This is a genomic window from Anaerovibrio lipolyticus DSM 3074 (genome assembly GCF_900141865.1).
GTDB lineage: Bacteria > Bacillota > Negativicutes > Selenomonadales > Selenomonadaceae > Anaerovibrio > Anaerovibrio lipolyticus.
The window spans coordinates 1-57,671 of record NZ_FQYW01000006.1 but is presented as its reverse complement, the minus strand read 5'-3'; the positions used below and the strand labels follow the sequence as shown (position 1 = coordinate 57,671).

48 protein-coding genes and 2 pseudogenes (1 of these 50 running past the window's edge) are annotated in these 57,671 nt (G+C 44.9%); 47 read left to right on the top strand and 3 right to left on the bottom strand.

The window, feature by feature from the left end; translation table 11 throughout:
- The 3 genes from B6K08_RS03455 to B6K08_RS03445 form a co-directional block, all read left to right on the top strand.
- Positions 1–1,083, top strand: partial view of a hypothetical protein gene (locus tag B6K08_RS03455; protein ID WP_080325388.1) — the 3' portion only. 78 nt of this gene lie to the left of the window's left edge; the window shows 1,083 of its 1,161 coding nt (coding positions 79–1,161); its start codon lies off the left edge, out of view; its stop codon occupies positions 1,081–1,083.
- A gap of 45 nt (positions 1,084–1,128) precedes the next feature.
- Positions 1,129–2,019 (top strand): hypothetical protein, encoded by an 891-nt coding sequence (locus B6K08_RS03450; RefSeq protein WP_080325387.1) that lies wholly within the window; start codon positions 1,129–1,131, stop codon positions 2,017–2,019.
- A gap of 61 nt (positions 2,020–2,080) precedes the next feature.
- Positions 2,081–2,857: an LPP20 family lipoprotein gene (locus B6K08_RS03445; RefSeq protein ID WP_080325386.1), complete on the top strand. Its 777-nt coding sequence runs from the start codon at positions 2,081–2,083 to the stop codon at positions 2,855–2,857.
- A gap of 92 nt (positions 2,858–2,949) precedes the next feature.
- On the opposite strand, the gene B6K08_RS03440 is transcribed toward B6K08_RS03445, so the two are convergent.
- Entirely contained in the window at positions 2,950–3,510 is a 561-nt protein-coding gene (locus tag B6K08_RS03440; protein ID WP_080325385.1) for a BsuPI-related putative proteinase inhibitor, read from the bottom strand.
- A gap of 238 nt (positions 3,511–3,748) precedes the next feature.
- On the opposite strand from B6K08_RS03440, the gene B6K08_RS03435 reads away from it, so the two are divergent.
- The 42 genes and pseudogenes from B6K08_RS03435 to folD all read left to right on the top strand — a co-directional run bounded on the left by B6K08_RS03435 (position 3,749) and on the right by folD (position 54,725).
- On the top strand, positions 3,749–4,549 hold the full coding sequence (locus tag B6K08_RS03435; RefSeq protein ID WP_080325384.1) for an HD domain-containing protein: 801 nt from the start codon (positions 3,749–3,751) through the stop codon (positions 4,547–4,549).
- A gap of 123 nt (positions 4,550–4,672) precedes the next feature.
- On the top strand, positions 4,673–6,349 hold the full coding sequence (locus B6K08_RS03430) for a glutamine--tRNA ligase/YqeY domain fusion protein (protein WP_080325383.1): 1,677 nt from the start codon (positions 4,673–4,675) through the stop codon (positions 6,347–6,349).
- Between the two features lie 24 nt (positions 6,350–6,373).
- A complete protein-coding gene (locus B6K08_RS03425) occupies positions 6,374–6,697 on the top strand; it encodes a hypothetical protein (RefSeq protein WP_080325382.1) in 324 nt (107 codons plus the stop codon).
- Between the two features lie 43 nt (positions 6,698–6,740).
- Complete coding sequence (leuS, locus tag B6K08_RS03420; protein ID WP_080325381.1) at positions 6,741–9,224, top strand: leucine--tRNA ligase; 2,484 nt, start codon at positions 6,741–6,743, stop codon at positions 9,222–9,224.
- 223 nt (positions 9,225–9,447) lie between these two features.
- Positions 9,448–10,677 (top strand): serine/threonine transporter SstT, encoded by a 1,230-nt coding sequence (gene sstT, locus B6K08_RS03415; RefSeq protein ID WP_080325380.1) that lies wholly within the window; start codon positions 9,448–9,450, stop codon positions 10,675–10,677.
- Positions 10,678–10,833: 156 nt separating this feature from the next.
- Positions 10,834–12,819, top strand: a complete 1,986-nt coding sequence (locus tag B6K08_RS03410; protein WP_080325379.1) for a sensor histidine kinase — start codon at positions 10,834–10,836, stop codon at positions 12,817–12,819.
- A gap of 173 nt (positions 12,820–12,992) precedes the next feature.
- Positions 12,993–15,020: an excinuclease ABC subunit UvrB gene (uvrB, locus tag B6K08_RS03405; protein ID WP_080325378.1), complete on the top strand. Its 2,028-nt coding sequence runs from the start codon at positions 12,993–12,995 to the stop codon at positions 15,018–15,020.
- Between the two features lie 27 nt (positions 15,021–15,047).
- Positions 15,048–17,879: an excinuclease ABC subunit UvrA gene (gene uvrA, locus B6K08_RS03400; RefSeq protein ID WP_080325377.1), complete on the top strand. Its 2,832-nt coding sequence runs from the start codon at positions 15,048–15,050 to the stop codon at positions 17,877–17,879.
- Between the two features lie 234 nt (positions 17,880–18,113).
- Complete coding sequence (gene uvrC / locus B6K08_RS03395; protein ID WP_080325376.1) at positions 18,114–19,910, top strand: excinuclease ABC subunit UvrC; 1,797 nt, start codon at positions 18,114–18,116, stop codon at positions 19,908–19,910.
- Positions 19,911–20,020: 110 nt separating this feature from the next.
- The gene (locus B6K08_RS03390; RefSeq protein WP_080325375.1) at positions 20,021–20,875 is read left to right on the top strand and encodes a PHP domain-containing protein; all 855 of its coding nucleotides are present in this window, start codon (positions 20,021–20,023) and stop codon (positions 20,873–20,875) included.
- Positions 20,876–21,150: 275 nt separating this feature from the next.
- Positions 21,151–23,271, top strand: a complete 2,121-nt coding sequence (locus tag B6K08_RS03385; protein ID WP_080325374.1) for a tetratricopeptide repeat protein — start codon at positions 21,151–21,153, stop codon at positions 23,269–23,271.
- Positions 23,272–23,672: 401 nt separating this feature from the next.
- On the top strand, positions 23,673–24,521 hold the full coding sequence (locus B6K08_RS03380) for an Rpn family recombination-promoting nuclease/putative transposase (protein WP_080325373.1): 849 nt from the start codon (positions 23,673–23,675) through the stop codon (positions 24,519–24,521).
- A gap of 310 nt (positions 24,522–24,831) precedes the next feature.
- The gene (locus tag B6K08_RS03375) at positions 24,832–27,039 is read left to right on the top strand and encodes a tetratricopeptide repeat protein (protein WP_159446675.1); all 2,208 of its coding nucleotides are present in this window, start codon (positions 24,832–24,834) and stop codon (positions 27,037–27,039) included.
- A gap of 170 nt (positions 27,040–27,209) precedes the next feature.
- Positions 27,210–28,163 (top strand): malate dehydrogenase, encoded by a 954-nt coding sequence (locus tag B6K08_RS03370; RefSeq protein ID WP_080325371.1) that lies wholly within the window; start codon positions 27,210–27,212, stop codon positions 28,161–28,163.
- Positions 28,164–28,379: 216 nt separating this feature from the next.
- The gene (locus B6K08_RS03365; protein WP_080325370.1) at positions 28,380–28,643 is read left to right on the top strand and encodes a hypothetical protein; all 264 of its coding nucleotides are present in this window, start codon (positions 28,380–28,382) and stop codon (positions 28,641–28,643) included.
- The gene (tadA, locus tag B6K08_RS03360; protein WP_268761927.1) at positions 28,644–29,180 is read left to right on the top strand and encodes a tRNA adenosine(34) deaminase TadA; all 537 of its coding nucleotides are present in this window, start codon (positions 28,644–28,646) and stop codon (positions 29,178–29,180) included.
- Positions 29,181–29,288: 108 nt separating this feature from the next.
- Entirely contained in the window at positions 29,289–30,563 is a 1,275-nt protein-coding gene (locus B6K08_RS03355; RefSeq protein ID WP_039208724.1) for a dicarboxylate/amino acid:cation symporter, read from the top strand.
- Positions 30,564–30,677: 114 nt separating this feature from the next.
- Positions 30,678–31,808, top strand: coding sequence for an HAD family hydrolase (locus B6K08_RS03350; RefSeq protein WP_080325369.1), 1,131 nt, complete (start codon positions 30,678–30,680; stop codon positions 31,806–31,808).
- 39 nt (positions 31,809–31,847) lie between these two features.
- Positions 31,848–32,552: a hypothetical protein gene (locus B6K08_RS03345; protein ID WP_080325368.1), complete on the top strand. Its 705-nt coding sequence runs from the start codon at positions 31,848–31,850 to the stop codon at positions 32,550–32,552.
- Positions 32,553–32,576: 24 nt separating this feature from the next.
- Positions 32,577–33,455, top strand: coding sequence for a 4-(cytidine 5'-diphospho)-2-C-methyl-D-erythritol kinase (ispE, locus tag B6K08_RS03340; protein WP_234985198.1), 879 nt, complete (start codon positions 32,577–32,579; stop codon positions 33,453–33,455).
- A gap of 2 nt (positions 33,456–33,457) precedes the next feature.
- On the top strand, positions 33,458–34,147 hold the full coding sequence (locus tag B6K08_RS03335; protein WP_080325367.1) for a GntR family transcriptional regulator: 690 nt from the start codon (positions 33,458–33,460) through the stop codon (positions 34,145–34,147).
- A gap of 31 nt (positions 34,148–34,178) precedes the next feature.
- The gene (glmU, locus tag B6K08_RS03330; protein ID WP_080325366.1) at positions 34,179–35,546 is read left to right on the top strand and encodes a bifunctional UDP-N-acetylglucosamine diphosphorylase/glucosamine-1-phosphate N-acetyltransferase GlmU; all 1,368 of its coding nucleotides are present in this window, start codon (positions 34,179–34,181) and stop codon (positions 35,544–35,546) included.
- Positions 35,547–35,666: 120 nt separating this feature from the next.
- Positions 35,667–36,617, top strand: a complete 951-nt coding sequence (locus tag B6K08_RS03325; RefSeq protein ID WP_234985188.1) for a ribose-phosphate diphosphokinase — start codon at positions 35,667–35,669, stop codon at positions 36,615–36,617.
- A 70-nt stretch (positions 36,618–36,687) separates the two neighbouring features.
- A complete protein-coding gene (locus B6K08_RS03320; protein ID WP_080325365.1) occupies positions 36,688–37,854 on the top strand; it encodes an aminotransferase class I/II-fold pyridoxal phosphate-dependent enzyme in 1,167 nt (388 codons plus the stop codon).
- Positions 37,855–37,993: 139 nt separating this feature from the next.
- Positions 37,994–39,499: a Na+/H+ antiporter NhaC family protein gene (locus B6K08_RS03315; protein ID WP_080325364.1), complete on the top strand. Its 1,506-nt coding sequence runs from the start codon at positions 37,994–37,996 to the stop codon at positions 39,497–39,499.
- A gap of 130 nt (positions 39,500–39,629) precedes the next feature.
- Positions 39,630–40,037, top strand: coding sequence for an acyl-CoA thioesterase (locus tag B6K08_RS03310; protein WP_039207407.1), 408 nt, complete (start codon positions 39,630–39,632; stop codon positions 40,035–40,037).
- 38 nt (positions 40,038–40,075) lie between these two features.
- On the top strand, positions 40,076–40,636 hold the full coding sequence (locus B6K08_RS03305; RefSeq protein ID WP_080325363.1) for a hypothetical protein: 561 nt from the start codon (positions 40,076–40,078) through the stop codon (positions 40,634–40,636).
- A gap of 14 nt (positions 40,637–40,650) precedes the next feature.
- Positions 40,651–41,319, top strand: coding sequence for a coenzyme F420-0:L-glutamate ligase (locus tag B6K08_RS03300; RefSeq protein ID WP_027397323.1), 669 nt, complete (start codon positions 40,651–40,653; stop codon positions 41,317–41,319).
- 153 nt (positions 41,320–41,472) lie between these two features.
- Entirely contained in the window at positions 41,473–42,216 is a 744-nt protein-coding gene (rph, locus tag B6K08_RS03295; RefSeq protein ID WP_080325362.1) for a ribonuclease PH, read from the top strand.
- Positions 42,217–42,447: 231 nt separating this feature from the next.
- A complete protein-coding gene (locus tag B6K08_RS03290; RefSeq protein ID WP_027397325.1) occupies positions 42,448–43,290 on the top strand; it encodes a fumarate hydratase in 843 nt (280 codons plus the stop codon).
- A 17-nt stretch (positions 43,291–43,307) separates the two neighbouring features.
- Positions 43,308–43,865 carry a Fe-S-containing hydro-lyase gene (locus B6K08_RS03285; protein ID WP_027397326.1) on the top strand — a complete coding sequence of 186 codons (558 nt, stop codon included), beginning with the start codon at positions 43,308–43,310 and terminating at the stop codon, positions 43,863–43,865.
- A 45-nt stretch (positions 43,866–43,910) separates the two neighbouring features.
- The gene (locus B6K08_RS03280; RefSeq protein ID WP_027397327.1) at positions 43,911–44,531 is read left to right on the top strand and encodes a succinate dehydrogenase/fumarate reductase transmembrane subunit; all 621 of its coding nucleotides are present in this window, start codon (positions 43,911–43,913) and stop codon (positions 44,529–44,531) included.
- 100 nt (positions 44,532–44,631) lie between these two features.
- On the top strand, positions 44,632–46,386 hold the full coding sequence (sdhA, locus tag B6K08_RS03275; protein ID WP_051555479.1) for a succinate dehydrogenase flavoprotein subunit: 1,755 nt from the start codon (positions 44,632–44,634) through the stop codon (positions 46,384–46,386).
- 17 nt (positions 46,387–46,403) lie between these two features.
- Complete coding sequence (gene sdhB, locus B6K08_RS03270; protein ID WP_027397329.1) at positions 46,404–47,159, top strand: succinate dehydrogenase iron-sulfur subunit; 756 nt, start codon at positions 46,404–46,406, stop codon at positions 47,157–47,159.
- A gap of 351 nt (positions 47,160–47,510) precedes the next feature.
- A complete protein-coding gene (amrA, locus tag B6K08_RS03265; RefSeq protein ID WP_080325361.1) occupies positions 47,511–48,902 on the top strand; it encodes an AmmeMemoRadiSam system protein A in 1,392 nt (463 codons plus the stop codon).
- 91 nt (positions 48,903–48,993) lie between these two features.
- Positions 48,994–49,965, top strand: coding sequence for a polyprenyl synthetase family protein (locus B6K08_RS03260; RefSeq protein ID WP_080325360.1), 972 nt, complete (start codon positions 48,994–48,996; stop codon positions 49,963–49,965).
- 31 nt (positions 49,966–49,996) lie between these two features.
- A pseudogene (gene tatA, locus B6K08_RS14305) lies at positions 49,997–50,129 on the top strand (twin-arginine translocase TatA/TatE family subunit); the annotation flags it as partial.
- 293 nt (positions 50,130–50,422) lie between these two features.
- Positions 50,423–50,626, top strand: a complete 204-nt coding sequence (tatA, locus tag B6K08_RS03250) for a twin-arginine translocase TatA/TatE family subunit (protein ID WP_039212222.1) — start codon at positions 50,423–50,425, stop codon at positions 50,624–50,626.
- Positions 50,627–50,628: 2 nt separating this feature from the next.
- The gene (gene tatC, locus B6K08_RS03245; RefSeq protein WP_080325359.1) at positions 50,629–51,399 is read left to right on the top strand and encodes a twin-arginine translocase subunit TatC; all 771 of its coding nucleotides are present in this window, start codon (positions 50,629–50,631) and stop codon (positions 51,397–51,399) included.
- A 10-nt stretch (positions 51,400–51,409) separates the two neighbouring features.
- Entirely contained in the window at positions 51,410–52,870 is a 1,461-nt protein-coding gene (locus tag B6K08_RS03240) for a menaquinone biosynthesis decarboxylase (protein WP_027396242.1), read from the top strand.
- Positions 52,871–52,874: 4 nt separating this feature from the next.
- Positions 52,875–53,738, top strand: a complete 864-nt coding sequence (locus B6K08_RS03235; RefSeq protein ID WP_080325445.1) for a 4-hydroxybenzoate octaprenyltransferase — start codon at positions 52,875–52,877, stop codon at positions 53,736–53,738.
- A gap of 126 nt (positions 53,739–53,864) precedes the next feature.
- Positions 53,865–54,725, top strand: a complete 861-nt coding sequence (folD, locus tag B6K08_RS03230; RefSeq protein ID WP_080325358.1) for a bifunctional methylenetetrahydrofolate dehydrogenase/methenyltetrahydrofolate cyclohydrolase FolD — start codon at positions 53,865–53,867, stop codon at positions 54,723–54,725.
- Positions 54,726–54,802: 77 nt separating this feature from the next.
- Here the strand turns inward: folD and B6K08_RS03225 are convergent, their stop codons facing one another.
- On the bottom strand, positions 54,803–55,231 hold the full coding sequence (locus tag B6K08_RS03225) for a hypothetical protein (RefSeq protein ID WP_080325357.1): 429 nt from the start codon (positions 55,229–55,231) through the stop codon (positions 54,803–54,805).
- Between the two features lie 84 nt (positions 55,232–55,315).
- Here B6K08_RS03225 and B6K08_RS03220 point away from each other — a divergent pair, with 84 nt between their 5' ends.
- Positions 55,316–56,776, top strand: a complete 1,461-nt coding sequence (locus tag B6K08_RS03220; protein ID WP_080325356.1) for a serine/threonine protein kinase — start codon at positions 55,316–55,318, stop codon at positions 56,774–56,776.
- 77 nt (positions 56,777–56,853) lie between these two features.
- Here the strand turns inward: B6K08_RS03220 and B6K08_RS03215 are convergent, their stop codons facing one another.
- Positions 56,854–57,204 carry a helix-turn-helix domain-containing protein gene (locus B6K08_RS03215; RefSeq protein ID WP_039212212.1) on the bottom strand — a complete coding sequence of 117 codons (351 nt, stop codon included), beginning with the start codon at positions 57,202–57,204 and terminating at the stop codon, positions 56,854–56,856.
- 247 nt (positions 57,205–57,451) lie between these two features.
- Here B6K08_RS03215 and B6K08_RS03210 point away from each other — a divergent pair.
- Positions 57,452–57,671: pseudogene (locus B6K08_RS03210) on the top strand (hypothetical protein); the annotation flags it as partial.

The window sequence follows — 57,671 nt, the reverse complement described above, 5'->3', positions numbered from 1 at the left end:
AATCAGCAAATTTGCTCTGCAGAAATTGTAGAGGGAGTAGCCCTATTTAACGGGGACGCCCAGAAGGCCAGGGAAATGGCTCTGAGAGATGCCATGAGAACCCTTTTGGAATCCAAGGTGGGCATGTATATCCGCAGCAATAGCGAGGTGGATATGGGAGTATTGGTTGTAGACAAAATAATAGCCCGTTCCACTGGATATGTTCGTATTAATAAGGTGATATCAGAAAGCATTGAGGGTGACGTTTATGTGGTAAGGGCAGATTTGGATGCCGATGATACCAACATTGAAACAAAATATAAGGATGATGTGGCCAAGGCCATGGCGGCAGCATTGGAGCCCAGGGTGGCAAATGTGGCTGTGGTGGATTACGGTATAGATGGAAGTATAAGACGGGATGAACGGGCTGTGAACATTGTAGGTCAGTACCTCAGTGACATGGGAATCCAGATGGTGGAAAATGAAGGGGTGTCCCAGCTGTTATCCCACAGCCTTAACCCTTATCCTTCGGATCTTAGACGAATTGCCAGAAATGATGGTGATAATGAAGCAAACTCCGTTTTGGCGGGTTCCTTGAGAGATGTAAATGTTAATCGTGATAGTAGTGGCTATTACAAGGGCGTTGTGGAAGCAAGCTTCTCTCTTGTGGGGATTCAAAACGGATATGCCAATAGTTTTATGGAACAGTTTGTGGGGCTTGGCAAGACAGCAGATGAGGCCCTGTTTGCAGCCAGAAGGGAAGCAGCAGCCGCTGCTACGGAGCATTTGGCAAGAGCAGCTCTGAAGACCATGCAGTTTGAAAATCGTGGTGGCGTAAATAACCTTAATACCACAGTGGAAATTCACGGATTGTGGGATAGGGCAAACCAAAGCGCATTTTTTAACAGCTTATTGGAGGGAGCCAGGTGCCGAATTACCAGAGCCGGCTTTTCTGCAAATGGTGCTTACAAGGTGAAGGTTATTGCTCAGGGCTGGGAAAATCTTTATGAGCTGTCACAGGAAATAGTAAGTGCAGCAGCCAGTAATGGATTATCTCTTGTGCCTTTGGAAAGCACCACAAAAATTATTCTTCAGGTTCAGTAAGTTTTAATGATGTATCATGATTGCCGTGGAAGGAGGAGGGGCACCATGAACAGACGCTACATAAAAATGAAATGGCAAATATTATTTATTTTCTTATTGATATCCTTGCTTTGCGGTATAGTTACCCATGGGGACGTCGAGGCATCACCTTTGGATGTGGTGAAGATAAGTGGTAGCGCTCCGGCAGGTATGGTTAATAAAGCCGTGGAGGATGCCAAAAAAAGAGCCGTTTTCAAGGTGCTATCCCATGAAACTAGGGCGGAAGGGGATCCCACCAGTATATTTTCACAGATGATAGAGCGATATGGCGATTACGTCAGCGACTGCAAGGTACTGAGCAGGGACACCAGTAACTCCCAAATGATGGTTATTGCTGAGGTTACTGTAAATCATTCCAAGCTAAACAAAGATTTTCAGGAATATGTTGGAAATAAACAGGTAGCAAATGATGCTATGACAGCCAGTATATTAATGAGGGCCGTGAATACTTCAGATAATCAGGGCTTTAGTGATAGCCTTCATGAAGCCTTTAATCACAGATTTAGCAATTCGGGATTTCAGACAGAGGTGGAAGATGACGATATAAAAGTTGTGAGGTCTTTATCTGATGCAGAATCCTATGGCAAATATCTTGGTTCTGTAAAAAGTCTGATAGATAATAACTCGATTATGGCAAACTTTGCTATTATCGGTGAGGCCAGTATTGATAAGCTGGTAGCCGCTCCTGCAGGAACAGGCTATATTGCAAAATCATCAGTGAAGGTTCAGGCCTATGATTGTATGAGAAAAACAGTTTTGAATGGATTTTATGAAACCTATGAAATTCTCGCCAATACCCCTCAGGAAGCGGAAAGACTGGCCATGGAAAAGGCAGGGCTGGATGCGGCAGAGGATATTGCCAATGGCACATTGAAATATTGGCGTACACATAAATAAAAGGTTTAAATAAGTGGTCATAAAAATAGTACATATAAATAAAAAATTGGGAGGAATTTTTATGAAAAAGGTATTTTCGGTAATTGTTGCTTTGGCAATGATGCTCATGGGTTGTACAGCTTTTGCGGCAACTGACATCACAGATGGGGTTATCAAGGTTGAGGGCGTGGGTGCCCTGCAAAATCCTAATCCAGCGGCAGGCTACAGAGCCGCCAAAATGGATGCTATGCGCAATGCACTGGAGGAGGCTCAGGGTGTATATATCGATTCCGAGACCACTGTCCGGGACAGTGTTATGGCCAGCGATGTAATCAAAACCCGTATCAATGGTATGATTAAGGGCGCCAAGGTAGTCCAGAGGTATAAGGATGCTGATGGCTATCATGTAGTTATTGAGTTCCCTGTTCATGGTGCCCAGTCCCTGGCAGCAGCTGTAATGCCGGCAACTGCCACTACTCCGGCTCCGCTTCCAGCAGCCACTACATTTGTACCAGAGATTCCAGTAAGCACCGGCCCATACACTGGTCTTATCGTTGACTGCACCGGTCTTGGCCTTGAAACAGCTATGGCTCCTGGTGTATTTACTGCAGATCATCAGCTGGTATACGGTCAGGCCAACTTCAGCTATGATCAGGTTGTAAACAAGGGCTATGTGGGCTATGCCAGAAGCATCAACAGTGGTGTATCCAGAGCCGGTTCCAATCCACTCATCGTCAGAGCCCAGTCTGTACAGGGCTTTGTAAATCCAGTGGTATCCGCTGCAGATGCAGCCAAAATTTTAAGCGAAAACCAGATTACCGGTTTCCTGAGCCAGGGTAACGTGGTATTTGTGAAATAAAGGAATGTAATCTGCAACAAACGAAAAAAATGGAGGCTATCGTGTTGTGAGCCTCCATTTTTATTTTTTATTACTATGTGATTGGCAGCAGGTCAATTACCAAGGATTATACCGCCATGAATAAAAATAGGCGTTCCGTTGGCAGCAGTCCAGGTGGGAACCTTTGTTGACAGCTTATAAGGGGTATCTAACATGTAGGCAGTAACAAGGATGGCACTGTCCTTGATTTTTTGAAAGATTTTGCTGTCCAGTTCTACTTTATAAACCGCAAAGCTATGGACGTCAATGGAAGAAGATGTCAGTGCCTGTGTAAAGACCATGTTATCGGACCACTGCCAGAGCTTTTCCCCGTTTTTATCAGTAATAACAAAATCATAAAGCTGTCCGTCCCGATGGCTCATACTGTAAGGCAAATCACCACTGTTGGTAACCTTGAGCTCCATAAAAAGTGTTCCGTTACGTTTTTCAACGGTAAGCTCCTGAATAATATTATCAAATTGGATGGCGGCGTAGTTACAATTAGTATTTGGAACACTGGATCCGGAGCCAGACACAGGGAAGGTGATACCGATTCCCGTACCAAAGCCAGCATTAGCTATGCTGGGGATACAAATGGTAATTGCCACTACAAGGGTCAATAAAAATTTATACATAATGCATCACCTCGTGGAATATATTTTTACAACATTTTACAAAATTTTACGGTTTTAGTGAAGGAGGTTGCAGATTAAAAAATGTGATGAAATATGATGTGGTGTAAGATTTCAAAAAACTTCATATTATGGTATACTTCTATAAGTAACCTACTAAAGGGGCTGTGGATACAGCTCCTTTGTTTTTACTAGTAAAATTATAGAAGAATCGAATATGAATAATTAAGCGGTGATATAAATGAAAGAAATTGTTAAAAAAGTCCATATTTGGATGGACAAATACGTTAAAACCTTCTATGAAGACGATGAGGAGGTTATGCTGGGCATAAAAACCAAGGAACTGCATACCGGCTATGTAACCTCCTACTCAAGAGAGTTGGCCCGGCATTTGCAGCTTGATGAACATGACGTGCTGCTGGCAGAGCTGGTGGGACTGTTTCATGATGTGGGGAGGTTCCGTCAATGGAAGCTGTATCGCACCTTTTCTGATGCCTTGTCAGAGGACCATGCCAACCTTGGATTAAAGGTTATTCAGGAACTGCCATTTTTTCAGGAGCTTGCTGATGAAGACAGGGATATTCTTCTCTTTGCCATTGACAATCACAACAAGAAGAATATAGCTACCCCGCCTTCCAAGCGGCATCTGCTTTTTGCCAGAATTATCCGTGATGCGGACAAGCTGGATATTTTCAGGGTGCTGGAGCCTTATCTTACGGGAAAGAAAATCCAGACCTTTTCCAAGATTCAGTTTGAGGATGAAAAGATGCTCTTTGCCCCGGGCTTTATTGATAAATTCGTCCGCGGGGAACAGGTGGATTACAATGAAATCCGCACCAATAATGATCGCATTTTGGTACGGCTTATGTGGGCCTATGACATAAATTTTGCCTGGACCATGATCCGCATTAGGGAAAAGGGCTATCTGCCACGGGTTATGGAGCATTTGCCTCAGATTGAAAAGGTCAAGGAGGGCTATGCCAAGCTAAACAGATATGTGGAGGAAAAATGCAATTCCTCAGATTTGGACATGCTGGACTAAGACGTTTCCTTAAAATCATCGTGCCAGTACCTTGGTTTTATGATATACTTAAAGTTACTGATGGCCAAAGGGTCATCCCAGACCTATTTATGGGGGTAAAAGAAAGAAGGAGCGATTGATTATATGGCTGAGAACACTTCTGTTGTTTCCAACTTTATACAGAATGAAATAAATGATGATTTAAAGAATGGATATTACCCTGAAGGGGTTCATACCCGTTTTCCACCGGAGCCAAATGGGTACCTTCATATTGGCCATGCCAAGTCCATATGCCTGAACTTTGGTCTTGCCAAGAATAATGGCGGCATTTGCAATCTTCGTTTTGATGATACCAATCCTGTAAAAGAGGATGTTGAATATGTAGACTCCATTCAGGAGGATATTAAATGGCTGGGCTTCAGCTGGGATGACAGAATGTTTTTTGCTTCTGATTATTTCGGCAAGCTCTATGATTATGCCGTGGAGCTTATCAAGAAGGGTTTGGCTTATGTTGATGATCTTACCGCTGAGGAAATCCGTTCCTATCGTGGAACCCTTACTGAGCCAGGCAAGGAAAGTCCTTACCGCAATCGCAGTGTGGAGGAAAATCTGGAGCTTTTCCAGAAAATGAAGGCCGGTGAGTTTGGCGATGGTGAGAAGGTGCTTCGTGCCAAGATTGATATGTCAGCGCCTAATATTGTAATGCGTGATCCGGTTATTTATCGTATTGCCCATGTTTCCCATCATCGTACCGGGGATGAGTGGTGCATTTATCCAATGTACGACTTTGCGCACCCTCTTTCCGATGCTATTGAGGAAATAACCCATTCCGTATGTACATTGGAATTTGAGGATCACAGACCATTCTACGACTGGCTTTTGGAGGCATTGGGCTTCAAGGTTGGTGCCCGTCCTCGTCAGATTGAGTTTGCCCGTTTAAATCTTACTAATACTGTAACCTCCAAGCGCAAGCTGCGTCAGCTGGTGGAGGAGGGCTATGTGTCCGGTTGGGATGACCCTCGTATGCCTACTATTTCTGGCCTGCGTCGTCGTGGCTACACTCCTAATTCTCTCCGCACCTTCTGTGAGGAAATTGGTGTGGCCAAGGCCAACAGCCTGGTGGATGTAGCTATGCTGGAGCACTGTGTCCGTGATGATTTAAATAAGAATGCTGACCGTATTATGGCAGTTCTTCACCCATTGAAGGTGGTTATTACCAACTATCCTGAGGGACAGAAGGAATTTATGGTGGCTGACAATAATCCTAATACCTCTGCTCATCGTTATGTACCATTCTCCCGGGAACTGTACATTGAGCAGGAGGATTTCATGGAGGATGCACCAAAGAAGTTCTTCCGCTTAAAGCCAGAGGGAGAGGTTCGCTTAAAGCACGGTTATATAATTAAGTGTGAGGAAGTTATTAAGGATGAGGCAGGCAATGTGGTGGAGCTTCACTGCACCTATGACCCTGAGTCCAAGACTGGTGGCGCTACGGCTAACCGCAAGGTGAAGGGCACCATTCATTGGGTATCTGCAGAGGATGCCATTGAGGCTGAGGTTCGCCTTTATGACTACCTTATTGAAACTGATGAAAATGGCGAAGTACCAGCAGATTTTCTGGCAGCTGTAAACAAGCAGTCCTTGGAGGTTGTGGAGCATGCTCTTATTGAGCCAAGTGCCAGCTTTACTGCTGTGGGAACCCATTACCAGTTCCTGCGCACTGGTTATTTCGTTGTTGACAAGGATACCACCTCTGAAAAGCTGGTATTTAACCGTGTAGTTGGTCTGAAGGACAGCTGGGCCAAGGCCAAGAAGGGCTAAGTAGAACTAGGAAGGGATAAGACTATGGGAAAGATACCAAAGGGATTATCTGATAAGGATATGCTGGATGGTTACGTTGAAGAGGTAACCATGGAAGCACAGTTTATGGCGGCGGAGGCTGCTGAGGACAAAAAGCGCCGTGAAAAGATTTTCGGCACCGGAAAGAATAGTCTTTCCATGTCCGGTCTTGATGACGAAACCCTGGAAAAGCTGGGACGAAAGCTCCTGGAATTAAAAATGGAGCTTTTCCGCGAGGGCATCAAGAATTATACCCTTAAGGTAAAACGCGAGGATTGGGACATCGTTATCACCCCGGTGGTAAGGGGCCAGTCCATGAAGAAAAAATAAATTTTTGTAAAAATAAAGAATTAAAAATATGGGGGGCTTCACTGTGGAGAAATACATGCCACAAAAGATTGAAAAGAAATGGCAGAAAAAATGGCTTGAGTCCAATGTTTATAAGACGGAAATGGACCCTAAAAAACCAAAATACTATACTCTGGAGATGTTCCCATATCCATCCGGAAATCTTCATATGGGTCATGTTCGTAACTATTCCATTGGTGATGTGCTTGCCCGTTACAAGACCATGGAGGGATTTAATGTAATTCATCCAATGGGCTTTGATGCCTTTGGTATGCCTGCGGAAAATGCTGCTATCAAGCATGGTGTAAAGCCAGCAGATTGGACCTATTCCAACATGGACAACATGAAGCGTCAGCAGCGTGAAATGGGCCTGTCCTATGATTGGGACCGTGAGGTGGCTACCTGTCGTCCAGATTATTACAAGTGGACCCAGTGGCTCTTTGAGTTGTTCTACAAGCGTGGTCTGGCATACAAGAAAAAGGCCTATGTAAACTGGTGCGACACCTGCGGCACTGTATTGGCCAATGAGCAGGTTATTGATGGTCTGTGCTGGCGCTGTGATAACGAAGTAGTAAAGAAGGATTTGTCCCAGTGGTTCTTTAAGATTACTGACTATGCAGATGTGCTGCTGAAGGATTTGGATTTACTAAAGGGCTGGCCAGAGCGTGTTAAAATCATGCAGGACAACTGGATTGGCCGTAGTGAAGGCTTGGAGCTGAATTTTGAGGTTCCAGAGCTCAATGAGACCCTGTCCGTATACACCACCCGTCCTGATACCGCCTATGGTATTACCTTTGTGGCATTGGCTGTTGAGCATCCAATGGTGGAGACTATCTGCAAGGCAAAGCCAGAAAAGGCAGATGAAATCCGTGCCTTCGTGAAGAAGGTTCAGAGCCAGTCTGATATTGAACGTACCTCCTCCGAGTCCGAGAAGGAAGGCGTTGGCACTGGTGTATATATGATTAACCCATTTAACGGCAACAAGGCTGAGATTTGGGTAACCAACTATGTATTGGCAGATTATGGTACCGGTGCAGTTATGGGTGTTCCTTCCGAGGATCAGCGTGACTGGATGTTTGCCCAGAAGTACAACTTAGATGTAATTGTTACCCTGCAGCCAAAGGGCGTTGAGCTGAAGGTTGAGGAAATGACTGAGGCTTACACCGACAAGGATGGTATCCTTTGTAATTCCGGCGAATTCGATGGCCAGGATATTAAGACTGCCAGCAAGGGAATTATGGATAAGGCTGAGAGAGAGGGCTTTGGTAAGCGTCGCGTAAATTATCGCCTCCGTGATTGGCTGATTTCCCGTCAGCGTTATTGGGGTGCTCCAATTCCTGTTATTTACTGTGATGATTGCGGTGAGCAGTTGGTTCCTGAGGAGCAGCTTCCTGTAATGCTGCCAGAAAATGTAAACTTTGAGGCAGGCTCCGTATCTCCATTGGCACAGTGTGAGGAATTTGTGAACTGCACCTGTCCAAAGTGCGGCAAGCCAGCCAAGCGTGAAACTGATACTATGGATACCTTTATTTGTTCCTCCTGGTATTATCTCCGCTACACAGATCCTAAGAATGACAAGAAGCCATTTGATACCGACAAGGTGAATTATTGGGCTCCTGTTGACCAGTATATCGGTGGTATTGAGCATGCTATTCTTCATCTGCTTTATTCCCGCTTCGTAACTAAGGTTCTTCGTGATGAGGGACTGGTGGACTTTGCGGAGCCATTCAGTAATCTCCTTACCCAGGGCATGGTTCTGAAGGACGGCAGCAAAATGTCCAAATCCAAGGGCAATGTTGTTTCACCTGAGGAAATCATTGGAGAATATGGTGCAGATACGGCCCGTCTCTTTATTATGTTTGCGGCTCCAGTGGAGCGTGATCTTGACTGGAGTGACGAGGGCGTCGCTGGTTCATTCCGCTTCCTGAACCGCGTATGGCGTATTGTCAGCCAGTTTGAGGATAAGATTAAGTCTGCTGGTGACGAATATGACAAGAAGGTTCTCACGGATGCTGAGAAGGAGCTGCGTCGCGTTCTTCATGTTACTATCAAGAAGGTTACAGAGGACATTCGTGACCGTTTCATGTTCAATACAGCCATCAGCTCTATTATGGAGCTGGTTAATGAGTTCTATAAGTTCCAGAATGATGAAAATGTGAATGCTGGTCTTGTTCGTGAGGTTTCCTTGAATCTCCTCAAGATGCTGGCTCCATTTGCTCCACACATGACAGAGGAGCTGTGGTCTGAGCTTATTGGTGAGGACAGCAGTGTTCATGCCCAGAAGTGGCCTGTATGTGACGAGGCTGCCACCGTTAAGTCTGAGGTGGAGATCGTTCTCCAGATTAACGGCAAGGTTCGTGACCGCATTATGATTGCCACTGGCATCAGCCGTGAAGAAATGGAGGAGGCTGCCAAAAACAACAGTCGTGTTCAGGAGCTTACCGAGGGCAAAAATATTGTAAAGATGATTTGCGTTCCTGATAAACTTGTAAACGTAGTTGTAAAGTAATGAGTAATACCTGAAAATATTGATAAATGGGCTCTGCCAAAGATGTGTATTTTTGGCAGGGCCTTTTGTTTTTGTGGGGAATATCCATATAGGAAAGATTTTTAGTATAAGTGTCCATATAAGGTGGATTTTTCTTGACATAAATGTCTCGTACCACTAGAATATGTTTCTAGGTGGTGTACCACCTTGGTTTTATATTCTAAATATAAGGAGTTTATTTTTTATGGTAACAGCATTCAGAAAATGGCAGAGCATTAGCTTGATTCTGCGTATTGTATGTGGTCTGGTTGTGGGTATTCTTTTAGCCCTTGCGATGCCGGACAATGGTGTGGTTCCGATTTTTGGTAACCTATTTGTAGGCCTGTTGAAGGGAATTGCCCCTATATTGGTATTCATTCTGGTAATTAGTGCCTTGGCCAATGCCTCCGGTGATATCGGTGGCCGTTTTAAGACAGTAATGTTCCTTTATGTTACCGGTACATTATTGGCTGCAGCGGCAGCAGTTTGCTTCAGCTTTGCCATGCCTGTTGGAATGGTTCTCACTGATGCAGCAACCAACACTCCACCAGGTGGTATCGGGGAGGTTATCAAGACCATTCTCACCAACATGGTGGCCAACCCTGTGGCTGCTCTTATGAATGCGAACTATGTAGGTATTCTCTGTTGGGCTATAATTTTTGGTATGGGCTTCAAGAAGCTGGCATCTGAGGGCACCAGAGAAATGGTGGCAGAATTTGCTGCTGTGGTTTCCCGTGCCGTAACCTGGATTATTCAGCTGGCTCCATTCGGTATTATGGGTCTGGTTTACTCCGCAGTATCTGAAAATGGTATGTCTATCTTCGTGGACTATGGTATGCTGCTGGTGGTTCTGGTAGGTACCATGTTCCTTATGACCTTCATTGTTAATCCATTGATCGTTTTCATGTTCCTCAAGAAGAATCCATTTTCCTTGACCTGGAAGTGCCTCCGCACCTCCGGCGTAACTGCTTTCTTCACCAGAAGCTCTGCAGCCAATATTCCGGTTAATATGGAGCTTTGCAAGGAGCTGGGATTGGATGAGGATTTCTATTCCGTATCTGTTCCTCTTGGCGCTACAATTAACATGGAAGGCGCAGCCATTACCATTACCGTTATGACTTTGGCTGTGGCTCACACCTTGGGCATTCAGGTAGATATTCCTACTGCCATTATTCTTTCCGTTTTGGCAACTGTAGGTGCCTGCGGTGCTTCCGGCGTTGCCGGCGGTTCCCTGCTTCTGATTCCTATGGCCTGCTCCCTCTTCGGTATTTCCAATGATATTGCCATGCAGGCTGTTGGTGTAGGCTTCATTATCGGCGTAATTCAGGATTCCTGTGAAACTGCCCTTAATTCTTCCACTGATGCTCTATTTGCAGCAACTGCGGAATTTAAGGAACGCCTTGATCGTGGCGAGGAAGTAAACATGAATTTCTAATATACGAATTCGCTTGAAATTTTATAAGAAAAAGAAGGATTTTCTATCTTGGCGGTAGAAAATCCTTTTTGATTGGAAAAATATTTTCGAAAGTAAAATGTTATTAAGAATGAAATGAATTATTAAATATATTCGGGTAGGACAGGAGAGGTCATCATGAGTGTTTCAAGTGCAAGTTCTGTGTGGCTGAGCAGACCAGAAGCCTTTAGCAATCCTCAGGAATTCAAGATTTTTTCCGGTGGGGATGATACGGTTAGTTATCTGTTAAACCAGTATATGGATGCAGTGATTTACTTCACTTACGACAATGATGTTATGAGGCTGGAGCTTACAAACGACAAATATGAAGAAAATATTCTTCCCCAAGCTTCCCTTGACAGGGTAGGAGTTGAGGGAAAGTGGCAGTTTTCTGATGATGAGGAAAAGCAGAAATTCAACAGACTGTTAAAACGTGCGGAGAGAAGTAAAAACCATGAAACTGAGGGAATATGGTTCCGCTCCTTTTCTCAGTGTTGCGGCTATCAGGAATGCTGTTTAATCTTCCAGCTTCGCATGGTTGCCAAGCATGACAATGAAGTGCTGTACTGTGCTTTATTGTACAATGATACAGAAATGCAGCACTCCTTTAAGAGCATATCCGACAATGAAGCAAAATTCCGTATGGCAGCGGAGCAGGCCAATATATACGCATGGGAATATGATATTGCCACCCATGAAATGCGGCCTTGCACCAGATGTATGAGGGATTTGGGATTGCCGCCAGTGGTGGAAAATTATCCTGACCTTGTTTTTGAAAATGGTATTTTTCCACGGGATTACGAGGATATGTACCGCAACTGGCACGAGAGACTGGCACAGGGTGAGGCACAGATTCAAGGAGTTATCCCATTGACACCTGACAGGATCCCCTTTCATGTTCGCTATATCACGGAATTTGACAAGGATGGAAAGCCTATAAAGGCCTATGGTTCAGCTACACTTGCTGTTGACAACGAAAAGGAGTCACAGCTACGGGAAATAATTTCATCCCTTACCATGAAGTACGCTACTGTATTAAAGGTTGATTTGGATTCAGGTGAAACTGAGGTGCTTAATGTTGGGCATGATTCCTCAGTTCAGGTTCAGAATCTTTATTATGAAAACAAGACCTTCAGTTTCGAGGACATAAAAGAGGACTATTTGGAGAATTATGTTTTTGATGCCGATGTTCCTAAAATGAATGAATTGTTCTCTCTTGATTCAATAAAGAATATTTTGGAAAAGGAGCAGGATTTCACCCATAGCTATCGCATTGTTCGGAAACAGAAGACAGTATACATGCAGTGCCGTCTTTTTAGCATGTCTGATCAAAAGAGTGCCATTATCGCTATCCGCAATGTGGATGATGTGATGAAGCTGAAGATGGAAACTGAGGACAAGCTGAGGCTGGATATTCAGAATTTTAGTGATGATATGGATGTGAATAATGCGGTTATCAATAATATGGGGGATAATATGTCCGATGTGGTGTACATCCTGGAGCATATCATTGATGGTAAGGAATCACTTAACGCAGAAGATGTAGATAGCCTTCGTATGAATTTTGCCCTTATGGAGGAGCTGGCCCGGGATATTAAGAAGGCTAGTGAGCTGAAGAGTGTGAAGGAAAAAGCTGAACCTGAAACCTTTGATCTTTATGATATTTACAAATACGTGAAGGCCTTTGCCGAGCCTATAGCTGAAAAGAAAAATATTGAGCTGTATGCTGATGAGAATATCAGCTCCCTTAAGTATTCAGAAGTGGTGGGAAATATGCTCTATGTGAAGCGTATACTGTATAACGTAGTGCATAATGCGTTAAAATATAGTCCGGAGGGAACGGAAATTCATTGCTCGGCTGAGGCTAAGGCTCATGGTGGCAGGATTAACTGCAAGGTAAAAATATCTGATGAAGGAATCGGAATATCACAGGAATTCCAGAATAATATGTTCGATGCCTATACCCAGGAGAATCGCCAGGTGGACCCTTGGGCCAACGGACAGGGGCTGGGGCTTTATGTGGCCAAGCAGCTACTGGAAAAAATCGGGGGAACCATAGCTGTATATAGCGCTGTGGATCTGGGGACCATCGTTACAGTAACTATGTCCTTTGATATTGCGTGAATAATGGGGCAGGATACAGTCATAGTGTAATTGGCTGTTTCCTGTCCTTTTAGTTATTAATAATGATTTTCTTAAAAAAATAGATTTCTTCAGGGTGGCAAAATTTTAATGGATGGAGTATAATAACGAGAGTATGTTCTGTTATTGCTTGTATTTTTTAGGGAGGTAAGGAAATGGCAGAGGTCCCTAAATTAAATAATATGGATTTTGGTGAGGGAATTCCCTTTAAGGTGGTAGCTCCATTTGAGCCTATGGGTGATCAAAATCAGGCCATTGAGGATTTGGCCGGGGGTATCGAAAATGGTCAGGAGGCCCAGGTGCTGTTGGGCGCTACTGGTACCGGAAAAACCTTTACTATCGCCAAGCTCATTGAAAAGGTGCAGAAGCCTACGCTGGTTATTGCCCATAATAAGACACTGGCGGCCCAGCTGGCCAGCGAGTTTAAGACATTCTTTCCCGACAATTATGTGGGATATTTTGTCTCCTACTACGATTACTATCAGCCTGAGGCATATATAGCTTCCACTGATACCTACATAGAGAAGGATGCGTCCATAAATGATGAAATTGATGAGCTGCGCCATTCTGCCACCTGTTCTCTCTTTGAGCGGCGTGATGTCATTATTGTGGCCAGTGTGTCATGTATCTATGGCCTTGGCTCCCCTGAGAGCTATCACGAAATGGTGCTGTCCCTTCATAAGGGGCAGGAGATAGACAGAAACGATATCTTGCGCCGTTTGGTGAATATGCAGTATGACCGTAATGATGTAGTTCTGGAGCGTGGTCATTTTCGGGTGCGTGGTGATGTGGTAGAGGTTTTCCCGGCTGGATACAATAACCGCGGGGTGCGCATTGAGATGTTCGGTGACGAGATTGACCGCATTGTGGAATTTGATGTGCTGACGGGAGAAATTTTTGGCGAGCGCATTCATTCCATGGTTTTCCCGGCATCCCATTATGTAACCCCAAGGGAAGATCTGGAGATTGCCATGGGCACCATAAGGGCTGAGATGGAGGAACAGGTCAAGTTTTTCAAGGAGCACGACAAGCTCATTGAGGCTCAGCGCATTGAACAACGCACCAACTATGATTTGGAAATGATACAGGAAATGGGCTATTGCTCAGGGATTGAGAATTATTCCCGTCATCTGACTCAGCGGGCTCCCGGGGAGGCACCATATACGCTGTTGGATTATTTTCCGGAAGACTTTATGATGGTTATTGATGAGTCCCATGTTACCTTGCCACAGCTCAGGGCTATGTACGCCGGGGACCGTTCCCGAAAGGAATCCCTGGTGGATAATGGCTTTCGCCTGCCCTCTGCCTTTGATAATCGTCCATTAAGATTTGAGGAATTTGAGCAGCGAATAAATCAGATTGTTTATGTATCTGCCACTCCGGCCAAGTATGAGCTGTCAGGGGCCCAGCAGGTGGTACAGCAGATTATCCGTCCAACGGGGCTCCTTGACCCTGAGGTGGAGGTTCGTCCGCTGGAGGGCCAGATTGATGACCTTTTAGGGGAAATTAAGCTACGTGTAAAGAAGGACCAGCGGGTGCTGGTAACCACCCTTACCAAAAAGATGGCGGAAAATCTTACGGAGTATTTAAAGGAAACCGGTATCAGAGTAAGATATCTTCACTCGGATATTGCCACCTTTGAGAGAGCGGAAATTATCCATGATTTGCGTGCTGGCGAATTTGACGTGCTGGTGGGTATTAACCTTCTCCGTGAAGGATTGGATATGCCGGAGGTGTCCTTGGTGGCTATTTTGGATGCGGACAAGGAAGGCTTTCTCCGTTCGGATACATCCCTCATTCAGACCATTGGCCGTGCTGCCCGTAATGCCGAAGGCAAGGTTATTATGTATGCTGACAGAATCACTGATTCCATGAAGCGGGCCATGGATGAAACAGAACGCCGCCGGGAAATTCAGCAGGCCTATAATAAGGAGCATGGCATTGTACCAAAAACTATTATCAAGCCTGTAAAAGTACTGATTGAAACCACTTTGGTGGCTGAGGCAGCTGCTACCTATAAAACTGGTGATGGTAAGAAGAAAAAGAAGCTCACTGCCAAGAACAAGGAAGCTCTTATCAAAACCCTTACCAGAGAAATGCAGCAGGCCTCCAGGGCCCTGGAATTTGAAAAAGCGGCAGAGCTCCGTGATATGATTTGGGAGCTGGAAGGAAAAAATAAGTAAATAATAGGATATAGAAGAGGTTTTTAAATGGAAAAATATATCAGAATCAAGGGGGCGAGAGTCCACAATCTGAAAAATATAAATGTAGATATTCCCCGTGACAAAATGGTAGTTGTTACAGGGCTTTCAGGGTCAGGGAAGTCTTCCCTGGCCTTTGATACGGTGTATGCCGAGGGACAGCGCCGCTATGTGGAGTCACTGTCTTCCTATGCCCGTATGTTTTTGGGCCAGATGGATAAGCCGGATGTGGACTATATTGAGGGCCTTTCACCGGCTATTTCCATTGACCAGAAAACCACCAGCCGTAATCCCCGTTCTACAGTGGGAACCGTAACGGAAATTTATGATTACATGCGTCTACTCTTTGCAAGGGCTGGGCGGCCTCATTGTCCAAAGTGCGGCAAGCCGGTTAATCAGCAGTCCATTGATCAGATGCTGGCCCAGCTGTTGGAGCTGCCGGAGCGCACCAAGCTGCTGATAATTGCCCAGGTGGTTCGGGGCAAGAAGGGTGAGCATAAAAAGCTGCTGGAGCATATCCGCAAGGAGGGCTATATCCGTGTCCGCATTGACGGTGAAATCATGGATGCCAACGATGAAATCAATTTGGAGAAAAACAAGAAGCATACCATTGAAGTAGTGGTGGACCGTCTTGTTATCCGTGATGAAATTCGTCAGCGCTTGGCGGAGTCCATGGAGGCAGCATTAAAGCTGGGTGAGGGTGTGGCCTATGTTCAGATAGTGGACGGGGCAATGCTTATGTTCAGCCAGAATTTTGCCTGCATTGACTGCGGTATCAGCTTGCCGGAAATTGCTCCCCGCATGTTTTCCTTCAACAATCCTTTTGGTGCCTGCCCTGCTTGCAGCGGTCTTGGAAGTCATAGCGAGTTTGATATAGACTTGGTAATGCCGGATACTACTTTGAGTTTGGCTCAGGGCCTTATTGTACCTCTTACCAATAATCCAAAATCCTATACCATGTGCCAGATGAGTTCTGTTTGTGAGGCCTATGGGGCTACCCTTGATACACCTTGGGAGGATATGAAGCCTGAGCTTCAGGAGGAGCTTCTTTATGGAACAGGGGAAAAGAAATATAGCTTCGGCTATGAGAATATGTTTGGCGTGTATAAGATTCACACAGGCCCCTTTGAGGGAATAATGCCTTTGCTGGATCGTCGCTATCGGGAATCGGATTCCGATGCCATGCGGGAAGATTTGGAAAATTACATGACCATTCATAAGTGTCCTGTATGTAATGGGGCCCGTCTGAAGCCTGAGTCCCTGTCCGTAACTGTAGGGGAAAAGAATATTCAGCAGGTAACGGAAATGACAGTACGGGATTGCGCCACCTTTTTTGAAAATTTGGAGCTGACTCAGCGGGAGCAGAAAATTGCAGCCCAGATTTTAAAGGAAATTCATGCCCGCTTGGGATTTTTGGTAACTGTGGGCCTTGATTATCTTACCCTTTCCAGAGCAGCGGGAACCTTATCTGGAGGAGAGGCCCAGCGTATCCGTCTGGCCACTCAGATAGGCTCCGGCTTGGTGGGAGTGTTATATATCCTTGATGAGCCAAGTATCGGACTTCATCAGCGGGACAATGAACGCCTTCTTTCTGCGCTTAAAAATCTTCGGGATTTGGGCAATACTCTCCTTATTGTGGAGCATGACGAGGATACCATGTTTGCGGCAGACCATATTATAGATATCGGCCCAGGAGCAGGGACAAATGGTGGTACTGTGGTGGCCCAGGGGACTGCCAAGGAAATCATGGCGGTGGATGAGTCTGTAACAGGCCAGTATTTAAGCCGTAAAAAATATATTCCGGTGCCTAAGGAGAGACGGGAAGGTAATGGCCTTTTTGTGGAAGTCGTTGGGGCCAAGGAAAATAATCTAAAAAATCTTTCAGTAAAGCTGCCACTGGGGACCTTTACTGTAGTAACAGGTGTTTCCGGCTCCGGAAAGAGTACCCTTATTAATGAAATTTTATATAAGGGAATTGCCTCCAAGCTGTACCGCACCAAGGGAAAGCCAGGCCAGTTCAAGGAAATAAAAGGGCTTAAGAATATAGATAAGATTATAAATATAGACCAGTCCCCTATTGGCAGAACTCCTCGCTCCAATCCAGCCACCTATACTGGGGTCTTTGACATGATAAGGAGCCTGTTTAGCCAAACCACAGAGGCAAAGCTGCGGGGCTACAAGCCGGGGCGGTTCAGCTTCAATGTAAAGGGCGGACGCTGCGAGTCCTGTCGTGGTGACGGTATTATAAAGATAGAAATGCACTTCCTGCCTGATGTATATGTGCCTTGTGAGGTTTGCAAGGGAGCCCGTTACAATACGGAAACCCTGGAGGTTAAATATAAGGGAAAATCCATCTCCGACGTGCTGGATATGATAGTGGATGAGGCAGTGGAGTTCTTTAAGAATGTACCTCGTATTGCCAATAAGCTTCAGATAATGCAGGATGTGGGGCTAGGCTATGTGAAGCTGGGACAGGCTGCCACTACCCTTTCCGGCGGTGAGGCCCAACGTGTTAAGCTGGCCACAGAGCTATCCAAGCGTTCCACCGGCAAAACCATGTATATATTGGATGAGCCGACCACGGGACTTCATGCAGCGGATATACATAAGCTGCTGGCTATTCTACAGCGTCTGGTGGATGGTGGTGACACCGTGGTGGTTATTGAGCATAATCTTGATGTGATAAAATCCGCTGACCATATTATTGATCTTGGACCTGAAGGTGGCGACAAGGGTGGCACTATAGTAGTGGAAGGGACGCCGGAGAAGGTGGCCAAGACCAAGAAATCCTACACTGGTAAGTTCTTGAAGCCACTGCTGGAGGAAAAACACAGAGATTAAATGCAACTTTGTTTATGGACGGGGGGAATTTTTTCGCCTGCAAGAACGGAGCTGTACTGCCGGAGGCTCATCATGGACATTAGCCATTTTTATGTTGCGATGTGAGAACGGCCCTGCCGACCCCGAAGAAGCAATTACATACCGTGCATGATGATTACAGCGCAGTGATGAAGCCGAAAAAGTTTCCCCTGGCCAGACAGTATAGTTAACATGATTTGGAAAGGATGTGACAGAATGAACAACATAATAGAGGAAAAGCTGGTGCTTCTGCCACATTCTCCTGGGGTCTACATAATGAAGGACGCCAAGGGCAAAATAATCTACGTGGGCAAGGCCATCAGCCTTAAAAACCGCGTTACCCAGTATTTCCGTCATAACAGCAGTCATTCTGTCAAGGTAAAATCCATGGTATCCCGCATCGAGGATTTTGAAACCATCCTCACCGGCTCTGAGGTGGAGGCACTGATTTTGGAGTGCAATCTTATAAAGAAGCACCGTCCAAAATACAATATTAGCTTAAAGGATGACAAGAATTATCCATATTTAAAGGTTACCACCAACGAAGTATTTCCCCGTGTTCATATAACCAGACGGGTGGCACGGGACGGGGCCAAGTATTTTGGACCCTACACCAATGTTACAGCCCTTCATGAGAGCTTGCGGCTTTTGAAAAAGCTGTTCCCTTTGCGGAGCTGTCGCCATATGGATTCGGACCGTCCATGTCTGGAGCATCATATTAAAAGGTGTCTGGCTCCCTGTGCGGGAAAAATATCCCCTGAGGAATACAAGCTCATGATAGATGAGGTGTTGCTGTTTCTCGAGGGGCGCACGGAGCAGGTGGAATATAACCTTAAAAATCGTATGACGGAAGCAGCAGACAATCTGGAATTTGAACGGGCGGCCCGTCTGCGGGACCAGCTTTTGGCAGTGCAGAAGATTTCCGAAAAACAGCGCATTATTACTGGTGTGGGGGATCAAGATGCCATTGGCATGGCCCGTTCAGGTTTGGGCGTTTGTATGCAGATTTTTTACGTCCGTAGTGGTAAAATGGTAGGCAGGGATTATTTCCTCCTGGATGGCAGCGAGGAAGAAACAGATGAAGCATTGCTTATAGCCTTTTTGAAGCAGTATTACAACCAGGCCACCTTTATTCCAAGGGAAATATTGCTTCCTATGGAAGTAGAGGAGCAGGAGCTGCTGGAGCAGTGGCTGGGAGAACAGACCAAATACAAGGTGTCCCTCAATGTGCCAAAGCGGGGCACCAAGCGGGATATTGTGGAAATGGCCATTGGCAATGCAGAAAAGGCACTGGCAGATGAAAGTGCCCGCCTAAAGCAGGCCAATGCCCAGACATTGGGAGCTGTTCATGAGCTGGGGAAATATTTGGGATTGGTGAATCCACCAACCCGTATGGAATGCTTTGATATTTCCCACACCCAGGGCTCGGAAACCGTGGCCTCCATGGTGGTATTCGAGGATGGGGTGCCGAAAAAATCTGACTATCGTCGCTTTAAGATACGAAGTGCGGAAGGGAAGCCAGATGATTTCAAGTCCATGAGGGAGGTCACCATGCGCCGTTATGGCAAGGCAGATGCGGAAATGCCGGATCTGATTATCATTGACGGTGGTAAGGGACAGCTTAGCTCCGCCTGTGAAATAATCAGGGGAGCAGGCCATCTTACAGTTCCCGTGGTGGGACTTGCCAAGCGTTTTGAGGAGGTTTATCGCGAAGGGGAATCCGACCCGGTGATACTTCCACGCAGCAGTCAGGCCCTGTACCTTATTCAGCGTATCCGTGATGAGGCCCATCGCTTTGCCATTACCTACCATAGAAAGCTCCGGAATAAGCGAAATCTTGTTTCTATACTGGACAATGTGGAGGGGATTGGCCCTAAACGGAGAAAAATACTTATGGACCATTTTGGCACCATAGAAAAGATAAAGCAGGCCTCAGTGGAGGAAATGGCTGGTCTTGATGGCATGAATACCCCATCAGCGGAGGCAGTACATAATTATTTTAAGTTTCGTTAACACTAATTCCATCGCACTTGCCTTCCCCCTTGGGGAAGGGGGACCGCCTGCGACGCGAAGCTAGTCCTGTAAGGGCGGTGGATGAGGTCAACAACAAAAGGATTGATTTTATGATAGATTTACATGTTCATTCCACCGTTTCAGACGGTACCTACACTCCAAGGGATGTAGTAGATTTGGCCAAGGAGAAGGGAATGGAGGCAGTAACCCTCACCGACCACGAATCCATTGCGGGAAATGGGGAAGCAGCAGCTGAAGCCAAAAAGCTGGGGGTTAATTTTATAAACGGTATGGAAATGACTGTGGCCTATGAGGACCACAAGCTCCATATTGTGTGTCTGGGCTTTGACGAGGCAAATCCTGATTTTAAACAGCTTTATGCCAAGATTCGCCACAACAAGGAAAAGAATATGGACCAGGTGGTGGAATATATTCAGCGCAAGGGCTTGGATATTACCATGGACAAGGTAAAGAAGCATGCGGCCGTTCATTTGGATCGTTATGCCATTATGCGTACTATGGTAGCTATGAATCTGCCGTGTAAGATTCAGACTCTGTGGGATGAATATCTAAATCCTGGACTTAAGGAAGCAGGCGTATATGGTGATATTCCCGCTGAGGAAGCACTGCCGGTAATCAGAAAAGCAGGTGGCGTGACCTCTTTGGCTCATTACCATAAGGATATTGGCATGAAGGGCTGGTCCTGGGGGAAGAAGGAGGAAGCCTTGAAGGAGCTTATGTCATTCGGCCTTGACGGCATGGAGCGGTATTATCCAAATTATTCCCCTGAGGACGAGGAATTCGCAGCCCGCATGATAGAAAAGTACAATATGCTGGCCACCGGCGGCACTGACTTCCATGGAACAAATCGTCGTGGTATCGAACTGGGTACCGGACGTGAAGGCAATATGAATGTGCCATTTGAATTTTATGAAAAGATTTTGGCTCGCATAGGGCGTAAATAAAATACTAAGTTAATAAAAAGTGCAAAGAGTACAAAAACTGCGGTTGAGATGAGTAATCATTTCAACCGTATTTTTCTTGTTTGCAGTTTCCTCATACCACAAGACTGCAGGGGTCTGGAGTCTGTCAAGGATACCCAAATGTCTTGCGGGGGGGGACAATAATGCTATAATTTTCTCATATTAATAACTGTTTAAGAGATAGGAGGGCAGTGGGGGTATAGGCTGATTTATCAGCAACAAAGGGTAATTTAATCAATTGTTATGGGGGAAAGTATATGAAATTACGAAGAATTTTGGCAGGACTGTGGATTGTCCTGCTCTTGCTGGCCGGCACCTGCTACGCCGAAAATACGGAAAATCCGATTATAGCCCAAACGGAATACGGGTATATACGTATGAAGGTTCCTTATGTTCAAAAGGTTACTTATTACGGGCGCAGTTATGTTAAATGTGCCTATTCTACGCATCTTCAGCAGTATTTGCCTTATGGGATACCTATAGTAAGCGACAATGGTACAAATTATGTGTTGTTTGATACAGCTGACGATATGGTAACGTATTATAGTGTTCCTATTGACATTGATAATTGGACAATGTATAAATTCAAGTTTGTAAATATTTCTGGTGATGCACTTACGGTATACGACGCAGTAAAAAGCATGTTCCCAGCTCTGTGCAACGAGGTGGCGGCGGACAATCGGGCCTTCGATGCTGCCCATAAAAATGATTTTAACCAAGCAGAAAAGGCTGTTTCTGAAAAGGATTGGGAAACGGCATACAAACATTTGAAAAACATCTATGATGGTGGTTGTCATGATCAGGCAATTGCCCGGGATTTAGGCAAGGCATGCTGGGAATTGGGTAATTACGATGAAGCCCTGGAGTGGGAAAACAGACGTATTGAGGCTGCACCTATAGCTTCTGCGTATAACCAGAGGGCATGGCATAATTACTTATTGGGAAATTATGAACAGGCCCTTGACGATGCCAAATGGGCAGTAATGAAGGACAAGGAAGATGCCAATATTCTTGATACAAGAGGCTCTATTTATTACGCATTGGGCCAATATGATAAGGCCATGGTGGATTTTAATAAGAGCTTGGAATTAGATGACACATCGGCTCATACCTATTATTATCGTGGAAAATGTTATGAAGCGGTTGGAAAAAATAATGATGCCCAGTCTGATTATAAAAAAGCAGATAAGTATCGACCTGGAATCATTGATGATAAAGCAGATTTTGCAAAAAAGCGCAGTCAGGCGCTGGCTCGGAAACAACAAGCTCAGTACCAGAGGCGTGAAAAGTACAAGGAAGACTTAAAGAAGCTCAACGATGCTATCTATGTAACCAACAATGCCAGCAATTTCTCCAAACTGGATATCTGTGAACAAAACAGAGTGATTATCAATGTTGCGGACGCCATCAAGAATAATGAGCCAGAGGAATTCTATGAGGAAGTAATTCCACAGGCGGTACGCATAAACTACGAAAATGGCACTTACCAGCAGCAGTATGAGCAGTTGAAGGCTGAAGTAGAGGCTGAACAGGCCGCAACCATCGGCGGAGAAGCGTCTCCTCAATCATTCCCAGTTACCCTGGCCAATGAAGATATTCATGAGAAATATAAAAGTGATCTTAATGAGGAATATTCCATTTCCTACGAACCGTCGCAAAAAACCAGTTCCGTTCACGGAAAATATATACTTTTTAAGTGCCAGGACCTGCAAGACGGCAGTTTTGTTCATGGCTACGACACATGGTTGCAAGGAAATGATTTGTCGTTTGTAGAAACCAATCATCCCGAACTTTTCTATGGTGGTGGTTTTGGAGTAGAAGAATCATTTGACTATGATAGCACAGCAAATGGAACATTTACTTTTTATCTTAATCACACAAAATTTAGAATAGGATACTACGATGTTAAAATGGATGAAATTCGCACCCGTTTAGCCTTTGGTGATGATTCAAGATACTCGGGGATGCGTTCTTGCTGGGACGCAGTGGGGCGCATGCGGTATTCACTGGATGAAAACCTAGGAAAGATTATTTATGTCGACAATAGTTATAAATATCCATTTAAATATTCAGTTCGTCTCTATCCTAAAGGAATTAACGCTAAGCTGCCAACAATGTGGTATAAATTGACTAAAACAGAATGGCCTACTGAATGGACGGCTTTCACCTACGATAAGGAAAACGGTTTATTTACCATATATGATTCCACTGCTGTGGATAATGTTTTTATAAACGCTCGCATGTCGGTAAAATTCCTTGATGCAGAGCGTATGGAGTTACGCAGAAACGGTGAGGTCGAGATAACTTATGGTGACGGAATTGCCCCTTATGTAGTAGATGGAATGCGCTTGTTTTTGAAACGCATCAGTAATAAGTAAGTACAATAACGGATAATAAAAAGCTCATGAGAAGCCAACGATGCCTTTCATGGGCTTTTCCTATGTTGACACTATGTCTTCCATGAAATGTGAACTTGCCAACTGAATAATAACTATACTATGACGCAGTCTACGGGATGCTTTTTATTTGCTTTTGAGGTATATTATATTTTGATACTTATATAATATCTAATAAAATAGCGTATTTTGAAAAAATATAAATAAAAATCTCAAATTACATAAAAATATAAGCATATAAATTGACTTTACAATAATTAAACCATATACTAATCTTGTAGATCTACAGAGGGATTGGTATCAGGTATCCATGGAGCTTGATACTGTAGTATGGGGATGGCACATACAATATTTGTGTGCTAGAATACAAGGAGAAGGGTATTATGGAAGATAAAGAAATACTTTCTACTCAATTTGAACCATGGGAAAAAGCCACTATAACCAATGCTGTAATGTTTCGCTTGGTTATGGAAAAGCCGGGATTGTGCAAGAAGTTATTGGAGAGACTACTAAATATAACCATATCAAAGATGGAAATTCCCGAATTTGAAAAGGATTTTAGGGAAGGAATGGTTAGCAGAGGTATCAGGCTGGATATCTACATTGAAGATGCAGATGGAACTGCTATTGATATCGAGATGCAGGCAGTTACTAAGAAAAAAGAGGAATTGGGGAAGCGGACAAGGTATTATCAGTCCGTTATGGACCATAATCTGTTGGCAAAGGGCCAGCATTATACGAAATTAAGAAAATCATACATTATCTTTATTTGCACATTTGACCCTTATGGTGCAGGCTTACCTCGGTATACCTTTTCTAATTTATGTGTATCAGATAATACCCTGGAGCTCTGTGATGAGGCATATAAGATTTTCTTTAATGCTTCTGCGGTGAATATGGATAATATCACCAAAGACCAGAGGGCATTTTTGAAGTATGTAAACGGCGGTTCTGCCGATGATGATTTCACACGGGAACTGGATAGCACTGTAAAGGAATATAGGGCAGATGAGAGAAAGAAGGCGACATATATGACTTTTCAGCAGGAAATAATGGAAATTGAAGCTCGTGGCGAAGCGCGTGGCGAAGTAAAGGGCGCACTAAAAATGGCGGTTCAAACAGTAAGGAATTTTATGTCCAAAAATCCTGAAATGGATGTTAATACTGTCATGGATGAGTTGAGTTATGAAGGCAAACTTCGTGAGCAGATTTTAAAGCATATCGTACAGTAATCCATAGCAATAATTAAAACTGCGGTTGAGATGAGTAATCATTTTGACCGCAGTTTTTATTGGCTCATACAGGAAAAAATGAAAAACGTGATTTAAGCTGGGGAAATGTGCGGAGATTTTTAATGAAGTGAAATAGGTCTATTGTCTTATTAAATTAATAAGTATCGTGCAAAATAATTAGAAAAAAATGAGAAAACAATTATACTCCTATTAGAATCCTCCGTTTATATTGTATGGGATGGATGATAGTGCTATAATCGTAAACGGCTTGTGGGGTTGCAAGCTAAAATAACATCATGGAGGAATGGTTATGAAATTACGAAGAGTATTGGCAATTTTTTGGATGATATTGCTGATGCTGACGGCAACATCCTATGCGGAAAATACGGAAAATCCAATTATAGCCGACACTCAAAACGGCTATATACGCATGGATGTTCCTTATGTCAAAAAGGTTACTTATTACGGGCGCAGTTATGTTCGATGTGCCTATACCACCCACGAGGAGCAGTATTTGCCTTATGGAATACCTGTGGTAAACGAAGTCGGTAAGGATTATGTGTTGTTTGATACAGCTGACGATATGGTAACGTATTATAGTGTTCCTATTGACATTGATAATTGGACAATGTATAAATTCAAGTTTGTAAATATTTCTGTTGCTGCACTTACGGTATACGACACAGTAAAAAGCATGTTCCCAGCTCTGTGCAACGAGGTGGCGGCGGACAATCGGGCCTTCGATGCTGCCCATAAAAATGATTTTAACCAAGCAGAAAAGGCTGTTTCTGAAAAGGATTGGGAAACGGCATACAAACATTTGAAAAACATCTATGATGGTGGTTGTCATGATCAGGCCATTGCCCGGGATTTAGGCAAGGCATGCTGGGAATTGGGTAATTACGATGAAGCCCTGGAGTGGGAAACCAGACGTATTGAGGCTGCACCTATAGCTTCTGCGTATAACCAGAGAGCATGGCATAATTACTTATTGGGAAATTATGAACAGGCCCTTGACGATGCCCAATGGGCAGTAATGAAGGATAAGGAAGATGCCAATATTCTTGATACAAGGGGCACGATTTATTATGCATTGGGCCAATATGATAAGGCCATGGCGGATTTTAATAAGAGCTTGGAAATAAATGATGAATCGGCTCATACCTATTATTACCGGTCTTTGTGCAATCAGGCATTGGGCAGGAAGAGTGATGCGGACTCTGACTACGGGAAGGCCGAGAAATACGATCCTAATATCATCGATGATATTGGCCGATTCCAACATGAACGTTTGAAGCACGCCAATACCAAGCAACAACGTCATCAGGACAAGATGAATAAGTACAAGGATGACTTAAAGAAGCTGAATGATGCTATATACGTTACCAATAATTCTTCACAGTTCCCTGCCAGAACCGTATGGGAGAATGATGGGGTTATTATATCTGTTGTTGGTGGCATTAAGCAGAACGAAACGGATGATTTTTATAAGGAAGTAGTACCACAGGATGTACGCACCAAGTATGAAGGTGGCGTATATCAGCAGCAGTATGAACAGCTTGGCTCAGCGGTTAATGTACCTACTGCTATGCCAGGTGCCGGCAACGGTCCGCAGCTGGCTTCTGACGGTGCTATTGTCACTGCACCATCCACGTTACCAACTAATAGCTCTGAGGAAATTTATGACTTGAATAATACTGTCCTTAAGTATTACTCAGAGGGACAGCGGTATATCCTTTCCTATGAAGACCCAATGAAGACCTACAATTATCTGAAGGCTAACTATGGCCCAACTACTGTGGATTTCGTTGACCGTCCTCATGGCAAATATCTGTTTAAACAGGATTATGGTTATATTTGGGGTGACTTCTCCTTCGATTACGATTATGATACCCATGAATATCTCATTTATGATGGTGCCGGCTTAAAGCAGGCGGTTCGTTTTGATGATGCGAACAATGCCGTTGTGGTAAGGGATTTTGTTAATAGTCAGGAAAGTGGCGTATATGAGTACAGTCAGTCCTTGGCTGCTTATGTTCTGTATCCACAGAATTACACCATTAAGCCACACATTTTAACCTTGGTCCGTAACATTATTTTCAATGGTGACAGTGATATCGGTGCCCAGTACGAGGTAGAAGATGGTCATGGGGTAATATATGAGGTAGCTCTGTATCCTGAAAAGGAAGTAGAAGCGCGCCCTAACCTGCCTGCCATGTGGTATAAGATGACCAATGAGAATGATCCGAGTGAATGGACTGCATTTACCTACGATAAGGCCACTAATGTATTTGCCATGTATGGTAATGACGGAGCAACAATATTTAATTACGCCAAACGGTGGTTTACTGATGCCAACCATATCGAAAACCATTTGACTGATACTCCGTTGAATGGCGCAATGGATGGCGTATATGAGCGTACCAGCTCCGGCGAGTACTACAGTGGTTATAGCAGTATTTTCACCTATGTAACTGATGGTTTGTTTAACTTCATGCATTATGTAAAGAAATTCTAAATGATTAATAGGGTGTGGCATTTTTGTCACACTCTATTTTTTATTGAAAAGTGACTAATCGCCTTATTTAATTGATTATTTCATAAGTATTTGTTATAATATCATTAGTTCAATGTTCAGATTGTGACCATACGCAGTCTGTCGTAAATAAAAGGAGGAATTGTAAAATTATGAAAGTTACAGTTGTAGGTGCAGGTAACGTAGGCGCTACCGCAGCAAATGTTATTGCAAGTGCTGGTTATGCTAGTGAAGTAGTACTTCTCGATATTAAAGAGGGTGTTTCCGAAGGTAAGGCTATGGATATGATGCAGACCTCTCAGATCCTTAACTTCAACACTACTATTACTGGTGTTACTAACGATTACTCTACTACTGCAGGTTCCAAGGTTGTTGTTATCACTTCCGGTATTCCTCGTAAGCCAGGTATGAGCCGTGAGGACCTCATCGGCGTTAATGCCGGCATCGTAGGCAGTGTTATTGAGCAGGCTGTTAAGTATTCCCCAGATGCAATCTTCATTGTTATCTCCAACCCAATGGATGCAATGACTTATCTTGCACTGAAGAATTCCGGCCTTCCTAAGAACAAGGTTATCGGTATGGGCGGTATGCTGGACAGCTCCCGCTTCCGTTATTTCCTGTCTTGCGCACTGAAGAAGAAGGGTTATCCTGCAACTCCTACCGACATCGAGGGTATGGTTATCGGTGGTCATAGTGACAAGACCATGGTTCCACTCGGATCCATCGCAACTTACAAGGGTATTCCTGTATCTCACTTCCTCAGCGAGGCTGAGCTTGAGGATGCTATTGCACAGACCAAGGTTGGCGGTGCTACCTTGACCGGTCTCCTGGGCACTTCCGCTTGGTATGCTCCAGGTGCTGCAGCTGGCGAGCTGGTTAAGTCCATCATCACTGATGGCAAGAAGCTCATTCCTTGCTGCGTATACCTCGAGGGTGAGTATGGCGAGGATGACCTCTGCATCGGCGTTCCAGTAATTCTGGGCGAGAACGGTATTGAGAAGATTGTTGAGCTGAAGCTCGAGGGCAAGGAGAAGGAGCGATTCGCTGAGTCCGTACAGGCAGCTCGCAACACTCAGAACAACCTGGGCGACGCACTGAAGAAGTAATTTTACTTCTAAACATCATATTTAATATGTACATGAAAGGTCTGCAGATTTCTGTGGACCTTTTTTGTATATTTTAAAAGTATACATGGATTTTTCAGAAAAATGTGTTAATTTATGGGTAAATAGTACCGATATATGTGGCAAGAAGAGATAATTAGTTAATTTTGGGGGATTATGGTTGATGTATTAGTGAATTAATAAAGTGAGGTGATCATCATGTTAGAGAAAATTGAAAGAGTAGCAAGAGTAAAGGGTGTTGACTGTGATGTGAACAGCCCATTCCTGCGGAAAAATAGTCGTGATGATCAGAATAATGGTAAATCCCCGTTCCACAAAATGCTTACCGAAAAGATGAGACAGCAGCGGGAAGATGCTCCGATTTCAGAGGCTTATGTGCTGGATTGTCAGCAGGTAACCCAGTCCCTGTTCTACGAGGGTGGCGTGGATTTGCGATTCTTTCGAGGAGGAGCTGAGGCGTAAATGATATTAGATGACGAAAAGTATATGAATCTTGCCCTGGCTGAAGCTCAGAAGGCTTACGAGCTCGGGGAAGTTCCTATAGGTGCCGTCCTTGTGGCCAAGGACGGCACTACTGTTTCTGTGGGACATAATCTGCGTGAAACAGCAAAAGATGCCACAGCCCATGCGGAGATAGAGGCTATACGGGCAGCAAACAAAAAGCTGGACAGGTGGCGTCTTTCCGGAACTACCCTTTATGTGACAATAGAGCCTTGTCCCATGTGTGCCGGGGCCATTGTGAACAGCCGCATTGACAGGGTGGTCTATGGTGGGGCTGACATTAAGGCCGGGGCAGTGCATTCTATTTTTAATGTATTGACAAACAGCAATCTTAACCATCAGACGGAGGTTACTGCCGGGGTATTGGAGGACAGATGCTGTGGCATAATGAGGGACTTTTTTAAGATGCGACGTGAGCAGAATAAAAAGAAAAGACAATACAATCCCCAAAGTTGTGAAAAAACAGAACAAGACACTTGTACACTTGAAAAAGAATGATAAAATATTAATTGACAATTATATATTTTTTGAGTATCATACTACTCATATTAAAATTATTACCGACTAAGCAGGTTGGTAATAGCTCAGAGAAAGAGGGGGAAGGATATGTCTAGTGAAAATGATGTTCAGAAGAAGGCGCAGGAGGCCATAAAGCAGACTGACCAAAAAGCTCAGGTAAAGCAGATGGTTTTGTGGTTTTCAGCACTGATTGTGGGCGGAGCCCTGGGATGGCTAAATATTCCGGTGCTTAACGATCTGTTCAACTTCGTTGCCACCGTATTTACCCGGCTGTTCCAGTTTGTGGCAGTTCCAACCATTGCTCTGGCAGTTATAACCACCTTGGCGACCTTGGGCACCAAGAAGGAAACAGGCCGAATTTTTGGTCACGCTGTGGTATATACCATGCTTACAACCATTGCGGCAGCGGCTGTGGGACTGGCCTTATACATCTTTATTGCACCGGAAAATTTACCAGCAGATGTTATTGGTGCCGGGGTTGCTGAGGTTCCGGATAAATTGGGGAAGCTGTCCTATTATGACCATTTCTTGTCGGTAATACCTAACAATTTGCTTCAGCCATTTTTAGCTGGCAATGTATTATCTATTCTCTTAATTGCCTTTGCAGTAGGTCTTGGTCTGGCCAATATGCCGAAAACGGAAAATGTACAGATGCTTATGAAGGTGATAAATGGCCTTCAGGAATTGCTCTTTACTCTGATAAGGGGCATTGTGTATGTGTTGCCAATCGGTATTGTGGCTTTTGCTGGTCAGCTGGCTGCCCAGATTGAGGCCGGTGTTATCGTAGGCTCCCTTGGTAAATATGTGGCTGTAGTTATGGGTGGAAACGTAATCCAGTTCTTCATTGTTTTGCCAATCTTCCTGCTTCTGAGAGGGCTCAATCCATTTACTGTATTTAAGAAGATGTCCCCGGCCCTGGCAGTGGCTCTGTTTACCAAGAGCTCTGCAGCAACATTGCCTGTTACCATGGCATCAGCTGAGGATAACTTAAAGGTAAACAAGAAGGTTTCCCGTTTTGTTTTGCCAATTTGTACCACCATCAATATGAATGGTTGCGCAGCATTTATTTTGGTAACTTCATTGTTCGTAATGCAGAATGCGGGCTTTGAGCTTTCCATGGGAACTATGATCACCTGGCTTTTTGTGGCAGTGTTCGCCGCAGTGGGGAATGCAGGCGTACCAATGGGATGTTATTTTTTGACCCTGTCCCTTATGTCCTCCATGGGTGCACCACTGGGAATTATGGGTGTTATTCTTCCTATTTACACTATTATTGACATGATAGAAACTGCAGAAAATGTTTGGTCAGACTCCTGTGTATGCGCTATGACCAACAATGATCTGAAGGATTCTCTTGACTGACAATTTAATCTGTGTTTTTAGTTAAGTCGGCTACTGAAAGGTGGCCGACTTTTTCTTCGCCTATTGACTTTTATGGTACCTGCTACCATAATTATTTGGTAGGAGTTGGTAATAATGTTTGATATGTTTCTTGAAAATAGAATTGTATTTTATGGCATGATTGCCGGTATTTTTATAGTGGTAAACGCCTTGGCATATTTATTATTGAAGTATATCCTTCCGTGGCAGGCCATGAGGACTTTGAAAAAGTTCAAGATTCGTGCCAAAAGCCGCAAGCTGCTTCCGTTGTTAAATCTGACAGGGCAGCTGGTTATGGGTATTTCTGGTGCTGTTACTAAGGGAGTGCCAATGGTATATGATATTATTCCCGCCGGTATAGCCCCATCTAAAATGATGACCTTTGCAGCATCTGCTGAGGCGGGTGTCCAGCATCCTTTGGCGGATGCAATAGCCGAGTGGGCCGACGAAAAGCACCTTGAATTATCTGAGGCCTCTGCCAGCAATGTGGTTCCAGGTAAAGGCGTTGAGGCTCTAATCAACCATCAGGAGGTCAGAGTTGGCACAGCGTCTTTTCTGCAGGACCATGATGTAAAAATCCCTGCGGAAATACTCACCAGGGCCGATCAGCTGGCAGGGAAGGGAAATGTGGTTTCCTTTGTAAGCATTGGTGGTTTTTGCCGTGGCTTTATTGTGTTTAGTGATGCCCTGCGGCCGACTGTCCCAGGTGCGGTTCAAACCCTTAGGGATTATGGTATTTCCACCGCTATTATGACCAGTGCTGCCGGCAGCACTGCCCGTAATATTGCCCGACAGGCCGGTATTAATAATGTTAATGCCGAAATGGATACCATGGAAAAGGCCAAGAAAATTACTATTATGAAGACTTCTGATTCCCTTATTGGAGCTGTGGCCACCACCAGCAATACCCAGGTTTTGGCCCAGTCAGCTGATATCAGCTTCGCCCTTAGTATTACTGATGAGTCAATTAAGGAGCAGTGTGATGTGTATGTGGACAGTGTGGATTTCGGTAATATAATGAGTGCAGTGGATATTGCCAGATATACATACAGCAAGCGAAAAACCGGCATTATTGTTACAGTGCTGTTTAATCTTGTTTTAGGTGCTATTACCAGCTACATTGTGGCTGAGTCAGCCCTGCCGTTTTTTGCACCAGTGCTGCCGATTATGGCAGGCGTGCTTTTCCTTATTGGTATTTTTGCCAACCAGTTCACTTATAACTATTAATAGAAAAATAGATTTAGAGTTTTAAGGAGTTACATTTTTATGGATAAAGAAGAATTTTCCGAGTTAGTAAATACAGTTCTTGATAATTCAGCCCGTCCTCCTCAGGAGCTTTTTGCCAATGGTTACGATGACTGGCATTGCCGTGCCCGTTTAGGTCATTTTCTGGCCATGCCGGAATTTAATCGTCTGGATGCTGCCAAGGAACTGTTTATGTCCGTGTTGGATGTGGAGCCAGACGAGGAAAATAGTCAGGATGTGGAGGAGAAGGCTTACGCCCTCCAGCACCTTAGTCAGGTGGAGAAGGATCAGAAGATTTATAACAAGGCCCTTGAGCACATCAATATGGCTATTGAAACTGCAGAATCCTATGATTATCTTTATAAATATATACTTAGAGGTGAGCTTTGGGCTCAGCGCTGGAATATTATGCATCTCATGAAGCAGACTGAGGATGCTGAGGCTGAGGTGGATGAGCGTATTGAGGTATTCAAGGATATTCCTATAGAACATAACAGCTATCTGTATTATGGTTACCGTTTCAAGGCCCAGTTGGCGGCGGAGCGTGGTGTTCCTCTTGTGGCCAAGGATTATATGCACATGGCGCTTCATAATATGGAGATTACTGAACAGTATAAAAAGAGATTGGATAAGGCATTTGCTGCCACCCATGAAAATATTTCTTGGATTTTGTCAGAAATTGACAAGGCAACACCTAATCCTGATAATCTGCATTGGGATATTTAAAGATAAATTAAAGGAGTGGGAACAGTGAGTTCCGATAAAATCGAAATACAGGCGAATGCAAAAATAAATCTGACGCTGGATATTTTGGGTACCAGAGATGACGGCTACCATGAGGTGGCTATGGTTATGCAGGAGGTAAGTCTTCACGATAACCTGTATATGGAAAAGACAGATGGCGGTATTGAGCTTGAAATTCCGGGCTCTGACCTGCCTGCGGATAATACCAATCTGTGCTATCGGGCAGCTGCACTTGTTATGGAGGAGTGCGGTCTTAATGCTGGGGTGAAAATAACCTTGGATAAGCATATACCCATTGCTGCAGGCCTGGCAGGAGGGTCATCTGATGCGGCGGCTGTTCTGAAGGGAATGAGCCAGCTTTATGAGCTAAATCTTTCAGAGGAAAAGCTATGTGAGCTGGGGGCACGTCTTGGTTCCGATATCCCTTTCTGCATAATGGGGGGCACCATGCTGTCCACTGGCCGGGGGGAGATTTTGGAGCGTTTGCCAGATTTTCCGGAGGTTGACATAGTGTTGGCCAAGCCAAAGGTGGGAGTATCCACGGCTTGGGCCTACAAGACCTATGATGCTGGCTATACTGGTCCTCACCCTGATAATAAGGCCATGATAAAGGCTATAGAGCGGGGGGATATTTTATCTGCAAGTAAATTGTTGTGTAATGTGCTGGAAAGTGTTACTATAAAAAAGCATGCCATTATCGACAGATATAAGAAGGAAATGTTGGATAAAGGGGCACTGGCCAGTATGATGTCAGGAAGCGGCCCTACAGTATTCGGCATTGCTCCTGATGCATCTGTGGCAGAGAAAATGGCGGCAGCGATAAAAAATATAGATAATGAGGCGGCTGTGTTTACAGCGAAAACTGTTGGCAGAAATAGAGGTTAATTATGGACACTAAATTATCACCTATTAAATTGGATAGCTATCAGCCTCTCCGTGAGGTAGTTTGTGAAACCCTCAGGGATGCTATTCGCAAGGGGAAATTGAAGCCCGGCGAACGACTTATGGAAAGCCAGTTAGCAGAGGATTTAGGTGTCAGCCGTACCCCTGTAAGGGAAGCAATCCGTAAGCTGGAGCTGGAGGGCTATGTTATTATGATGCCCCGTCGTGGAACCTATGTGGCTAATCTGTCAATCAGGGATGTAAATGAGGTTTTTGAAATCCGTACTTCCCTCGATTCTTTGGCCAGCGGTTTGGCTGCAGAGCGCATTACTGATGAGGAACTGGAAAGATTACAGCGCCTGTTGGTAGCCATTGGAGGATACATTGAGGAAAATGACATGGACAAAATCGTTGAGTGCGATACAGAATTCCATGACCTTTTGTATCAGGCAAGCCGCAATTCCCGTTTGGTAGGTATAATTTTCAATCTTCGTGAACAGCTCACCAGATTCCGTTCCACCTCCATGGCCTTTCCAGGCCGCCTGAAAGCAACTCTGGAGGAGCATCGTCGCATTGTGGAGGCCATAGCCCAGGGGGATGTGGCAGAAGCCCGGGCGGCTGCTGAATATCACATGGAAAAGTCTGAGCAGACTCTTTTGGAGAGCATGGAAGTCATGAAGAAGCGTGGAAAATAATTATATATAAAAATATTGGAGGCAATTTTTGATGCTGGATTTAGTAACAGTAATTTTAGCGGCAGGCAAGGGCACAAGGATGAAGTCCAAGCTGCCAAAGGTTTTACATAAAGTTGCGGGCAAGTCTATGCTGCAGCACGTTCTTGATGCTGCAACCAAGGCTGGTTCCAAACGCAATGTTGTAGTCGTGGGCTTTGGTGGCGACACCGTTAAGGAGGCTATTGGGGACCAGGCTGAGTTTGTGGTCCAGGCTGAGCAGCTGGGAACTGGTCACACAGTAAAGCAGGCAGCCCCACTTCTTTCCAAGGAGAAGGGAACTGTTATGGTGCTTTGCGGTGATACTCCTCTGGTTACTGCTGATCTTATCAGCAAGCTCTACAAGGGACATAAGGCTGCTGGTGCCAAGGCAACTGTGCTCACTGCCATTATGCCAGATGCCACTGGTTATGGCCGTATTATCCGTACGGCTGAGGGCGATGTTGCCCGTATCGTTGAGCAGAAGGATGCCACTGAGGAGGAGCGCCAGGTTAAGGAGGTAAACTCCGGTATTTATTGCTTTGAGTGCAAGGAGTTGTTTGAGGCCTTGGAGAAAGTGGGCTGTGATAACGCCCAGGGTGAATATTATCTTCCGGATGTATTGGGCATTCTCCGTGAGCAGGGTGAGAAAATCTGGGCTGTGGCTGCAGATGATTATGAATCCACTTTGGGCATAAATTCCCGTGTTCAGCTTTCCGGGGCAGAGAAGATTCTCCGTCGTCGCAAGAATATAGAATTGATGGATAACGGCGTAACCCTTATGGACCCAGACAGTACCTTTGTGGATGCTGACGTTGAGGTAGGCCCTGATACAGTGATTTATCCTTTCACCTGGCTGGAGGGCAATACTAAGATTGGTGCAAATTGCGAAATCGGTCCTAACTGCCGCTTTAGCAATGTTACCATTGGGGATGGCGTAAAAGGCCATTTCGCTTATGGTCATGACTGCATCGTTGATGATGGCGTTGACTTTGGCCCGTATGTTCATCTTCGTCCTAATACCCATATAGGCAAGGACGTTCATATCGGAAACTTTGTTGAGGTTAAAAATTCCAACATCGGTGAGGGTACCAAGCTGCCTCATCTCCAGTATATCGGTGATGCTGATGTGGGAAGCCATGTAAACTGTGGCTGTGGTACTGTTACCGTTAACTACGACGGCAAGAACAAGCATCGTACTGTCATTGGTGACAATGCCTTTGTGGGTTGCCAGACAGCACTGGTGGCTCCTGTAACAGTTGGTGAGGGCGCATATATTGGTGCCGGTTCCACTATTACCAAGGATATTCCAGCCTCTGATTTGGCTATTGCCAGGGCTCACCAAAAAAATATAAGTGGATGGGCAGATAAACGAAAAAATTAAAGTGGATATTTCAGTGTTTTACTGATAATATATATACGGAAATTTTTTGCTGGGAAATCCCAGTTGAAAATTTTCCCCAAAAGAAATTTGTTTTATTAAAGTTTGGAGGCTTTATAAAAAATGTCACAATCTGCAAAGAGTAACATGCGTCTTTTAGCTGGTAATGCGAATCCAGAGCTGGCTCAGGAAATTGCCGAGCACCTTGGTATCAGCCTTATCGAGGCACAGGTGGGCCATTTCAACAACGGTGAAATCCAGGTTATGATCAGTGAAAGTATTCGCGGTAAGGATATCTTCATTATCCAGCCTACCAGCCAGCCAGTTAATGAGAATCTGATGGAGCTTCTCATTATGACTGATGCTTGTAAGCGTGCATCTGCTCATAGCGTAACCGCCGTAGTTCCTTATTATGCTTATGCCCGTCAGGACCGTAAGACCCGTGGCCGTGAGCCTATTTCCGCAAAGCTGGTTGCAAATTTGATGCAGTCTGCTGGTATGGACCGTGTAGTTACTGTTGACCTTCATGCTGGCCAGATTCAGGGCTTCTTTGATATTCCGGTAGACCATTTGGCAGCAGCTCCTGCAATGGCTGAGTATTTCAAGGAGCTTAATCTTGAGGATGCTATTGTGGTATCCCCTGACCTCGGCGGTGTTACCCGTGCCCGTAAAATGGCTGATTTGCTGGATGTTGGCATTGCCATTGTGGAGAAGCGCCGTCCACGCCCTGGTTGTGCAGAGGTTATGAACCTCATCGGTGAGGTTAAGGGCAAGACCTGTATCATGATTGATGATATGGTTGATACTGCTGGTTCCCTCTGTGAAGGTGCCAAGGCTTTGAAGAAGCTGGGTGCCAAGGAGGTTTATGCTTGCTGCTCTCATGGTATTTTGACTGATCCTGCTGTACAGCGTATAAATGACTCTGTTATTAAGCAGCTTATTATTACAAATACTATTCCATTGGCTCCAGAGAAGCGTTCCAACAAGATTGTAACCATTTCTCTGGCACCTATGTTGGCTGAGTTCATTGATTGTATTTACAACAATGGTTCTGTAAGTAAGCTCTTCAAATAATAATTAAATAATGCAAGGGGCGAATCTCGGTTCGCCCTTTTCGTTTAGCAAGAATTTTGGGGTGATAATAATGGAATTTGCAAAAAGAATGGAACAGTTTGGAGAAGGGGTATTCTCCAGATTGGCAGAAATGCGCAAGGAGCGTATGGCTGCCGGTAAAAATGTCATTGACCTGAGTATCGGTGCGCCTAATATTCCACCTGCCAAGCGGATCATGGAAGCAATGGCCAAGGCCGTAATGGATCCAGCCAACTATGTATATGCCATTTCTGACAGAAAGGCTATGCTGGATGCTGTGGCCCGGTGGTATCAGCGTCGCTACAATGTAACCTTGGATCCTGATACGGAAATTTGCTCTCTTTTGGGTTCTCAGGATGGACTGGCTCATATTGCCCTTTCAATTTTGGACCCAGGGGATATTATGATGGTTCCGGATCCATGCTATCCAATTTTTGCAGATGGTCCTCGTATTGCCGGGGCTGAGCTTTATTATATGCCTCAGAAAAAAGAGCACGATTATGTGATTCAGCTTGGGGATATTCCTGAGGAAGTGGCACGTAAGGCCAAATTCATGCTGGTTTCCTATCCTAATAATCCAACAGCAGCTATGGCACCAATAGAGTTCTACAAGGAGCTTATTGCCTTCGCTAAAAAATATGACATCATTGTTTTGCATGATAACGCTTATAGCGAGCTGGTATTTGACGGCCGTGAATGGGGTAGCTTTCTGGAGCTTCCTGGAGCCAAGGAGGTCGGTGTGGAGTTCAACTCCCTGTCCAAGACCTACGGTCTGGCAGGTGCCCGTATAGGCTATTGCCTTGGTAATTCCAAAGTTGTTGGTATGCTAAAGACTTTGAAATCAAATATGGATTACGGAATGTTTTTGCCAATTCAGGCGGCGGCTATTGAGGCAATTTCCGGGGATCAGTCCATTGTGGCGGAAACCAGAGCAGCCTACGAGCGTCGTCGTGATGTCCTTTGTGATGGCCTTATTGAAGCTGGCTGGCAGATGGATAAGCCACCTGGAACTATGTTTGTATGGGCACCGATTCCAGCCTCTTATGAGCATTCTGAAGCCTTTGTTAAGGATTTATTGGATAAGACTGGGGTGCTGGTAACCCCTGGTAGTGCCTTTGGACCTTCCGGAGAGGGCTATGTCCGTATGGCACTGGTACAGTCTGAGGAGGATATGCAGCGGGCTGTGGATGAGGTAAAGAAATCCGGTATTTTTGCCTGATGTTGTCTGTCAATGGACTTTTGTTATGCTTAATTGTTATATTAGGTATCCGAAATATATATTTTTAGTTGAGAAAAAATGTATTTTGTATTAAAATAAATGAGTATTTATTCTCAATAAAAGAAAGTAGGAAAAACACATGGTAGAATCTGTATGGTCAATATTGCCACCTATAATCACTATTGTGCTGGCATTGGCGACAAAGGAAGTGTATATGTCACTGCTTATCGGTATTTTCTCCGGTGCTTTGCTATATACAAATTTCAATGTTATTGAAGCCATTATGACTATGTTTGATGTGCTGGCTGATAAGGTTGGCGGCAATGTCAATATCTTGGTCTTTTTGGTAATCCTGGGTATTATTGTGGCGGCTATTACCCGCTCCGGTGCCACCCGGGCTTATGGTGAGTGGGCGGCAGAAAACATCAAGGGACGTCGCAGTGCAATGCTTTTGACTGCTGTCCTTGGTATTGTAATTTTCATCGATGACTATTTTAACTGTCTCACCGTTGGTACTGTAATGCGTCCAATTACGGATAAATTTAAGATTTCCCGTGCCAAGCTGGCTTACATTATTGATGCCACTGCGGCACCTATCTGTATTTTGGCGCCAGTATCCAGCTGGGCGGCAGCTGTAGGCTCTTCCCTGCCTGAGAACAGCGAAATCGATGGGTTTTCCCTGTTTTTGCAGACCATACCATTTAACCTCTATGCTCTTTTGACCATGGTATTTATGGTTTTCATCATAGCTTCCCAACGTGATGTATTTTCCATGGCGGCTTATGTGAAAAAGAACCAGGAACACTTCATTGTACCAAAGGAATATCGGGATAGTGAGGAAGAAGCTCCCTTGGGAAACGGTAGAATTATTGATTTGATTTTGCCATTGCTGGTACTTATTGCCGCCTGTGTATATGGTATGCTTTACACTGGTGGTATCAATGAGGGCAAGACCATTGCAGATGCCTTTGCGGACTGTGACAGCTCCAAGGGGTTGGTATTTGGTTCCTTTACTGCATTTGTGTTTACTGCTCTGCTGTATCTGCCACGCAGGGTTATTTCCTTTAAGTCCTTCTGCGAAACCTTTGTACAGGGCTTTAAGGCCATGACTCCTGCAAATTTGATTCTCTGCTTTGCCTGGACTCTTTCCGGTATCTGCAGTGACAAGTATCTTAATCTTGGCGGTTATGTGGGAATGCTGGTAAGTGCCAACACTGATGTGGTAATGTTCCTGCCGGTGATTTTCTTTGTTGTGGCTATTATTTTGGCCTTTGCCACCGGAACCTCATGGGGAACCTTCGGCATTCTTATACCTATTGCGGTAGCTGTTATTGGACCAAATGATGCAAATATGCTGGCTATCACTGTGGCAGCTATTTTGTCCGGTGCAGTAGGTGGCGACCACGCTTCACCTATTTCCGATACGACAATTTTGGCTTCTGCCGGTGCCCAGTGCAGTCACCTTGACCATGTAAGCACTCAGATTCCTTATGTGCTGATTGTGGCCAGTGCCAGCTTTGTAGGTTATATGGTGGATGGTTATACCATGAACGGCTGGTATGGTCTGGCTGCGGCAGCTGTTATTTTGGCAGTGGTTATGGCTATAATCTGTGCCAAGGTTAAGCCTGTTGACGTTGATCATTAATTTTTAAATATTATATAATTACAACACCTGTGCATTTTTGTGCAGGTGTTTTATTTTCGCCTTGACATTCAGTTGGTATAGTTTTATTCTTAATAGGTTGTAGAAGATTGAAAAATGAGGAGATGATGTTGTGGTTACAACAGTACGTCACAAGGTTAACTTTTATGACACAGATGCCATGGCTGTGGTGCATCATTCCAACTACATCAGATGGTTTGAAATCGGTCGTGTGGAGTTTCTTCGGGAGGCTGGCATTACCCTGAATCAGCTTATGGATGATGGTTATGTTTTTCCGATTACGGAAGTTAGTGCCAAATATGTCAATTCTGCCAAATTTGATGATGAATTGATTATTGAAACTACTCCTGAAGCCCTTACTAAGGCGAAGATGGCATTTACATACCGTATTTTGCGGGCATCCGATGATACCCTGCTGGTAACTGGCAGGACACAGAATGTTTTTACTTCAATGGAAACTGGCAAGATTACCCGCTTGCCGGAAAACTACTACAATAAATTAAAAGCAATGCTGGATTGATTAATCATAAGGCATTCAAACAGTTGGAGGTATAATTTATGGAAACCGTGTTATTGTGTATAGTCGCTGTTGCAATTCTGATTGTACTTTTTACGAAATTGTATTTTATGCATTTAGGAGTGGAGAATGTAATTGCAAAGAAGGATAGCCGTAGTGCCTTTGTAGTGGATGAACAGACTGAGGATAGCCTGACCTTCAGCACCAATGTTGAATTTGTGAATGAGGGCAAGCAGTGTACTGTTATGATGGACTGCTTTGTTCGCCCACAGCTCCCTTATGAGCAGTATGATGGTGTTGAAACAAGAGGTCATGCGGAGCTCCTGTCCGCTCCCCGTGAGGATGATTATTTTGAGGCTTATATCATTCAGCGGAAGGGATATGGAAAGGATCTTGACCGCGCTACCATTAAGGCCCAGATTAAGCTCATTGCCCGTCATGGCATGACCATTAAGGAAGCCATTTCCAAGATGCCTGACTTCAATTTCTTGATTATTTGGATGGAAGCTGGCCGCATGGAGGCTCATTACCGTCAGGTTCGTATCGAGGTACCGGCAGCGGAAATCGCCAAACTTGTCGGCACTGAACTGGTTGAAGCATAAGGAGGGCATTTGACATGAGTAATGATGCAAAAATTGAACTGATTCCAATCCCTACCAGAATTCTTACTGATAAGGATGATATTATTGATACAGTAGAGCGTTATACCAAGGACAAGATTGGTCCTGATGATGTTATTTCTGTAGCGGAAAGTGTTGTGGCTATTACCCAGGGGCGGGCCGTGCGTCCTGAGGATTTGAAAATTACCAAGGTGGCAAAGTTTTGTTGCCGGTTTATCCCTGATTATGGCTCCTTGGCCACCCCACACGGCATGCAGTCCTTGATGGATGTGGAGGGCAAGTGGCGTGTGGCCGGTGCACTTTTTGCTGGCTTTTTGGGAAAAATTGTGGGCTTAAAAGGCCTCTTTTACAAGTGGGGCGGTGAGCAGACTGCTCTTATCGATGACGTTACCGGTACTATGCCACCATTTGATAAGCACATTGTTTATGGTCCGAAGGATCCTGACAAGGTTGTTGAACAGCTCAAGGCACGTCTGGGCTGCTTTGGCGGTCTTATCGCTGACGTAAATGATTTGAAGCGTTCCCGGGTGGTTGGTCAGTCCAAGGGCCTCAATGGTCTTATGGCGGCTAATCTTCTGATTGATAATCCTTTTGGTAATGCTTCCCAGAAGACCCCAATTGTTATTATCAAGAACTTTAGACAGTATCAGGAACAGAACAGTTAAGATTTTTGTGCCCCGTCGCCCATATAGGTGGCGGGGATTTTTGCTAAGAAATCTTAGTGAATCAAATCCAAAGGATGCAGATGAACTTTAGATTTCGTGTAAGGGCTGATGAAAGCCTGTATGCTTTCATCTTGCTTTCTAAGGAGGAAAAATATGGAAAGAAAAGATGGCCGTAAGAATGACCAGCTTCGTAAATACAAGATAAACCGTCATTTTCAGATTCACCCGGCAGGCTCCGTGCTTATTGAGATGGGGAATACCAAGGTAATTTGTGCTGCCACTATTGAGGACCGTGTGCCCAGCTTTTTAAAGGGAACTGGTGAAGGCTGGCTTACAGCTGAATATTCCCTGTTGCCAAGTGCTACAAATACCCGAACCTCCAGAGAGGCTGCCAGGGGTAAGCAAACTGGCCGTACCCAGGAGATTCAGCGCCTTATTGGTCGTAGTCTGCGTTCTGTAATGGATTTGAAGGCTTTGGGGGAAAGAACTGTTACTGTTGATTGTGACGTTATTCAGGCCGATGGCGGTACCCGTACAGCTTCTATTACAGGTGCCTTTATTGCTGTGGTGGAAGCCTGTGCAACCATTTATGACGGCACGAAGCCTTTTCCTGTAAAAGATTTTTTGTCAGCCATCAGCGTGGGAATTTCTGCATCGGGGGAGCCTATACTTGATTTAAATTATGAGGAAGACTCCAGCTGCATTGTGGACATGAATGTGGTGCGTACTGGTATGGGCCAGTTCGTGGAGGTTCAGGGGACCGGCGAGGGCAGGCCATTTAGCCGTGAAGAAATGGATAACTTACTGGCATTGGCAGAAAAGGGTACCGATGAACTGATTTCCTATGAAAAGGATATTTTGGGCAATGATTTAGTATGGAAAGTTGGCCGGGAATAAAAAGTTTTTAAAAAAAATTTCTTGTCGGTAAAATATGCTAATGATAAGGCGAATATTCTATAAACACCGATTATCACTGAATTGTCAGACGACCAAAGAAAAATTACGAATACCATTCATCTTTTTAGTGGCAAACCCTTGTGGTTATTGGCTTGAAAGCACATTAAAAGTATGATAATATGAGATATGTATGCGAGTGTAATTTTTTTATTATATTAGGGAGGGTTTAATTTGCGTACGATCAATGTTGAACAGATCACAGCAGAAGTAGCGCAGATGTGTAAGGAAGCTGCCTACTATTTACCTCAGGACGTGTATGAAGCTCTTAAGAAGGGCCGTGAGACAGAGGAGTCTCCAGTTGGTCAGGTTGTTCTTGATCAGATCATTCGCAACTCTGAGATTGCTAGAGCTGAGGATCGTCCTATCTGCCAGGATACTGGTATGACCATTATTTTCCTTGAGGTAGGTCAGGATCTTCATATCGAGGGTGGCGATCTGACAGAAGCTATCAACGCTGGCGTTGCTAAGGGCTACACTGAGGGTTATCTTCGCAAGTCCGTTGTTGCTGAGCCTTTATTTGACCGTAAGAATACTCAGAACAACACACCAGCTATTATTTATACCAAGATTGTACCAGGCGATCAGCTTAAGATTGAGCTGACCTGCAAGGGCTTTGGCTCCGAGAACAAGGGCGGTATCAAGATGCTGGTTCCTGCTGATGGTGTTGAGGGTGTTAAGAAAGCTGTTCTGGATATTATCCAGCATGCAAGCTGCAACCCATGCCCACCAATGGTTGTTGGTGTAGGTATCGGCGGCACTATGGATCAGGCTGCTTATCTTTCCAAGCGCGCTCTCATGCGTAAGATTACTGAGCGTAATGCTCATCCTGATTACGCTGCACTGGAGAACGAGCTCCTCGGCCTTATTAACAAGACCGGTATCGGTCCTCAGCTTGGCGGTACTACTTCCGCATTGGCTGTAAACATCGAGTGGGGTCCTACTCATATTGCCGGCCTGCCGGTAGCAGTTACCATCTGCTGCCATGCTTGCCGTCATTCCCATCGTGTTCTTTAATATAGGAGGTTTATATAATGGCTGAGACAATTCGTATAACTACTCCTCTTAAAGAAGAGGATTCCCGCAAGCTCCGTGCTGGCGACAGCGTGCTTATTACTGGTACTATCTACAGTGCCCGTGATGCTGCACACAAGGTTATGACTGAGGCTCTGGCTCGTGGCGAGAAATTGCCAATCGACTGGAATAATCAGATAGTTTACTATCTTGGTCCTACACCTGCAAAGCCAGGCGATCCAATCGGTTCCTGCGGTCCTACTACTGCTGGTCGTATGGATGCTTATACCCCTACCATGCTTGAGCAGGGTATCAAGGGTATGATCGGTAAGGGCTCCCGTGCTCCAGAGGTAGTCGAGTCCATGAAGAAGAACGGCGTTACTTACTTCGCTGCTGTTGGTGGTGCTGCTGCCCTCATCGCAAAGTCCGTTAAGAAGTACACCGTTATTGCTTACCCTGAGCTGGGGCCAGAGGCTCTTGCTGCTCTTGAGGTTGAGGATTTCCCTGCAATCGTAGTTATCGATTCTGAGGGTAATGACTATTACGAGATTGGTCAGAAACCATATCGTAAGTTATGATATTAAATACTTTCCTGTGTGAAAGAAAATTTTAGGAGGTCAAGAATGATTAACGTATCTTTTTATCTTCGTCGACTGCATTCCCTGTGCGGACTTGTATTGCTCGGCGGTGTGCTGATTGAGCATTTGCTCACAAATGCATCAGCAATGGGCGGCCCAGAGGTGTTCAATAACGGCTTAGCAATGATGGAGCAGATTCCTCAGCCAATTTTCCTTGGCATTGAGATTTGCCTCTACGCTGTACCTATCCTGTTCCATGGTATCTACGGTGTATATATTGCTATGCAGGCTAAGAACAACCCTAGTGAGTACGGTTATTCCCGTAACTGGAAGTTCGCTCTTCAGAGATGGACTGCTTGGTATCTCGTAGCATTCCTCATCTGGCATGTTGGTTACCTTCGTATTTACACTAAGGGCATCATGGGTGAGCATATCAGCTATGCTTTGGTTCAGTCCACTTTGGCTAACCCAGTTGTATTTGCTTTGTATGCTATTGGTATGTTTGCTGCAATCTTCCATTTCTGCAATGGTATCACTACCTTCTGCATGACTTGGGGTATCACCAAGGGACCTCGTTCCCAGTGTGTTGTTGACAAGGGTGCTATGGGTCTTTGCGTACTCATGTGCCTGTTCACTTTGGCATTCATGTCTTCTTACTTCATGTAATAGAGTAAGAGTGTCGTAGTAGTAAAGATTTATTTATAAGGAGAGAACCTACGTGGCTAAAAATAAGATTATTGTAGTAGGTGGCGGCTTATCAGGTTTGATGGCTACCCTTAAAATTTGTGAAGCTGGCGGCGAAGTAGATTTATTCTCTTACTGCCCAGTAAAGCGTTCTCACTCCCTCTGTGCACAGGGCGGTATTAATGCCTGCATGGATACCAAGGGTGAGCACGATTCCATCTATGAGCATTTCGATGACACCGTATACGGTGGTGACTTCCTGGCTGACCAGCTGGCTGTTAAGGGCATGGTTGAGGCAGCTCCAAAGCTCATTAAGATGTTTGATCGTATGGGTGTACCTTTCACTCGTACTCCAGAAGGCGTTCTTGACCTCCGTAACTTCGGTGGCCAGAAGAACAAGCGTACTTGCTTTGCCGGTTCCACCACTGGTCAGCAGCTCCTCTATGCTCTTGACGAGCAGGTTCGTCGTTGGGAAGTTAAGGGCGGCGTAACCAAGTACGAGTTCTGGGAATTCGTTAAGATCTTCAAGGATAAGAACGGCGTTTGCCGTGGTATCATTGCTCAGAGCATGAACTCCATGGAAATCAAGGCTTTCAAAGCTGATGTTGTTATTCTTGCAACCGGTGGCCCTGGTCAGGTATTTGGCCGTTGCACCGCTTCCACTATTTGTAATGGTTCTGCAGTTTCTGCAGTATATCAGCAGGGCGCAAAAATTGCTAACCCTGAGTTCATTCAGATTCATCCAACCGCAATCCCAGGCTCTGATAAGAACCGTCTGATGTCCGAGGCTTGCCGCGGTGAGGGTGGTCGTGTATGGGTTTACAGAGATGGTAAGCCTTGGTACTTCCTTGAGGATATGTACCCAGCTTATGGTAACCTCGTTCCTCGTGACGTAGCATCCCGTGCTATTTTCAAGGTTTGCGTTCACATGGATCTTGGTATTAACCATGACCGTCGTGTATACCTCGATCTGTCCCACATTCCTGCAGATTATCTGGAGCGCAAGCTGGGCGGTATCATCGAGATTTACACTGAGTTCGTTGGTAAGGACCCTCGTAAGGTTCCAATGGAGATTTTCCCTTCCGTTCATTATTCCATGGGCGGTATCTATGTAGATAGAAAGCATTTCACCAACATTCCTGGCCTCATGGCTTCCGGTGAGTGCGACCATCAGTATCACGGTGCAAACCGTCTTGGTGCTAACTCTCTGTTGTCCGCTGCTTACTCCGGTACTGTTTCTGGTCCAGAGGCTATGAAGTGGGCTAAGGAGAACGTATCCAAGCTGTGTGAAATCACCGATGCTGAAATCGAGGCTGCACGCAAGGAAGTTCAGGATGAGTATGACAAGATTCGTCAGATGAACGGTCCTGAGAATGCTCATAAGCTCCATCAGGAGATGGGCGAGATCATGTACGAGTATGTATCCATCGAGCGTGATAACAACGGTTTGGATATCTGCCTCGGCAAGCTGAAGGAAATCCTGAAGCGTTGGGAGAACATCGGCGTAACTGACCATGGTAACTGGGCTAACCAGGAGGCTATGTTCGTTCGTCAGCTCCGTAACATGATTATCTATGCTATGGCTATCACCAAGTCTGCTCGTTCCCGTGATGAGTCCCGTGGTGCACATGCAAAGATTATGCTGGATGAAAATGGCAAGCGCATTGAGAAGGATGGCGAGTTACAGTTCTATCCTCGTAACGATGAGAAGTTCATGTTTACATCCGTTGTAAGCTTTGATGCAGCAACTGAGGAGCCAGTTGTAACTTATGAGGAGTTTGAGCACTCCCTCATTAAGGCACGTCCTCGTAACTACGCTGTTGCAAAGAAAGAGTAATAGGGGGATAAAATAGAATGGCAGAACAGAAGAAAACAGTTAAGTTTATTATTGAGCGTCAGGATAGCCCTACCAGCAAGCCTTACACTCAGGAGTTCGAGATTCCATATCGTCCTGCTCTGAATGTAGTAGCTTCCCTGATGGAAATCCAGAAGAACCCTGTAACTACTGATGGCAAGAAGGTTGCTCCAGTAGTTTGGGAGTGCAACTGTCTGGAGAAGGTTTGCGGCGCTTGTATGATGGTTATTAACGGTCGTGCTCGTCAGGCTTGCTGCGCACTGATCGATGAGCTGGAGCAGCCAATTCGTCTGCAGCCAGCCAGAACATTCCCTGTAATCCGTGACCTCCTTATTGACCGTTCCGTAATGTTCGAGTCCCTCAAGCGCGTACAGGCTTGGGTTGAGGTTGATGGTTCTTGGGAAGTTAAGGATGCTCCTATCCAGAATCCTTACACTGCAACCACTGCTTATGAGATTTCTCACTGCATGACTTGCGGTTGCTGCTTGGAGGCTTGCCCTAACGTTGGTCCTCAGTCCGACTTCATTGGTGCATCTCCATCTGTACAGGCTTACTTGTTCAACCTCCATCCACTTGGAAAGTTCGACAAGGAAAAGCGTCTTGAAGCTCTTATGGGCAAGGGCGGTATTACCAGCTGCGGTAACTCCCAGAACTGCGTAGAGGTTTGCCCTAAGAACATTAAGCTGACTACTTATCTTGCACAGCTGAACCGCGATGTAAATAAGCAGGCTCTTAAGAACATTTTCAATAAGTAATTGAATATTTGTTGAATAGAAATGACTGTCGTGTTGATTTCAACACGGCAGTCTTTTTATGTGTATAAGATGGCAATTATATTTCTGTTGCGGGTCCTGTCATGGGTTGGCCCATTCATTCATTTCGCTAGTGTCACATCAAAATAGTACAGTGCTTCGAGAAATATTGACGGGCTACGCAGCCGTCAGCCACATCATATCGTCTTCGAGATGAACGTGCTGATGTGACATTTTACAGCTCCATTACTTCATGGGCTCATCCCATGCCACCCGCGAATAATAAACAAAAAGGAATTTGTTACCAAATGTCGTAATATAAAACATATAAACATGAATGTAGGAGGTGTTTGTATGTCCTTTCTTGGAGCTTGTGTTGTACCTCATCCGCCACTTATTTTGCCGGAGATTGGCCGGGGTGAGGAAAATAAAATATCTGATACTATAAAAGCATATAAGACTGTAGCAGCATGGATTGTGGAAAATAATCCTGATTTGGTGATTATTACCAGCCCTCATGCAACCATGTATGCTGATTATATGCAAATTTCCTCAGGTGACTCAGCAGAGGGGAGCTTTGCTAATTTTGGGCATCCAGAGCTGGCCTTCCATGTTGATTACGATGAGGAATTTGTTCAAAAGGTGACAGATACCGCTGAAGAAATAAAGCTGGCTGCGGGGACTCTGGGGCGTCAGGAGAGACACTTGGATCATGGAACAATGATTCCCCTGTATTTTCTCCAAAAGGCTGGATATAAAGGCAAGATCGTGCGGATAGGTCTTTCCGGACTTTCCAATATTCATCATTACACCTTAGGGATTCTTCTAAGGGAAACGGCGGATATTATGAATCGCCGTATGATGATAGTGGCAAGCGGTGATTTATCCCATAAGCTAAAGGCAGATGGCCCTTATGGTTTTGCCAAGGAGGGACCAGTATTTGACCAGCGTATGGCAGATTGCTTTTCCTCAGGAGATTTTCTGGAGCTGCTCACAACCCCATTTAAGCTGGCAGAAGGTGCCGCAGAATGTGGCCTGCGTTCATTTTGGATAATGGCGGGTGCCTTTGACTGCCTGGATGTGGATGCAGAGCTGCTGTCATGTGAGGGCCCTTTTGGCGTTGGCTATGGCGTGGCACGATTTATTCCTAAGGGAGAAAACGTTAAACGTAACATAGGCGAACAGGCCGTAGACAGTCATAAAAAGAATATGGAGGAGTTAAGGAAAAAAGAGGACGATTATTTAAGGCTGGCACGAAAAAGTCTTGAAAGCTATGTACGTTATCATAAACATATAGAAGTGCCTAAGGGATTGCCGGAGGAAATGATTAATACCCGGGCCGGTGCTTTTGTGTCCATAAAAAAAGCGGGTCAGCTCCGGGGATGTATAGGTACTATATTGCCTGTAAGGGATAGTTTGGCATCAGAAATCATCGCCAATGCCATATCAGCAGGAACGGCTGATCCCCGTTTCTCAGCAGTAACAGAGGATGAATTGGAGGATCTGGTATATGATGTGGATGTACTGTCGGAACCGGAGAATATAGAAAGCCCTGACCAGCTGGATGTGAAGCGGTATGGTGTGATTGTTTCCAGTGAAGATGGTTACAGGCGGGGACTGCTGTTGCCGGATCTGGATGGGGTAGATACTGTGGAGGAGCAGATTTCCATTGCCCGACGCAAAGGCGGGATTTCTCCAGAGGAAAAAATTAAATTACAACGGTTTGAAGTGACGAGACACGAATAAGAATATAGCCTGATAATCAAAGTTTATTTGAAAAACACTGCGATATATAGTAGAATTATTAAGGCTTAGTATATTTGTGTGAGGGATAGAATTGGCTAACAAGTTATTTGATATTATAAAGTCAGATTTGGCTGAGCTGGAAACGGCTTTGCATGAATCTGTGGTTTCTCCGGTTGCCACCATCACTGAGATTGGCAATCATCTGATAAAGGCTGGCGGCAAGAGATTGCGTCCTGCAATGTTTTTTTTGGCTGCCCGTTGCAGTGAGAATTTTGATTTAAAAAGAGTTATGCCACTGGCTGTGGCATTAGAGCTTATACACATGGCTTCACTGGTGCATGATGATGTTTTGGATAGTGCCGCTACCCGTCGTGGTGAGGCTACTGCCAATGCCAAGTGGGGCAACCAGCTGGCTATTTTGGCAGGGGATTATCTCTTTGCGAAAGCCTTTGTGCTGGTGACGGAAAACGGCTATGGTGAGAGGGTCAACAACCAGCTTTCCAGACTGTTGGCGGATCTTTCCGCCGGTGAGCTCATTCAGAACAAGGAAATCTATAAGGCGTCCTGTGATACTGAGGAATACTATGAGCGTATTGCCATGAAGACTGCCAATTTCCTGGCCATCAGCTGTCAGCTTGGTGCCCACGTTATGGGACTTCCGGAAAAGGATGTTCAGGCCTTGTACGACTATGGTTACAGTGTAGGTATGGCTTTCCAGCTTACTGATGATTTACTGGATCTCACTGGTGATTCCAAGACCATTGGTAAGCCAGCAGGCAATGATATTCTTCAGGGCATTATTACCTTGCCGGCTATTAGAGCTTTGGAAACCTCTCCAGATAAGGATGAGCTGCTTTCGATAGTCACTAATCGCGATATGACCAAGGAGGACTTGAGCAGGGCCCTGGAGATTGTAAGGGCAACAGATGGTATTGATTTTACCAAGAATAAGGTTGAGGAATATCTGGACCGAGCAAGAAATGTCCTGCCGGAGAGTATTCCTGAGGATGTGAGAGCTGCCTATATGATGGCTGCTGATTTCATTGCTGGCAGAGAATTCTAAGAAGATATGTTTCTTTCACGGAGGTAACGTGATGTTTGGCATAGGAGCCCCAGAATTAATTGTTATTCTTATCATTGGACTTATTGTGTTTGGCCCTGGCAAGCTGCCTGAATTGGGCAGAACCCTGGGTAAAACCATAAGGGAATTCCGCAAGGTGTCCAACGGCATTATGGAGGATGAGCCCGTTGAAAAGACTGCCAAGAAGCTGGAGGCTTCCACTGAAGAGAAGAAAGTGGATGAATCGGCTGAGCCTTCTGGTATGGTTGATGGTAAAGATAAACAGTGATAATTGTATATCCCCTTCATTTTCTGGAGGGGATATTTTTTTAGAGATTTAATATATTTCCAGCTTCATAGAAGCTCGAATGGAATTTTTTCTACTTTTAGAAGAAAAAATTGAATAATGGGGTTATAATTGAGTAGATAGAAAAGATTATATATTGGTAGGAGGCATATTATGTTTGGTGGATTTGGCGTACCAGAACTCATTTTAATTTTAATTATTGGTCTTGTTATTTTTGGACCTGGCAAATTGCCTGATATCGGCAAGGCCTTTGGCAAGAGCATTAAAGAATTCAAGTCTGCACAGAGCGGCAGTGATGATAAGGACACTATCAATATCACTGCCGAGTCTAAAGATAAATCCAAGGATGAAGCGTAATTATGGGTGCAGATGAAGAAAAGTTAGAGGATATTGAATCAGAGGGCATGGCTGAAAATGAGGAAATCGCCAGCCTGGAAAATGATGATGAAATGTCCATAATTGACCATCTGACGGAGCTGAGGCGGCGCCTTATTCGTTGTGTCGTGGCTGTTCTGTTGGGAAGCTGTATAACCTATGTCTTTGATGAGGACATAATGCAGTTTTTGCTGGCACCGGCGGGAAAACTATATTTTATGCATCCCGGCGAGGCCTTTTTTTCCTATGCAAAGGTGGTTTTGTTTTCCGGATTTCTATTAGCTACTCCGGTGGTTTTTTACGAAATCTGGCGTTTTTTTGTGCCGGCCTTTACCAGACGGGAGCGGATGGTGCTGGGAATCATGGTTCCAAGCTCAATTTTATTATTTTATACGGGACTGGCCTTTTCATTTTTCCTGATTGTGCCGATTGGCATAAAATTTTTTATGGGAATGGGCTCAGATGATTTGTCGCCACTGTTTTCCATTGAGAAGTATCTTGATTTTATAATTACATTTCTGTTGCCCTTTGGGCTGGCCTTTGAGTTGCCGCTTGTTATTATAATAATGGCAGCCATTGGGTTGGTAACTTCCCAACAGCTCAAAAAATATTTCAGATACGTATTTTTTGTTTCCTTTATCGTTGGTGCCCTGCTGACACCGCCGGACATAATCTCCCAGATTACTCTGGCACTTCCGCTGACGGCACTGTATGGACTGAGTTATTTGGTTGTAAGATTCATTTTAAGAAAGTAGGAGGCTAAGCATGGCTTTTAAGGATTTGCGGGAGTTTATAGCTGAATTGGAGAGCCGCGGTTTACTGAAGCGTATTAAAACTGAGGTGGACTGTGAGCTGGAAATCACAGAGATAACGGACCGGGTATCCAAAATGGAGGGGGAGAAAAATGTCGCTCTGCTCTTTGAGAATGTAAAGGGCTACGATATGCCGGTGCTCATGAATGCCTTTGGCAGCATGGAGCGTATGGCTATTGCCTTTGGTGTGGAAAAACTGGATGATATAGCGGATGAGCTGAGGGAAATCCTGCGTCTTCCTTATATTTCCGTTTCCCATAAAATGGATTTGCTCAGCATAATTCCAACTGCAAAGGGGGCTATTAATTTCCCTAAGTATGTGAAGAAGGCACCTTGTCAGGAGGTGGTTATCACCGATAATCCATCTCTGGACAAATTCCCAATTTTGAAGTGCTGGCCTCAGGATGGTGGTCGCTTCATTACCCTGCCGTTGATTTTTACCAAGAATCCAAATACGGGAAAGCGCAATGTGGGTATGTACCGCCTTCAGAAGTATGACAGTAAAACCACTGGTATGCACTGGCATATCCATAAAAACGGCGCGGACAACTACCGTGACACCAAAGCTATGGGGGCACAGCGCATGGAGGTGGCAGTGGCCATCGGTACTGATCCTGTGGTGACCTATGCTGCAACAGCTCCACTTCCTCGTGATATTGATGAAATGGTATTTGCTGGCTTCCTCCGTCACAAGGGCGTGGAAATGGTAAAGTGCAAAACCGTTGATGTGGAGGTTCCTGCCCACGCAGAAATTATTCTGGAAGGTTATGTGGATGTGGATGAAACCCGTTGGGAGGGGCCATTTGGTGACCATACCGGCTATTATTCCCTGGCGGATTATTACCCTGTATTCCATATTACCTGTATTACCCATAGAAAGAATCCTATTTATCCGTCTACCATTGTGGGCAAGCCACCTATGGAGGACTGCTTCCTGGCAAAGGCCACGGAGCGTATTTTCCTGCCACTTCTTCAGCAGGCGATTCCGGAGATTATCGACATAAATATGCCATTGGAGGGCGTATTCCACGACTGCATCTTCGTATCCATAAAGAAAACCTACCCTATGCAGGCCAAGAAGGTTATGAATGCCCTGTGGGGAATGGGACAGATGATGTTCATAAAGATGATTATTGTGGTGGATGCCCATGTTGATGTGCAGAATCCAAAGGAAGTATGGTGGCGTGTATTCAATAACATCGATGCCAAGCGTGATCTGGTAATGGTGGAGGGGCCTCTTGATGTCCTTGACCATTCCTCCCCTATGGCAAAATGGGGTACCAAGGTGGGCATTGATGCCACCAAGTCCTGGCCGGAGGAAGGTCATACCCGTGAGTGGCCTGATGAAATTGAAATGACCCAGGATATAAAGGATTTGGTGGACTCAAAGTGGAAGGAGCTTGGACTTGACTGACAGTATGAATAGTTTTTGGCAGAAGATGGATGCTCATTTGAACAATGTGGCATTCTATCAGACTGTATTTTCCCTTCCCTTTGCATATATGGCGGCCTTTTTGGCTGCTGATGGCAAGCCGGATATTATGATAATGGTCTGGATTACCCTTACCATTGTGGCGGCCCGTAGTGCGGCCCTGGCTATGGATAACCTTATTGATTTGAAATACGATGTGGACCAGCCACGTTTTAAGGGACGTCCCATGGTGGCAGGCCAGCTCAATAAAAAGGATATTTATCTGCTGGTGGCCATTTGTTTTGCAGTGCTGATATTCTCCGTGTTGCAGCTGGATCCAATCTGCATTAAGCTGCTGCCGGTGGCGGCATTGCCATTTATCGTTTATCCATATATGAAGCGCATAACCTGTTTTTGCCACTACGTGTGTGGTATTGCAGTGGCCATGGCGCCTGCCGGAGGCTGGGTGGCTGTTACAGGCACCATTGACTGGCCTATGATCGTTCTGTTCGTGGCAGTGGCTCTCTGGATAGGGGGCTTTGATGTGGTATATGGTGCCCAGGATGAGGAATTTGACAAGGCACATGGCCTTCATTCCATGGCTACAGCTATTGGGGCCAAAAATGCCCTGCTACTGGCTAAGCTAACCCATGTGGTGTGCCTTGGGATATTCGTTTATATGGGTACTCTCTTTGATCTGGGGGCTATTTATTATTTGGGCGTGGTAGTTTCTGCGGCTGTGCTTTATTACCAGCATCGCCTAATTGCTATCAAGGGCTTTGGTGCCTTTACAAGAGAGTATTACATGCGAAATGGCATAGTATCTGTGGCCATGTTTTTCTTTACCTTGGCCAGTGTTTTTTTGAAGTAATAAAGCCTTCCCCTTTGGGGAAGGTGCCGAGCTTGCGAGGCGGATGAGGTGTTACAGCCTTGGTTCTCTCAGTTAGACTACTGGCTGAGGGGGGAACCAAGGCGGAATTAAAGTTGGAGGTAAGTTATGACGGCAAGATTATTGGAAGGCAAGTTTTTTGCGGCTAAAATCCGTGAGGAGGCAGGCAAGAGGGCTGCCCGGTTAAAGGAGAAATATGGCGTTACTCCTGGATTGGCAGTTATTATTGTGGGGGAAAATCCTGCTTCCCAGGTTTATGTGAGGAATAAGCACAAGGCCTGCACTGAGCTGGGCTTTTATTCCGAGGGCGTGGAAATGCCTGAAACCACTACCCACGAGGAGCTTCTTGCTGAAATCAACCGTCTTAACAATGACCCTAAAATTCATGGTATTTTGGTTCAGCTGCCACTTCCAAAGGCATTGCAGCCTTATGAGTCCGAGGTGCTGGAAGCAATTAACCCATTGAAGGATGTAGACGGCTTCCATCCTGTTAACGTGGGCCGTCTGGTAACCGGTCAGAAGGCGCTGGTACCGTGTACACCACATGGCTGTATCCGTATGCTGGAGCTGGCGGAGATTCCTATGGAGGGAGCCAAGGCTGTGGTTATTGGCCGCAGCAATATTGTGGGCAAGCCAATGCTTCACCTGCTTTTGGGCAAAAATGCCACCGTTACTGTCTGTCACTCCCGTACCAGGAATCTGAAAGATGTGGTAAAGGAAGCTGATATTGTGGTTGCCGCCGTTGGCAAGCCAAGGTTTGTCACTGCGGACATGATTAAGCCGGGAGCCACCGTAATCGACGTGGGCATCAACCGCATTGTCCCAAAGAAGCTGGTGGGGGATGTGGACTTCGACGCAGTTAAGGAATTAGCCGGTGCCATCACCCCTGTTCCGGGCGGCGTAGGCTTACTAACCATCGCTATGCTGATGCAGAATACTGTAGACGCAGCTGAGCTGCAAGTAAAATAGCCTTCCCCTCTGGGGAAGGGGGACCGCTGCGGTCCTATAATGGCGGTGGATGAGGTTTCTGTTGAGACATATTTAGTTTAATCAAGAAGCTTCGTTTCTCCAAGCTTATCAAGCAATAGATTCGTTTCTAAAACGGACAGTTCATTTTCCAGGGCATGCCATATTACACTGTCCCAGCTGTTGCGCACATAGAGCTTTTCAGCCTTTGCATAATATAAGAGGTGTTGTGTTTCATCGGGAGTCAGCTTCATGGCAATGGCCAGAGCCAAAATTTTATTTCGGGAGGTATTTTTGCGACCTGCGAAAATGTGATAGGCATATACCTTATCCAGACCGGATTGTTCAATTATGAGGGCTTTGTTTAGCCCTTTTTCTTTTATAAGCTCCTCCAGATGCTCACTCAAGGTCTGATTAACAAGCTCAGAATCATTGGCAGTCAGGTAATCCTCAACCCGCTTTGTTTCGCTCAGCTCATGCTCCAGACTGGCAGTAGTTTTATTTTTCATGGCTCCTCCAACTGAAATGATGTATTATTATATTAATCTAAGTGGTATGATAATATACTTTAGCGAGCAAAGCAAGGTGATATTATGGGGCAGGAGACTTCCAAGACTGCCATACAGCTGGCAGAGAAATTTATACAAAGCAAATATGAAAAAGTGCGTCTGCTCCACCAAACAGATAAGGCCGAGGTATGGCTGGCGGTCGACAGCACAGGCAGCTTTGTGGTAATAAAAAATATTAAGCTGGTCAATCTGCCCTACTCAATGCTTAAAGCAATGGGGAAAGCTCTTTGGCCGGAGGTTATATACTGCGCAGAGAATGAAGCTTATACAATTGTGGTGGAGGAATTTATAAACGGGAAATCCTTTGAAGAATTGCTGGAAAACAAGAGGTATTTGACGGAAACAAGGGCAAGGGAGCTGTTGTTACAGCTTTGTGATGGACTTATCATGCTCCACAGGAAAGGAATTATTCATCGTGACATAAAACCATCGAATATAATTTTGCAAGCTGTTGGCGGACATGACTTTGTCAGACTGATAGATTATGACGCTGCCCGAATTGTAAAGGAAGAACAAAAGGAAGATACCCGGCTGTTGGGCACCAAGGGGTACGCACCACCGGAGCAATACGGCTATGGTCAGACGGACCAGCGCAGTGATATTTATTCCTTGGGTATAACCTTTAAGGAAATGCTGGGAGAGAATTATAATGGCTGGCTAAGATCAATACTGCAAAAATGCACCGAGGTGGACGCACGTAGCCGTTACCAAACCGTTACAGAACTAAAGAGTGATTTGCTCCATCATAGACGTAACAAGCTGCTTAAGGCAGCGGGAATTGTGGCAGCAGCAATGGTAGCTGTGCTTGTGATATGGTCTAACGGGCAGCATTCCCATCAAGAAAAAATCCTTCCTCCTGCCGTGGAAGAAATCATGGAGGAAGTAAAAGAAAAGGTGCCTCTTCCTCCCGTAGAGGAAAAGACACCTGAGGTTGAAAAGAATAAGGTTCCATCACAGGAAAATGGCCCTGTACCAGCTGAGAATAAGCCAAACACCACAGAAAACGATAAGTCACCACAGGAAACGGTAACTAATAATGAAACGGGGAACAATGCTGTTTATGCCAAGTATTATTTTAATGGTGAACGGCAGGGGGAGTGGACGGATAGATTTGATAAACCAAGAAATGATTGGGGGACGTTTTTTACAATTCCGCCTAATATATGGAAAAATTGGGATGACTCTTATCCAAATGACTGGGAAGTACGCGTCACTGTGGAAAACAAGAGCAACGCACCTTGGGAAAATCCTTATCTTAGTGTATGGACCACAGATGGTGTCGGGGGAGAGTCAAAGGACTATTATGGAAATACTTTGGCACCGGGAGAGAGCTGTGTATATGTGGTGCCGCTAAATGAATTCAGATTGCCTGCCCTGCATAAGGAGAGGCGAAGACAGGAAATGCATTTCCAATTCTATGCCTCGGGAGATCAGTTGCTTTTTGGTGAAAGAACAGAATTTGTTTTTGAACTGATAAATAAATAGCGACCATAAAAATTGTCCCAGCGGGTAAACAAAACCTGCTGGGACATTTTGTATAATTGTAATAAGCTGCAATAGCTCTATTGAGGTTCATTTGGGTTGTTTTCTTGATCATATACGGCATTAAGAGTGATATCCACAATATCCTTGCCGGAATCACTTAAATCCAGATATTTCTGGAGCTGTCCGCTTATATGGGGAGATACTTCCCGTACCTTGCTTTCCAGTGTGGATTCCTCACGGCCAAGCAGGTAATCGACACTGACATTAAATAATACTGCCAATTCATTGAGCTTTCGTACAGGTTTGATGTCGCCACTTTCGTACTTGTTATAGGCGGTTCGAGTGATACCAAGATATTTGGCCACATCTTCCTGGGAAAGCTGCTTTATTTTACGAAGCTCCCGCAGTCGGGACGCTGTAATATCCATACGAAATCACTCCTTACTTTAATAAGTATAGGGGTTATTTTGCGTATGAAAAAAGTCGTGAGTTTAAGTTAGAATATTATTGTTTTATCGGCAGGATTTTGGGTACTTGATGTTGAAATAGCTTCCTGTATAATTCAAAGTGTAGACAACAGATAAGTCAAACTTAACAAAAAGAGATACCTCAGCTAAACTGTCATTACTGACCCTGAGAAGTTAGTAATAAACAGAAAAGAGAGGTATCTACAAAATGAAGTCTACACAAAACAAGAAGATCGAGCAAGTAAAAGAAACATCTATGATCGTCGGCATCGATGTCGGCAGTGAAAAACACTACTTCAGGGCTTTCAACTGGAGGGGGATCGAATTCACCAGAAAGCCTATCCCGTTCTCCAATTCTATGGCGGGATTTGACATGTTTCATTCGGCTGTGGCAGAGCTGATGGAAAACAACCATCTGGAGGAGGCTC

Coding starts and splice junctions, on each gene's coding strand:
- B6K08_RS03450 (WP_080325387.1), top strand. CDS start 1,129: ATGAACAGACGCTACATAAAAATGAAATGGCAAATATTATTTATTTTC.
- B6K08_RS03445 (WP_080325386.1), top strand. CDS start 2,081: ATGAAAAAGGTATTTTCGGTAATTGTTGCTTTGGCAATGATGCTCATG.
- B6K08_RS03440 (WP_080325385.1), bottom strand. CDS start 3,510: ATGTATAAATTTTTATTGACCCTTGTAGTGGCAATTACCATTTGTATC.
- B6K08_RS03435 (WP_080325384.1), top strand. CDS start 3,749: ATGAAAGAAATTGTTAAAAAAGTCCATATTTGGATGGACAAATACGTT.
- B6K08_RS03430 (WP_080325383.1), top strand. CDS start 4,673: ATGGCTGAGAACACTTCTGTTGTTTCCAACTTTATACAGAATGAAATA.
- B6K08_RS03425 (WP_080325382.1), top strand. CDS start 6,374: ATGGGAAAGATACCAAAGGGATTATCTGATAAGGATATGCTGGATGGT.
- sstT (WP_080325380.1), top strand. CDS start 9,448: ATGGTAACAGCATTCAGAAAATGGCAGAGCATTAGCTTGATTCTGCGT.
- B6K08_RS03410 (WP_080325379.1), top strand. CDS start 10,834: ATGAGTGTTTCAAGTGCAAGTTCTGTGTGGCTGAGCAGACCAGAAGCC.
- uvrB (WP_080325378.1), top strand. CDS start 12,993: ATGGCAGAGGTCCCTAAATTAAATAATATGGATTTTGGTGAGGGAATT.
- uvrA (WP_080325377.1), top strand. CDS start 15,048: ATGGAAAAATATATCAGAATCAAGGGGGCGAGAGTCCACAATCTGAAA.
- uvrC (WP_080325376.1), top strand. CDS start 18,114: ATGAACAACATAATAGAGGAAAAGCTGGTGCTTCTGCCACATTCTCCT.
- B6K08_RS03390 (WP_080325375.1), top strand. CDS start 20,021: ATGATAGATTTACATGTTCATTCCACCGTTTCAGACGGTACCTACACT.
- B6K08_RS03385 (WP_080325374.1), top strand. CDS start 21,151: ATGAAATTACGAAGAATTTTGGCAGGACTGTGGATTGTCCTGCTCTTG.
- B6K08_RS03380 (WP_080325373.1), top strand. CDS start 23,673: ATGGAAGATAAAGAAATACTTTCTACTCAATTTGAACCATGGGAAAAA.
- B6K08_RS03375 (WP_159446675.1), top strand. CDS start 24,832: ATGAAATTACGAAGAGTATTGGCAATTTTTTGGATGATATTGCTGATG.
- B6K08_RS03370 (WP_080325371.1), top strand. CDS start 27,210: ATGAAAGTTACAGTTGTAGGTGCAGGTAACGTAGGCGCTACCGCAGCA.
- B6K08_RS03365 (WP_080325370.1), top strand. CDS start 28,380: ATGTTAGAGAAAATTGAAAGAGTAGCAAGAGTAAAGGGTGTTGACTGT.
- tadA (WP_268761927.1), top strand. CDS start 28,644: ATGATATTAGATGACGAAAAGTATATGAATCTTGCCCTGGCTGAAGCT.
- B6K08_RS03355 (WP_039208724.1), top strand. CDS start 29,289: ATGTCTAGTGAAAATGATGTTCAGAAGAAGGCGCAGGAGGCCATAAAG.
- B6K08_RS03350 (WP_080325369.1), top strand. CDS start 30,678: ATGTTTGATATGTTTCTTGAAAATAGAATTGTATTTTATGGCATGATT.
- B6K08_RS03345 (WP_080325368.1), top strand. CDS start 31,848: ATGGATAAAGAAGAATTTTCCGAGTTAGTAAATACAGTTCTTGATAAT.
- B6K08_RS03335 (WP_080325367.1), top strand. CDS start 33,458: ATGGACACTAAATTATCACCTATTAAATTGGATAGCTATCAGCCTCTC.
- glmU (WP_080325366.1), top strand. CDS start 34,179: ATGCTGGATTTAGTAACAGTAATTTTAGCGGCAGGCAAGGGCACAAGG.
- B6K08_RS03325 (WP_234985188.1), top strand. CDS start 35,667: ATGTCACAATCTGCAAAGAGTAACATGCGTCTTTTAGCTGGTAATGCG.
- B6K08_RS03320 (WP_080325365.1), top strand. CDS start 36,688: ATGGAATTTGCAAAAAGAATGGAACAGTTTGGAGAAGGGGTATTCTCC.
- B6K08_RS03315 (WP_080325364.1), top strand. CDS start 37,994: ATGGTAGAATCTGTATGGTCAATATTGCCACCTATAATCACTATTGTG.
- B6K08_RS03305 (WP_080325363.1), top strand. CDS start 40,076: ATGGAAACCGTGTTATTGTGTATAGTCGCTGTTGCAATTCTGATTGTA.
- B6K08_RS03300 (WP_027397323.1), top strand. CDS start 40,651: ATGAGTAATGATGCAAAAATTGAACTGATTCCAATCCCTACCAGAATT.
- rph (WP_080325362.1), top strand. CDS start 41,473: ATGGAAAGAAAAGATGGCCGTAAGAATGACCAGCTTCGTAAATACAAG.
- B6K08_RS03285 (WP_027397326.1), top strand. CDS start 43,308: ATGGCTGAGACAATTCGTATAACTACTCCTCTTAAAGAAGAGGATTCC.
- B6K08_RS03280 (WP_027397327.1), top strand. CDS start 43,911: ATGATTAACGTATCTTTTTATCTTCGTCGACTGCATTCCCTGTGCGGA.
- sdhA (WP_051555479.1), top strand. CDS start 44,632: ATGGCTACCCTTAAAATTTGTGAAGCTGGCGGCGAAGTAGATTTATTC.
- sdhB (WP_027397329.1), top strand. CDS start 46,404: ATGGCAGAACAGAAGAAAACAGTTAAGTTTATTATTGAGCGTCAGGAT.
- amrA (WP_080325361.1), top strand. CDS start 47,511: ATGTCCTTTCTTGGAGCTTGTGTTGTACCTCATCCGCCACTTATTTTG.
- tatA (WP_039212222.1), top strand. CDS start 50,423: ATGTTTGGTGGATTTGGCGTACCAGAACTCATTTTAATTTTAATTATT.
- tatC (WP_080325359.1), top strand. CDS start 50,629: ATGGGTGCAGATGAAGAAAAGTTAGAGGATATTGAATCAGAGGGCATG.
- B6K08_RS03240 (WP_027396242.1), top strand. CDS start 51,410: ATGGCTTTTAAGGATTTGCGGGAGTTTATAGCTGAATTGGAGAGCCGC.
- B6K08_RS03235 (WP_080325445.1), top strand. CDS start 52,875: ATGAATAGTTTTTGGCAGAAGATGGATGCTCATTTGAACAATGTGGCA.
- folD (WP_080325358.1), top strand. CDS start 53,865: ATGACGGCAAGATTATTGGAAGGCAAGTTTTTTGCGGCTAAAATCCGT.
- B6K08_RS03225 (WP_080325357.1), bottom strand. CDS start 55,231: ATGAAAAATAAAACTACTGCCAGTCTGGAGCATGAGCTGAGCGAAACA.
- B6K08_RS03220 (WP_080325356.1), top strand. CDS start 55,316: ATGGGGCAGGAGACTTCCAAGACTGCCATACAGCTGGCAGAGAAATTT.
- B6K08_RS03215 (WP_039212212.1), bottom strand. CDS start 57,204: ATGGATATTACAGCGTCCCGACTGCGGGAGCTTCGTAAAATAAAGCAG.